This is a genomic window from Mesorhizobium sp. P2_H9, from assembly GCF_056403215.1.
The window spans coordinates 112,901-163,224 of sequence record NZ_JBFUFX010000015.1; the positions used below are offsets into that span (position 1 = coordinate 112,901).

Consider the following 50,324-nt stretch of genomic DNA (forward strand, 5'->3'; position numbering starts at 1 on the left):
TGCCCGGCCACACCTCGCGCGGCCGGCTGGAGCGCGTCTTGCGGCGCGGCGAATTCGCCGTGACCACCGAACTCAACCCGCCCGACAGCGCCGACCCGGAAGACGTCTACAACCGCGCGAAAATCTTCGATGGCTGGGTCGACGCCATCAATGCCGTCGATGCGTCGGGCGCCAACTGCCACATGTCGTCGGTCGGCATCTGCGCGCTTTTGACCCGCATGGGCTATGCCCCGATCATGCAGATCGCCTGCCGCGACAAGAACCGCATCGCCATCCAGGGTGACGTGCTGGGCGGTGCTGCGATGGGCGTCGCCAACATGCTGTGCCTCACCGGCGACGGTGTGCAGGCCGGCGACCAGCCCGGCGCCAAGCCGGTGTTCGACCTCGACTGCATGTCGCTGTTGGAAACCTGCCGCATCATGCGCGACAACGGCAAGTTCCTCTCCGGCCGCAAGCTGACCACGCCACCGCAGCTGTTCCTGGGTGCGGCGATCAACCCTTTCGCGCCGCCGATCGATTTCCGCCCACACCGGCTCGGCAAGAAGATCGCGTCCGGCGCGCAGTTCGTGCAGAGCCAGTACTGCTTCGACGTGCCGATGTTCCGCACCTACATGCAGAAGGTGCGCGATCTCGGCTTCACCGAAAAATGCTTCATCCTGTGCGGCGTCGGGCCTCTGGCCTCGGCCAAGACCGCCAAATGGATTCGCTCCAACGTGCCCGGCATCCACATCCCCGATTCGGTCATCAAGCGGCTGGAAGGCGCGCAGGACCAGAAGAAGGAAGGCAAGCAGCTCTGCATCGACATCATCAACGAGGTGAAAGAAATTCCCGGCGTTTCCGGCGTCCATGTGATGGCCTATCGCCAGGAAGAATATGTCGCCGAGATCGTCGATGAATCGGGCGTGCTCAAGGGCCGCCAGCCGTGGAAGCGCGAAATCCGCCGCGACGACCAGCTCGTTGCCGACCGGCTCGACCACATACTGCACGACGAGATTACTGAAACACAGGTGGACATGGTGAAGACCGCGCATTGACGGCGCGCATGCTCACCATTCGCTTGATCGAAATCAGATAACGATATAAAGAACTCTTTATATCACGACGGAGAGATTTCATGACCCGTACCATCGTCGCCTCGGCGACACGAGAAATCATTATCGGCTTCGACCAGCCGTTCTGCGTGATCGGCGAGCGCATCAATCCGACCGGCCGCAAGAAGCTGGCCGCCGAGATGATCGCCGGCAATTTCGACACCGTCATCCGGGACGCGTTGGAACAGGCCGCCTGCGGCGCCACCATGCTCGACGTCAATGCCGGCGTCACCTCGGTCAACCCGAACGAGACCGAGCCAGGCCTGCTGGTGCAGACGCTGGAGATCGTCCAGGGGCTGGTCGACCTGCCGCTGTCGATCGACAGCTCGGTGACCGCGGCAATCGAAGCCGCGCTGAAGGTTGCCAAGGGCCGCCCGCTGGTCAATTCCGTCACCGGCGAAGAGGAAAAGCTCGAAGCCATTCTGCCGCTGATCAAGAAATACAACGTTCCGGTCGTTGCCATCTCCAACGACGAGACCGGCATTTCGATGGATCCCGACGTGCGCTTCGCCGTCGCCAAGAAGATCGTTGAGCGCTGCGCCGATTTCGGCATTCCGGCGCATGATGTCGTCGTCGACCCGCTGGTCATGCCGATCGGCGCGCTGGGCGATGCCGGCCGCCAGGTGTTCGCTCTGTTGCGTCGGCTCCGCGAAGAGCTCAAGGTCAACACCACGTGCGGCCTCTCCAACATCTCGTTCGGCCTGCCGCACCGCCATGGCATCAATGCCGCCTTCATCCCGATGGTGATCGGCGCCGGCATGACCAGCGCCATCATGAACCCGGTGCGTCCGCAGGAAATGGAAGCCGTGCGCGGCGCCAATGTGCTGAACGGCACCGACGAGAACTGCACCAACTGGATCAGGACCTACAAGGACTACAAGCCGGCCGAAGGCGGCCAGGCGGTGGCAGCACCGACGCAGGTCAATGCGCCGGGCGACGGCGCCAGCAATGGTGGTCGCCGCCGTGGCGGTCGTGAAGCCCGGATGGGTCGAGGATAAGCGCGCAATCGTGAACTCGCCTGCAAACATCACCGATCCGCTCGTGCTGTTCATGCCGTCCGGCAAGCGCGGGCGGTTTCCGGTCGGCACGCCGGTGCTCGACGCCGCACGCCAGCTCGGCGTCTATGTCGAGAGCGTCTGCGGCGGACGCGCCACCTGCGGGCGTTGCCAGATCGAAGTGCAGGAAGGCAATTTCGCCAAGCACAAGATCATCTCCTCCAACGACCACATCACGCCCAAGGGCGCCAAGGAAGAGCGCTACGAACGCGTGCGCGGCCTGCCTGAGCGCCGGCGCCTGTCCTGTTCGGCGCAGATCCTCGGCGATCTCGTCATCGACGTGCCGCAGGACACCGTCATCAACGCGCAGACCATCCGCAAGGATGCCGACACCAGGGTCATCGCCCGCGATTCGGCGGTCCGCATGTGCTATGTCGAAATCGAAGAACCTGACATGCACAAGCCGCTCGGCGATCTCGACCGCCTCAAGATCGCGCTGATGCACGACTGGAGCCTGAAAAACCTCGATTTCGATTTTCACCTGTTGCCGCAGGTGCAAGGCATCTTGCGCAAGGGCAACTGGACCGCGACCGCCGCCATCTACAAGGATGCCGAGACCGAGACCGCGCGGGTCATCGCTTTGTGGCCGGGCCTCAAGAACGAGGCCTATGGGCTCGCCTGCGATATCGGCTCGACCACCATCGCCATGCATCTGGTGTCGCTGCTGTCGGGTCGCGTCGCCGCCTCGTCGGGCACGTCCAACCCGCAGATCCGCTTCGGCGAGGATCTGATGAGCCGCGTTTCCTATGTGATGATGAACCCGGACGGCCGCGAAGGCATGACGGTGGCCGTGCGCGAGGCGATTTCCGGCCTCGTCGACAAGGTCTGCGCCGAAGGCAACGTCCAGCGCAACGACATTCTGGACAGCGTCTTCGTCGGCAATCCGATCATGCACCATCTGTTCCTCGGCATCGATCCGACCGAGCTCGGCGGCGCGCCCTTCGCGCTGGCCGTCTCGGGCGCCGTGCACATCAAGGCCTCGGACATCGGCCTCAAGCTCAATCAGGGCGCAAGGCTCTACATGCTGCCTTGCATCGCCGGCCATGTCGGCGCCGATGCGGCGGCCGTCACGCTGTCGGAAGGTCCGCACCGCCAGGACGAGATGATGCTGATCGTCGATGTCGGCACCAATGCCGAGATCGTGCTCGGCAATCGTGCGCGGGTCGTGGCGGCCTCCTCCCCCACCGGCCCGGCCTTCGAAGGCGCGGAAATCTCCGGCGGCCAGCGCGCCGCCCCCGGCGCCATCGAGCGCGTGCGCATCGATGCCGACACGCTGGAGCCAAAATACCGCGTCATCGGCTCGGAACTGTGGTCGGATGAGCCTGGCTTCCTCGACAGTGTGCAGGCAACCGGCGTCACCGGCATCTGCGGCTCCGGCATCATCGAGGTGGTCGCCGAAATGTATCTCGCCGGCATCATTTCCGAGGACGGCGTCATCGACGGCGGCCTGTCGGCGCGCTCGCCGCGCGTCACCGCCAACGGCCGCACCTTCTCCTACGTGCTGAAGGAAGGCGAGCCGAAGATCACCATCACCCAGACCGACGTGCGCGCCATCCAGCTCGCCAAGGCAGCGCTCTATGCCGGTACCAAGCTGTTGATGGAAAAACAGCACACCGAGCATGTCGACCGCATCCATTTCGCCGGTGCCTTCGGCTCCTTCATCGATCCGAAATACGCCATGGTGCTGGGCCTGATCCCAGACTGCGATCTCGACAAGGTTTCGGCGGTCGGCAACGCCGCCGGCGCCGGCGCCCGCATGGCGCTGCTCAATCGCGGCTACCGCCGCGAGATCGAGGACACGGTCAGCAAGATCGAGAAGATCGAGACCGCGCTGGAGCCGAAATTCCAGGAGCATTTCGTCTACGCCATGGCGCTGCCGAACAAGGTCGACCCGTTCCCGAAACTCTCGGCCGCGGTGAAACTGCCGCCGCGCAAGACCGTCAGCGAAGACGGTGTTGCCGGCGATGCCGCCCCGCGCCGGCGTTCGCGCGAAGGCCATGCGGCAAGGCGCGGGCGAGAGTAAACCGCCTGCAACAGAGCGTCGAACGCCTCCAATTTCATTTGTATGCAAATGTTTCAAGATCGGCCGATCTGGAAACGAAAACGCTGTTTTCGTGAAATCCGCCAGATACACGCGCGGCGCATTTAACCGGCATCAAGCGGCAGGCAGGAAATCTCTTCCGACCGCCGCGATCCTTCAAGGGAGATCACGATGTCGATGTTCGAAAGCCTCGGCCGTTATGGTGCGGCCATCAAGCATGCCCACAACCGGAACAGATCTGTCCGGGCACTGAACAGCCTGCCTTCCGAAATCCAGAAGGATATCGGCTGGCCGGTGTCGCCGCGCAATGACCCGCAGGCCACCTTGTCGGCTCTGCTCCTGGGCTCGGCGCGCTGATGACATTCGCCGACAAATGCAAGCTGTTGGCCAAACGCCGGAGCCGCGATACGGCTCCGGCGACAACCGATACAAAGCTGCGCGCAGCACTTTTGCCTCGGCGTTGAACGCTGTTGCGGTGCCCTAAAGGGCTGGGAAAGCTGCCCTAGGGGTTGCGGCCCCAGATCACACAACCGTGTTGACCACCACGCAAAACTTGACATTTCTGGCCGAGGCACGATCTTCGAAGGCAGGGAGAATTCTCTTAGTCGGCTCCAGCCGAAGTTCGTGTATCCGCATGCCCAGTTTCAAAAGCCACGTCGTTTCCTTTGTGCTCCGGCATAGCCGCAAGCAGGCCTTTGCCAGCCCGGAAAACTTGCAGCGCTGGATCGCCTATGCACGCAAGACCGAGGACCATCGTCCGCCCGCATCGCTGCATCAGCGTTTCGACATAACGACGCGCACCGTCGGCGGCTTTCCCGTCTACGAAATCGCGCCCAGAGCCGGCGAGCGGAAGCAGATTCTCTACCTGCATGGCGGCGCCTATGTCTTTGAAATCACGCCCTATCATTGGGGGCTGATCGCCGAAATGGCCGATCGCCTTGGCTTCGGCATCACCGTGCCGATCTATCCCATTGCCCCCGAGCATGATTTCCACGCCATGTTCGGCATGGTCGGCAAGGTCTACCGCCAGATGCTCGACGAAACCGAAGCGGAAGACATCGTCTTCATGGGTGACTCCGCCGGCGGCAACATGGCCGTGGTGCTGACCATGATGGCCGCGGAAGAAGCCCTACCCTTGCCGTCACGTCATGTGCTGATTTCGCCAGGTCTTGACATGTCGCTTGCCAACCCCGAAGTCTTCGAAGCCGAGCGCAACGATCCGTGGCTGGGCATTTCTGGCGGGATGGAGGCGGTCCGGCTCTACAGCGCCGGCTTCGCTCGAAGCGACTGGCACATCAGTCCGCTTTACGGCGACCTGTTGGTGCTGCCGAAAACCCTGCTGCTGACCGGCTCGCACGATCTGCTCAGCCCCGACAATCTGATCTTCGCCGAGAAAGCTCGTAACGCCGGTGTCGATGTGGAGGTCGTCTATGAGGAAGGCATGTTCCACGTCTGGCCGCTGATCGAGATGCCCGAGGCGCGCCGCGCGCGCGACAGCATCGTCGCCTTCCTGAACGGCGAAACCAAACCACGCCGCGCTACGGCCGGTCGATGGCCGCTACAGGGTCAGATCGCCACCTGATCTGTCACCCGCGAGCCATTCCGGACGAAGAAGAGCCCGCCCCCGATCCTGTCGGGACGGGCTCCGATCGTTACAAAAATCAGAACTTGCCGGTTTCCCGGAACACTTCGAAGGTTGCGCGGATGTGGTCGGCGACTGCCTTGACCGGTGCGCTGGCATCCGGCGCCACCACCATGGCCAGATTGTAGGTGCCGATGTCCGGCATGCCGTCCTTCGGGCAAAGCTCGACCATGTCGTTGCCGAGGAACGACTTCGGCAGCGGCGCTACCGCGAGATCGGACATGATGGCGGCGCGCTGGCCGGCCGTGTGCGCGCTCATATAGGCGATGCGGTAGTTGCGGCCCTCACGGCCGAGCGCTTCCAGGGCGCCAGCGCGCCAGGCGCAGCCTTCTTCCCAAAGCGATACCGGCAGCGGCTCGCGCAGATGCGCACATCCGCCCTTGGCGCCGGCCCAGACGATCGGCTCGGTCAGCAGCACCTCGGCGCCGATCGCGCTGGTCTTGTAGGAGTTGGTCAGCAGCGTGATGTCGAGCGCGCGGTCGTCCATGCGGCGGCGCAGATTGCTGCTCTGGTCGATGGTGACGTCAACGGCGATCGACGGATGCGACTGCGCAAAACGCTTCAGCACATGCGGCAGCACGCGCTCGCCATAATCGTCCGGTGAGCCGAGCCGCACCACGCCGACAATGTCGGGAATGATGAACTTCGACACCACCTCGCGGTTGATCGACAGCAGCCGGCGGGCGTAGCCGAGCAGCATCTCGCCATCGGTGGTCAGTGTCACCGAGCGCGCGTCGCGCGCGAAGACGGAGCGGCCCAGAATGTCCTCAAGCTTCTTGATCTGCATGGAGACGGCCGAGGGCGTGCGGAAGACGGCATTGGCGGCGGTGGTGAAGCTGCCGGTTTCGGCAATGGCCACGAAAGTGCGCAGCACATCGAGATCGAGCAGGGGCAGCGGATGATTGAGTGGGGCGTTCATCGGGATCGACCTTCAATTTTTCTGATGCAAACCATCATTCCATTTCGTTTGATTGAACATCAGAATGGGAGGATAGTCAACTCCATCGAAGCAGGACGTACCGAAAGCAGCCACCAAACGACCACGACACAGACCTGTATTCGACATGAAGTGAAGCTGAAACAAACCGGGTGTACCGCCTCAGTCGTGCGGATCCTCCCACCGCCAACGAAGGAGAATGAAATGTCTATCCTGTCATCCATTGGTCGGCTTGCGACCGAATTCAGCGCGGCCCGCGCCCGCTACCAGACCGAACGCGCCATTCACTCGCTGCCGATCGAACTGCAGAAGGACATCGGCTGGCCTGAAGCTGCCGACACCAAGACCGGTGCACGCCACGGCGTCGGATCCTGGGCTGGAGCGAAGTAAACCGTGTGTAGCAAAGAATGAAGGCCTGCCGCGCAGACCATGCCCGGCAGGCCTTCTCCGTTTTATTTGCATTCAAATGAATTTTGGAGCCATGTCGCCACTGCATGGCGCATATGAACAAGCCGCATAGCGGTGCAAATTGCCGGATAACGCGTTGTAAATAATGGTAAATTCTGGGCAGTTTGCCCAATAATGTCGCAATCGGTGTCGCATTTCATATCAAGCGCTTCGCATTTGCGATTTAGTTTGTCCTCGCACAGGCCTATATCAGCGGCAGCAAACGAGCTGCCCCACTCCATAAAGCGAAGGCGACCCGTCTGAGCAACCGAATGGAGATGATCATGAAGCTTTTTGCCCGCCTCTTTGCCCGCCGCGAAATGAACCTGACGACCGCTCTCGAGCGCCAACGCCTTGCCAACACCATGCCCGGCCAGACCGGCGCCATGAACGCGGCGCGCCTCGGCTTCGTCGCCTGAGACAACAGCTTGCGAAGGCAGCGTTCCCTGCCGCTGCTTCGAAGTTGATCCCAACGCCGCCTTGGCAAGCCGAGGCGGCGTTTTCGTTTTGAGCCACAAGGCGGGGCAAATCTGCCTAGACCGGCGACAATTTGAGCCCATCGCTTGGGCGATTGCCCATTTGCGACCCATGTCGCAAATATAGTTGCCTCTACGCCCTCTACCCGATTGACAGGAATGGTTTTTCCTGATGACGCTGTGCTGTTCGCGACATCCTGTTCGCGTCATGGCCGCGTGAGGTTTCCCCGTGAATGCCGTTATAAAGCACCCGATCAGGCGATCGTTTGTATTCTTCCTCATCCCCGATTTCACCATGATCGCCTTTGCGACAGCGCTCGACCCGCTACGCTCGGCCAACCGGATGCTCGGCTACGAGGCCTATCGCTGGCGCCTCGCCAGCATCGACGGCAAGCCGGTGCGCGCCTCGAACGGCGTCGAATGCGCCGTCAACACCTCGCTGGAGGATGAGCGCAAGAAGATGGCCGGGCCGGAACGGCCGAACATGGCGATCGTCTGCAGCGGCATCAATGTCGAGCGCTACCAGAACAGATCGGCCTTCGCCTGGCTGCGCGAGGAATACAATCGCGGCGTCGCCGTCGGCGGCCTGTGTACCGGCGCCCATATCCTGGCTGCCGCCGGCCTCTTGTCCAACAAGCGTTGCGCTATCCACTGGGAGAACCTGCCGGGCTTTTCCGAGGCGTTCCCCAAGGCCAATGTCTTCGCCGACCTGTTCGAGATCGACCAGAACATCTACACCTGCGCCGGCGGCACCGCCGCGCTCGACATGATGCTGAAGCTGATCGGCGACGATTTTGACGAGAACCTCGTCAACCGCGTGTGCGAGCAGGTGCTGACCGACCGCGTCCGCAGCCCGACCGACCGCCAGCGCCTGCCGTTGCGCGCCCGCCTTGGCGTGCAGAATTCCAAGGTGCTGACCATCATCGAATTAATGGAAGGCAATCTGTCCGAGCCGCTGTCGCTGATCGAGATCGCCGACCATGTCGACCTGTCGCGCCGCCAGATCGAGCGGCTGTTCCGCACCGAGATGGGCAGGTCCCCTGCCCGCTACTATCTCGAGATCCGGCTCGACCGTGCCAGGCACCTGCTCATCCAGTCGTCGATGCCGGTGGTCGAGGTGGCGGTCGCCTGCGGCTTCGTCTCGGCCTCGCATTTCTCCAAATGCTACCGCGAGCTATACGCCCGCTCACCGCAGCAGGAGCGCGTCGACCGCAAGCAGTTGCTCGCGGCCTGACCCGGCCTAGGAGATTTGACGTCTAGCGGCTGTCGAACATCCAGCTGCGGTCGCGCCACATTTTCTCGCCGGTCAGGCAGTCGACGGGCGGGCCGTCCTGCGCCAGCATCACCGGCGGGTGATCAGCCTCCTCCGCCGCCCATTGCGGCGAGGCAGGGCCGGCAAGTTCCAGAACCAGCTTGCGGCGGATCGCTTCGGGAAACTGCGTCCAGTCATTGACCGGGATCATGAAGGAGCCAGGCCCGCCGATCACGCAGTCGCTGTAGTAGCGATCGAGATTGTTGACGTCGAAGGCGCCGGTGAACCCGCCGCGGGTCATCAGCGGCAACCCGTTGATGACGATCCCTTGCTTCACCACAGCGTCGCGGGTGATATCGACAGGAGCGCCCTGATTGTTGGGGCCGTCGCCCGAAATGTCGATGACGCGCTTGACGCCCTGAAAGCCGCTTTCGGCGAAAAGATCGCTGCCGAATTCAAGCGCGCCGGAAATCGAGGTGCGGCGCGCGCTGCCCGGCGGATGGGCGGAAAGTTGTGCAACCACCCGTTCGGCATCGGCACGGTTGGCGATCACCGTCCACGGCACGATGACATGCTGCCAGGTCGTGCCGGCCCATTCGACATAGGTGACGGCGATCTTGCCGTAGGCACCGTCGGCAATGGCCTGCAACACATGGTCGTGCGTAAGTGCCGCCGCATAGCCGTGGCGCTGGATCTCGAGTTCGTCCGGCGACATGGACAGGGAAACATCAACGGCCAGCACCAGCTCGACATCGACGGGTTCGACCGCGAGAGACGCCGGCGTCAGCCACAACAACAGCGCCAGCGCGGCGCAGCCCGAAAAGAGATGTCTTGCACAGGCGAAAGCAGACATGACGCAAGGGTAAGCGAGAATCGCGGATCGACAAAGAGAAAAGCCCGGCGCTGGGCCGGGCTCTTTGTATTCAAATCTTTGCAGGTCAGCCGCCTACCGGCAATCAACTCCTCGGCTTGAGGTTCTCCGGGTCGTAGAGCGGCTTGTAGCCGACGGCGGCCACTTCCACCGGATAGGTCTCGCCGAAATACTCGATGTTCAGCTTGCGGCCCTCCTGGGCATAGGCCCATGGCAGATAGGCGAGACCGATGTTCTTGCCAATGGTCGGACCGTAGGCCATCGACGTCGTGAACGACCGGCGGCCGAGTTCGTCGACCAGCGTTTCGCCCGTCTTAGGGTCCATCACCGGCATGATGCCGACGGGATAGCGGGCGACGCCCTTTGCATCGACGTTCTCGGTCATCACCAGCGTGCACAACATGGCCGGCTGGTGCTCGCGGGCGCGGTATTCCACGTGCTTCGCCTTGCCGCAGAAATCGTTCTCCTTGACCTTAGGACGCGCGAGATCGGCTTCCAGCAGATTGTACTCGGTCAAGAGGTCGGCGTTCTGCAGGCGCAGGCTCTTTTCCATGCGCCGGGTGTTGGCATAGGTCTCGACGCCGAACGGCATGACGCCGGTGGAACGCAGCGCGTCCCAGACGGCGAGACCGTCCTCGTAGCGCATATGCAGTTCCCAGCCCTGCTCGCCGACATAGGAGATGCGGAACGCGGTGACGTCCTTGCCGCCGATCCGGACCGGCTTGATTGCCGCGAAAGGGAAGTTCTCGAGCGACAGCCCGTCCGGGTTCTCGACCACCTTTTGCAAGGTCGCCCGCGCATTCGGGCCCCAGATGCCGACGGTCACATACTTCTCGGTCACGTCTGTGATGGTGACATCAAAGCCTTTGTCCTGCGCCGTGCGGCGCATGTACTGGAAGTCGCGCGGGCCGGCGTCGGCGCCGTCGATCAAACGGCAGCGGTCAGCCATGCGGATGACGGTAAAGTCGGCGCGCACCATGCCTTCCTCGTCGAGGAAGTGGGTGTAGATGCCCTTGCCGATGTTGTTGTCGCCGCCGATCTTGGCCGCGCACAGCCATTCCAGCAGCGCGACATGGTCCGGGCCTTCAATGTCGTACATGGCGAAATGCGACAGGTTGACGATGCCGCAATCCTCGCTCATGGCGAGGTGTTCGGCGTTGGAGACGCGCCAGAAATGGCGATTGTCCCACTCGTTTGCACGCACCGGCACCCGGTTGCCGTATTTCTCCAGCAGGTGCTCGTTGGCGGCATAGCCATGGGCGCGTTCCCAGCCGCCCAACTCCATGAAGTAACCGCCAAGCTCCTTCTCGCGCTCCCAGAACGGCGAGCGCCTTATGTTGCGACCCTTGGAGAACGGCTCGCGCGGATGCACCGCCGGATTGTAGACCTTCATCGCCGTTTCGGTGCAGCGATCCCAGATGAACTGTTCCTTGGTCTGGTGCGGATAGAAGCGCGCATAGTCGATGGCATGGTGGTCGATCGAAGTGCGGCCGTCGGTCATCCAGTCGGCGATCAGCTTGCCCATGCCGGGGCCGTCCTTGACCCAGATGGCGACGGCATACCAGAGGCCCCGCACTTTCTGGCTCTCGCCCATCGACGGGCCGCCATCGGCGGTCACCTGCAGCAGGCCGTTGAAGGAATGGCTTTCATTGTAGCCGAGTTCGCCCAGGATCGGCGTCAGCTCCATGGCGCGCTCGAGCGGCGCCAGAATCTGCTCCATGTCGAGATCGCGCTGCGACGGCGACAGACGGGCCTGGTTCTTCTCCAGCAGGTCGCGCGGATGGCAAAGGCGCGGATTGTTTTCTTCGTAGTAGCCCCATTCGATCTGCCCGCCCTCGGCGGTCTTGGGATCGCCGGTGTCGCGCATATAGGCCGAATTGCCCTGGTCGCGCAGCAGCGGCCAGCCGATCTCCTTGCCGGTGCCGGCAAACTCGTTGTAGGGCCCGAAGAAGGTGAGCGGATGGTCGATCGGCATCACCGGCAGGTCCTCGCCGACCATCTCCGCGATCAGCCGTCCCCAAATGCCGGCGCAGACGACGACGTAGTCGGCTTCGATGGTGCCGCGGTCGGTCACCACGCCGGTGATGCGGCCATCCCTAACGATAAGCGACTTCGCCGGCGTGTTGGCGAAGGACTTGAGCTTGCCGGACGCTTCCGCCTGGTCGACCAGCTTGCCGGCAACGGTCTGCGAGCGGGGGATGACCAGACCGGCATCCGGATCCCACAGGCCACCCTGCACCATCGCTTCTTCGATGAGCGGAAATTTCTCCTTGATCTCGGCCGGTTCGATCAGGCGGGCGCGCGTGCCAAAAGCCTTGGCCGAGGCGATCTTGCGCTTGATTTCTTCCATGCGGCTGGCATCGCCAACACGCGCCACTTCGAGGCCGCCGATGCGGGCGTAATGGCCCATCTTCTCGTAGAAATCGATCGAGTAGAGCGTCGTCCAGCACGACAGGAAATCGTGGCTGGTCGTGTAGCAGAAGTCGGAGGCGTGCGCGGTCGAGCCGATATCGGTCGGGATGCCTGATTTGTCGATGCCGACAATATCGTCCCAGCCGCGCTCGATCAGGTGATGGACGATCGACGCGCCGACAATACCGCCAAGGCCAACGATGACGACCTTCGCCTGTTTCGGAAACTCTGCCATTGCCCGCGACTCCAAAGCGATAAAGCGGGCGCGCCTGCGCCCGTTCGAATGGCGCACAATATGCAGAGGACGCGGATGGAGCTACCGCCTGTTTGCGACACGTCGCTGGTGCGGCGCGACCCAGCACGCCGACTGGTCGTCAGAGGTGACTTTTACTCAGGCGAAGGCCCAGACGTCCTCGGCCTGGAAACCGACCTGATAGCCAGCAGTCTTGAGCTTGACCACGACCTGGCCGATCTCAGCCGCCGGCAGCGCCCCGACCTCGACCTTGATCATGCCCGGACGATAGCGCTTGAGGTCGAGCTGTTCGAAGACGATCCAGTCGGCGCCCTCGCAATCGACGAGGAAGGCGTCGATGTAGGAGATGCCGTTGCGGTCGAGCAGCGTCTGCAACGTTTCCGACGGCACCTCGATATCCCTGAGGTGTGGCGCGAACTTGTTGAAATTGGCGTCAGCCTCGCCCCAGGCGTTCTTGCCCGACATCAGATTGGTGTCGGTGACCGACGAGCAGCCGATGAACTCGATCGGCAGCGTGCCGGCCTCGAGCGCGGCAGCATCGAAGGTGTGAACGGTGATCGTGCCCTTGGTCTTGGTCACCGCCACCGGCTCGATGACGAAGCGCTCGGCATCGGGGTAGTTGGCGCGCAGCCGCTTCTGGTTGTAGGGGATCGGCTCGACCAGCACGGCCCGGGCGCGCGGAATGCGGTGCAGCCACGGCGTCACGTCGTCGAACAGTGCGCCATCGCAGGCGCCGACATTGACCATTTGGAAAGGCCGCCTGGCTCCACTGAGGCGCGCCTTCAGCGCCGCCCTGGCCAGGAATTTCGTGCCGTGCAGCGACGGGCTACGGTCGAGAACGCCGGTGGGGAGACCGACTGACAGGGCCATGCGCGCCAGGCTGGAAATGGAACTCATGGCTTATCTCCAGATATGACATTCGAGGCGACGGGGCGGCGTCCATTGACGCTTGCCGATGCCCACAGCGCCATCATCGGGCCGGCAAGCAGCAGGAACGGCGGGATCAGATTGGGAAAATAGATGCGGCTGTCGTGGATCGGAAAGACGGTGAACTTCGCCAGTACGCCAAGCACCAGCGCGGCCAGCAGGATGCCGGCGCGGCGGTCGAGCCTGAAGCCGGCGCGGCTCAATGCATACCATCCGGCCAGGGCCAGCACCGAGACGCCGACCCAGCTGTTCAGGGTGATGGCGCGGACCAGCGAGGCGGCGAATGCCCTCAGATAGACGACGCCCGAAAACGGCGGATCGAAACCGTCCATATTGTAGTGCTGCTCGATGCTGGAGAACCACAGATGCGGCCACCAGCCCGGATGCTGGGCCCAGTGCGAGATGGCGAAGTAGGCGACGAACGAGGCGGCAAAGCCAGCCAGCGCGCCCCACGCCTTCACCCGGAAAGCGACCAGTAGCACGGCGAAGATGGTGAGGAAAACGATGTTGTCGGGCCGTGCCATGAAGGCGAGGAAGAGCAGGATCGCAGTTGCCGCATCACGGCCGCGCACATAGGCAAAGAGCCCGCCGAGAAACAGCGCCGAGCACAACAGATCCGGCGTCGACGCCCGCGCCGCTTCGCCGAAATCGGCCATGATCAGCACCGCGCCGACGACCGGCGCCAGCGCCAGAGCGCCTTGAGACCGCAGCCAGAGCAGCGCGATCACACCGAACAGCAGCACCGAGAGCACCGACACCAGCCGCATCGCCTCGACCGGCGACATCACCGAACTCATCGTCGACAGGATCTCGGCGTAAAGGAACTTGATCCGGTACATGCCGAGCAGCGAATGGAAGTCGGCGGCATTTTCGCTCATGTGACTGCGGAACCCGCCGCCATCGTCGGTCAGCGTCTTGTAGTCGCCGGCCGACACACCTGATTTGACCGTGCCATAGGCATAGTCATGCAAAGCCTGCGCATCGGGATAGGTGCCTTCCTCCGCGACAGCCAGATACGGCAGCATGTCCCAATTGGCGTCGGGCATGAACCAGGCCGTCGCCGCTGTCAGAAGGATGTAGAGCGCAAAGGCCGCCGCACCGATCGGCGCGGCCAGTCGCCCATAGGTGCCCTCGCCCCATGCCAGACCGGCTGCGGTGAGCCGGTCGAGCAGAGTGTTCGAAGCGGGCGACCTGGTCAGCATCGTTGTGCTCAGCGAACCTGGCTTTTGACGAAGTCCTTCACGATCGACACGATGCCGCGCGACAACAGGCTGTCGAACGCGTCGACGAAACGGTCGACATGGTCGCGCTGGCAGATCAGCGGTGGTTCGAGGCGAATGACGTTGCGGTTGTACTCGGTGAAGGCGACCAACACGTCATAGTCGCGCAACAGCAGCGCGCCGACGAAGCCGGACAGCGATCCCTTCAGCTTGTCGTCCAGCACGCTGACGATCGGCCGCAGCACCATCGGCAAGGTCTGCGAGAAGTCGTGGAACTCCAGCCCGACCATGAAGCCCTTGCCGCGCACGTCCTTGATGATCTTCGGGTACTTTTCCTTCAACGCCTGCAGGCGCTGCAACAAATAGTCGCCGGTGGCGGCGGCGTTGTCGATCAGCCCCTCGTCATAGAGCACGTTGAGGCCCTCGATCGCGGTGATGCAGGCCTCGCCCATGCCGCCGAAGGTGGCCATGGCATGGATCATCGCCGTCTTCGGCGTGCCATAGGCCTTCATATAGACCTCGCGCCGGGCGATCATGGCGCCGACCGCCGCCTTGCCGGCGCCGAGCGACTTGGCCAGCGCCGTAACGTCAGGAACGACGCCGTAATGTTCGAAAGCGTAGAAGCGGCCGGAGCGGCCATAGCCGCACTGCACTTCGTCGGCGACCCACAACACGCCATACTGGTCGCACAGCGCGCGCAGCTTCTGCCAGTACTCGGCCGGCGCCTGTATGATACCGCCGCCGCCCTGGATGGTTTCGAGCACGATGACGCCAACCTCCGGATCGGAGCGGAACAGGCGCTCGACCGCCTCGATATCGGCAAAGGGAATGCGGACCGTATTTTCGGCCATCTTGAAGTCGGCGCGGTAGAGCTGGCCGTCGGTGATGCCCAGCACGCCCTTGGTCTTGCCGTGGAAAGAATTCTCGGCATAGACGATTTTCGGTCGCTTCGGGCCGGCGGCACGCTCGGCGAGTTTCACCGCCGCTTCCATCGCTTCCGACCCGGACGAGCCCAGAAACACCATGTCGAGATCGCCGGGCGAGCATTTGGCGATGTTGTGCGCCAGCGCCGCCGCATATTGCGACATGAAGGCGATGGCGATCTCCTGGCGCTTTTCCTCCTGGAACTTGCGGCGCGCCTCGAGAATGCGCGGATGGTTGTGGCCAAAGGCCAGCGAACCGAAGCCGCCAAAGAAATCGAGAATCTTGCGGCCATTCTGGTCGATGTAGAACATGCCTTCGGCGCGTTCGATCTTGATCTTGTGGAAGCCGAGCAGCTTCATGAAATGCAGCTGGCCGGGGTTGAGATGCGCCTTGAACAGGTCGGTCATCCGCGCCACGTCCATTGCCTTCGCCTGCTCGACGCTGATCAGGTCGGGCTTGGCGATGCTGGCGGGCGACAGCGCCGGCGGGTTGACCATGGTACGCGTATTCGTCTGCTCGGGCTTGGCCATAACGGTCATCTCAATCTCCTGTCTGCGCGCATGACAAGGATCGTGCGCAACGAAATCTGTTCGGCGAGCCGGCTATTCGGCAGGCACATGTTTGGTGGCGACGGCGTGACCGGCCTTCTTGGCGCGGTACTCGCTGTAGGCGGCGATCAGCATGTCCTCGTCGCGGTATTGCGGCACCCAGCCGAGCTGACGCTCGGCCTTGGACACGTCGAGCACGCACTCCTCGTCGGCGATCAGATACTGCTCCGGATCCATGATCGGCATGTTCATGAGGTCGAGCAGGTCAAGTGTGCGCTTGACCGCCCAGCCCGGCGTTGGGATCAGCAGCGATTTCGACCCGGCATGCTTGATCAGGTCGCCAAGCAATTTCTTCACCGGCGGCGGATTGAGCGAGCCGAGATTGTAGGCTTCGTTCGGCACGCCAGCCTTCCAGGCCGCGCGGGCAGCTTCCGCACAATCGAAAACAGAGATGAACTGATAGGGATTCCTGCCGGAGCCGATCATCGGCACCGGAAAATTCCAGTCGATCAGCTTGAACAGCTTTTCCAGGATGCCGAGGCGGCCGGGACCGATGATCAGGCGCGGCCGAAACAGCGAGATCGACATGCCGCGCTTGCGCCATTCTGCCGCCAGTTCCTCTGTCTTCTGCTTCGACCAGCCATACTCGCCAAGCGGCGCCACCGGATGCTCCTCGGTCATCGGCTGCGTCACCGTATGGCCGTAGATCATGTCGGTCGTGTAGTGGACCAGCTTCGGCGCGCCGGCCTTGTCCATCGCCTGCATGATGTGCTCGGTGCCGTGGAAATTCACCGGAAAGAAGAAGTCGTGGCGTTTTGTCCGCACCTGGATCGGCGACAGCATTTTCGCCGACAAATTGTAGACCATGTCGTCGGCCTTCAGCCCTACCGACGCGACCGAAGCTGGATCGGTGACGTCGCAGGTGACAAAGCGGACCGAGCGGTAGTGCGGCAGGTCGCTCTTGACGATATCGGCGACGACGACCTCTTCGCCATCGGCCACAAGTTTCGGGGCAAGGTGGCGGCCGACGAAACCGTCGCCGCCGAAAATCACATGTCTCATCGAACGGTCTCGCTGGTGTGGATCTTGTCGGGCGAAAGGGAAGCCGTTTCCTCTTCATGACCGCGCCCACTCTGGGCGATCAGCACGGTGCCGACGCAGATGAAGGCAATACCGGAGATGCGCCAGGCATTGAGGTCCTCGCGGAAAAGGAAATAGGCGAAGATCGCTACGGCGACATAGGCGAGGCTGAGGAACGGGTAGGCAAAGGAGAGCTCGACCTTGGACAGCACATAAAGGTGCGAGGCCATCGAGATGACGAAGGTGCAGAGACCAAGAAAGACCCACGGGCTGAAGACGATCTGCAACAGCTTGACCAGAGGATTGACGCCCTCGAACGAAATCGGCCCGAGCGACATCATGCCTTGCTTCAGCATCAGCTGCGCGGCAGCATTGGTCATGACTGTGAACAGAATGAAGACGATGTATTTCATGTTTTGCACCCGCCCTGCAGCGGTCCTACTACAGACCTGCAAAGATTTCGTGAAGTCACAACAACGTTTTGAGTAAACCCTGGCATTGACGATTCATTCACCACGAATTACTCAAATTTTACCTATTCCGCCGCCTCGACGGTTCCGCGCCGCACGTCCAATTTTTGCGCCGTCCGCTCCCAGAAATCCGACAGCAGAGCGGGATCGCGCAGCGCCTCCAGTTGCTGCCAATCCGGAAAGGACGCGGCGAAGGTGGCGGCGCCCATGCGCGCATCCTTGTAGGGGTTGACCGCGCCACCGGCCTCGACCGTGATGCGGTCAAGTTCGTTCAGCAGCTGTAGCGTCGTCTCGCCGCGATTGGGGAAATCCAGCGTCAGCGTGTATCCCGGCCGCGGGAACGACAGCAGCGCCGGCGAAGGGATCGCGCCAAAACGCTTCAGCACCGTCAGGAACGACCCCTGCCCGGCCCGTCTCGCCGCCTCGAGCAGCGCCGGCACGGCCCGGTATGCTGCTTGTTCCGGCACCACGCTCTGGTGCTGGAAGAGGCCCTTGGGCCCATAGAGCCGGTTCCAGTCGCCAACGCCGTCGAGCGGAAAGAAAAAGCCCTGGTAGCCGACACGGCGCGGCACCGACGAGCGTCCCTTCTTCCACCGGTAGGCAGCGTTGAACGCGGTCAGGAACGGCCGGTTGAGCACATTGAACGGCGGCTGGAACGGCACCGAGAGACGTCCGCCGGTACGTGCGGCCGTATGCGAACCATGCTCGGCATGGTTGCCGGTGAACAGCAGGCCGCGCCCACGGCCGTGGCCCCCGGCAAGCTGGTCGATCCAGGCAACCGCATATTCATTGGCCTGGTCGGCGGCTTCGGCCAGCGCGAAGAATTCGCCGAGATCGCGAAACGGCGTCGCCTTCTCGACGATGTCGAGCGAGTGCACCCGCATCAGCCGGATCGACGCCGACAGGATCAGGCCGGTGAGCCCCATGCCGCCGATCGTCGCCTTGAACAGGTGGGCATTGTCCGTGGCCGAGCAATGATAGGTCCGCCCGTCCGAGCGCAGCAGCGTGAAGGACTCGACATGGCAGCCGAAGGTGCCGCGCCGGTGATGGTTCTTGCCATGCACATCGTTGGCGATGGCGCCGCCAAGCGTCACGAACTGCGTGCCAGGCACGACCGCCGGGAAAAAACCGAGGGGTGCGGAATGGGCAATGATGTCGGACAAAAGCACACCGGCTTCCGCTTCGAGAAGACCGGTCTCGGCATTGAAGGCGAGAATGCGGTTCAGCGGCCGCATGTCGACGATCGTCCCGGCTTCATTCTGGCAGGAATCGCCATAGGAACGGCCATTGCCATAGGCGAGCAACGCGTTCTTTTTTGCCTTGCCGCTCTTCATCAGCGCGATGGCGTCATCCGCAGGGATGGTGCGCGGCGCCGGTGGGGTGGCGAGACCAAAACTCTGGAACCGTTCGGCCATGCCTACCAGCCCCCGGCAACCAGCAGCAATGCGCCGATAAGCACGACGATCTGGCTGCGCCAGTCGCGGATGATGAAGACCACCGGATCGTCATGCAACTCATCGCGGCGGGCGAGGATCCAGACGCGCATGGTGAGATAAAGCACGATCGGCGCCAGCGGCCACACAAGCCAGGGATGCGGGTAGAGTTCGCGCACGGCCATGCTGTCCATATAGAGCGCCAGCACCAGGGCCGAGGAAAAGGCCGAGGCCATGCCGGCCTGGGCGACAATCTCCTGATCTTCGGTGCGGTAGCCGCGACCGGCAATGCGCTCACCGGCCGGGATGGCGGTGGTGCGCAACTCGACATAGCGCTTCACCAGCGCCAGCGACAGGAAGAAGAAGATCGAGAAGGCCAGCAGCCAGAAGGAGACTTCGACACCGGTGGCCGCCGCACCGGCCAGCACACGGATCGTGTAGAGTCCGGCCAGCGTCAGCACGTCGCCCAAAAGCATACGCTTGAGCGACAGTGAATAAGCCGTGGTGACGAGCATGTAGCCACCGAGCACGCCAAGGAATTCGATCGGTAGCAAGAGCCCTGCAGCGATGCCGATGGCCAGCAACGCTGCCATCGAGCCAAGGCCGAACGGGATCGACAATGCGCCGCTGGCGAAAGGCCGGTTGCGCTTGGTCGGATGTTTGCGGTCGAGTGCGAGATCAAAGAAATCGTTGAGGATGTAGATGGCGGAAGCCACGGCGCTGAAGGACACGAACGCCAGCAGGCATTGCCAGATCATGTTGGCGTTGAAGTACTCGTGCGACAACACCATCGGCACCGCGATCAGCGAGTTCTTCAGCCATTGATGCACGCGCAGCATCTTGACGAAAGTCCTCAAGGTCGGCTTCGGCACCGGCACCATTTCAGCGTCGTGTGCCGCCTGCCAGCGCGCCGCATGGCGGTCGGGCGCCACAACGATTGCGCTGCGCGCGGCGTCGAAGACCTTGAGGTCGTGCCGGCTGTTGCCGGCATAGTCGAAGCCGCCATCGCCATAGGCTGCGACAAGTGCGGCGCGCTTGCGGCCCGAGGTCATGTTGTGGGGGCCGTCGGTCGCCAGGACGTGATCGAATATCTTGAGATGTGCGGCGATCGCCTCCGCGAATTTACGCGGCGTGCCGGTGGCCAGCACGATCTTGCGGCCTTCGCCATGTTCGGTGCGCATGCGGTCGAGCAGCACCTCGCGATAAGGCAGCGAAGCCGGATCGATGTCGATGCGGTCGGCGATGGCCTGCTTCAGCCGCGCCGGCCCGCGGGCCAGCCAGAACGGCACCAGGAAAATATAGAGCGGATTCTTCTTGATGAGGATGAACAGGCCTTCCCACAGAAGGTCCGTCGCGATCAGCGTGCCGTCGAGATCGACCGCAAGTGGAATTGCGTTCCTGTCCGACCGCGCGTCCATTTCGTGCTGCCTTGCCTGAATCCGTCGTGCCGTGTTTCGGCGTATTCGCACCGTATAGCGGGGAACGGCGTAGCGAACGTTAAAACGTCCGGTTGCAGGCAGCAGGCGCTGCTGTATTTCCGGCGTCATTGTTAAGCAAGCGTTACCAGAAACAATAAAAGGCCGGGCAATGCCCGGCCTTCGAAAAATCAAACCGCCAGCTTTACTTGATGCGAGCGACGCCGCCCGAGATCTCGACTGTCTCCGAGCCGGTCAGGGCCTCGAGGTCACCATTGGGCAAGGTGACGAAACAGCCATTCGGGCAGAATTCCACGGTTTCGCCGGCGGCCAGCGCCAACTCCGTCTTGCCACCGCCTTCCGTCACGATCAGCGTGCGCGTTTCGGCATCCTTGTTGACCGCGCTGGCGGCGAAGGCCGAACCACTCGCTGCAGTAAAAGCGATGGCGACGACGAGCGACTTCCACATTTTGCAGTATCGGTGTTTCCACCGCCTCTTGTTGCATTTCGCAAGGCATTCTCGCCCTTTGCATGGGAGCTTATATGAGATGGAAGCTGAACCGCAACTGAATGCCGCATTCATGCCGCAATTGGTCTTCGCCGCAAAAGCCAGGCTGAGATTCAGGTCAGGCCGAGCCGAGAATGGTGGGTTCCGCGAACCGGAGCGGAGCGTACTTTTGGGTACGTGAGCACCGGAAGCGCAGGTATCAGCCGTTCGCAGGCCGGCATCACCTGAATCTCCTAGTCCGGATCGGGCTTGCGGGTCTTGCGGCCTGTCTTGGCCAGGCGTTTCTTCTCGGCCGCTGCTTCAGCCTCCGCCTGCTCTCGCTCGGCGAATTCGACCTCGGCCTGTTCGTCGTCTATCGGCCATGCCGCGGTCTTCTTGACCTCGACGACCGCGCGCGGCGTCGACGGTATTTCGATATGCTCGCCGCTGAAAGCATCGAGAATGGCAAAGCGGATGTCGTTCTGCACGATATTGCCGTTCAGCACATCGGCGAGGAACACGCGGATCTCGAACTCGAGTGCTGCCGGCCCGAAATTGGAAAACAGCACGAAGGGTTCCGGGTTCTTAAGCACCAGCGCATGGCCGCGCGCGATCTCGAGCAGGATGGCATGCACCCGCTTGACGTCGCTGCCATAGGCGACATTGACCTTGATATCGATGCGGCCGAGCTTGTTGCGATGCGTCCAGTTGCCGACAGCGTTGTTGATCAGGTTCGAGTTGGGCAGGATCACCGATTGCCGCTGGAACGTCTCGACCTCGGTGGCGCGCACGCTGATCTTCTTGACCGTGCCGGTGATGTCGCCGGCAACGATCCAGTCACCAACCTTGAACGGCCGTTCGGCCAGCAGGATCAGGCCCGAGACGAAGTTGGAGACGACGTTCTGCAGGCCAAAACCGATACCGAGAGAGAGGGCGCCGGCAACCAGCGCCAGGCTGGACAGGTCGATGCCGGCCGCCGAGATGCCGACGAGCCCGGCCAGTGCTACGCCGGCATAGCCTACCGCCAGCCGGATCGAGTTGCGCACACCGGTGTCGACACGGCCGCGTGCCATCACCGACCCGTCGAGCCAGCCCTGGAACCAGCGCGTCAGGAAATAGCCGATGACGAAGACGATGATGCCGGTGAGGATGCCGGTGACCGAGATGGTCACCGAGCCGATGGTGAGGCCCGTCGCCAACTTGTAGCCCCAGGCCTGGATGTCGCCGGGCTGGAACCCCCACATCAACAGGATCAGCGGCAGGAACACCAGCACGATCATGACGTTGATGGCGACGCTGACGACCAGGCCAAGCTGGTCGAGCGCGGTCTCCTCATAGCTCGCAGTGGTCGACAGCCAGCGCCCGATCGACGTATCGGCGAAGCCGCCCTCCTCGCCGATCTCTCGTGCCGACAGGAAGCCGATATAGGCGGTGACCAGGATGGTGCCGGTGACCACAACCTGCAGCGAAACGAAAATCGCCAGCCCGATATAGCCGAACAGCGCTGCCGCGATGGTGAAAAGGCCGAGCGCGATGGAGGTGAAGCGCAGCCACGCCGGCCACGGCCGCCACGCTCCATCGGCCGCCTTGTAGGGTTTCAGCAACGCCATAAGGATGAGGATGACGCCGACGATGATGGTGGCGACAAAGCTTCTGGCGATGGTCAGCGACAGCGGCGAACCCATCTTGTCGTTGACCACCGCAAGGAAATTGTTGACGCCGATGACCACCGCCATGGCAGTGGCCAGCCGCACCAGCCAGCGTGCCGGACCCGTCTCGACCTGTATCAGGCGCCAGTTCGGCAGCCGCGGTTCGAGCGCCGCATTGGTCAGCCGGTTGACGCAGAACACCACCGCGATGACGGCAGCCAGCGCATTGAGGAAGACGCCGATATCGCCGCGCAGGACATTGTAATAGTTGAACAGGAAAACCGTCGAAGCGAGGAAGACGCCGACCGCCAGTGTCGGCAGCAGCGTCGACCAGAACGCCACCGACAACCGGCTGAGATAGGATGGTTCCTCCACGGAAGCGTCCGCTTCGAACACACGTCCGAACAGACGCCGGCCGCCGACCAGCAGCACCGCGGCGAGCGCAAGCGCCATGAAGGTCGCCGCGAGCATCGCCTGGAACTTGAATTTGAAGGCGAAGGTCAGCCAGGATGACACTGCCCTGTAAAAATTCGCGTACTCATCATGCGCGTCGGAAAAGACCTGTGGGCTCAGCGCATCGGACAGCACGTAGCGCTTGGTGAGCACATTGCGGAAAAGGTCGCTGCGCATGTTGCCGATCTTGTCGATCAGGCCATTGATGCGGATCGACAAATTCTGCGCGCTGGCGACGACCGCGTTGATTTCGGCTTTTTCGGAGGCCAGAGCCTGACGCTCGCCGGTGACGATATCGGGCTCTTGCGGCTGGCCGGCAGCCGGCGCCGGACCCAGCATCTCGATCCGGGCATTGATGTCGCCGACACGCGAGCGGAAGGCCAGCGCGCTGTTCAGCGCAGCGCGCGACAAATCCTCCAGCTGCAGGCGGATATCGACCAGCGCGGCATCGTCCTCGACACTTTGCTGTATTTTCTTCTCGAGATCGTCGGTCTTGGCCGTCAGGCCCTGGATGACCTTCTGCTGGTCGGTGATCAGCCCGGCGGCACCCTGGCCGAGCGCCTGCGCCATCGCGTCGAACGAAGGCGGCGCCGAGACAACCAGCGCAAGGATCAGGATCAGGCGGAGCAATCGAAAGAGCATAATCGGTTGGCGACTCGCGGACGGCAAAGGCCTGTTCTAGGACCCGCCCTTGATAAAGACGCCGATACCATGGGGCAAGCCATCGCGGTCTGGCCGTCTTTTGGGAGTCGGCCAGTCGAAAAGCCATGGCGCAATATTGGCTTTGCGCCGCCGCCCTGCTCTATAATCTGCCGCATCGCACCCGAGCCGGATGATTTCAGGTCTGTTCGACCTGAAATCATCGGGCTCTAAAAATCAAAGATATAGAGCATGATGTCGTCCGAAAACCGCTTCACACTTTTCGGCATCATGCTCTAGGGATGGCATGAAGAATGGCGGAATATTCGGCCTTTTCGCTTCTCGCGAACGCGCTCAAGGGGAACCAGGACTGGAAGCCGGCCTGGCGCAAGCCGGAGCCAAAAGCGTCCTATGATGTCATCATCATCGGCGGCGGCGGCCATGGCCTGTCGACGGCCTATTACCTCGCCAAGGAGCACGGCATCACCAATGTCGCGGTGCTGGAGAAGGGCTGGCTCGGATCAGGCAATGTCGGCCGCAACACCACGGCCGTTCGCTCCAACTATCTTTTGGCCGCCAACACCCGCTTCTACGAACACTCGATGAAGATGTGGGAGAACCTCTCGCATGAGCTCAACTACAACGTCATGTTCTCGCAGCGCGGCTGCCTGAACCTGGCGCACACGCCGGCCCAGTTCGACGACTACGCAAGGCGCGGCAACGCCATGCGCCATCTCGGCGTCGACGCCGAACTGATGACCACCGCCGAGATCGCGCGTCTGGTGCCGGCGCTGGACATGTCGTCCACCGCACGCTTCCCGATCGTCGGTGGCCTCATGCAGCCGCGCGCCGGCACGGCCCGCCATGACGCCGTCGCCTGGGGCTATGCGCGCGGCGCCGACCGCCGCGGCGTCGACATCATCGAGAACTGCGAAGTGACCGGCTTCCTGCGCGACGGCGACCGCATCACCGGAGTCTCCACCTCGCGCGGCGAGATCCGCGCCAAGAAGGTGGCGGTGGCGGTGGCCGGCAGCACCGGACGGGTCATGCAGCTTGCCGGCATCGAGACAATGCCGATCGAGAGCCATGTGCTGCAGGCCTTCGTGACGGAATCGCTGAAACCGTTCATCGACACCGTACTGACCTTCGGCATGGGCCATTTCTACATGTCGCAGTCGGACAAGGGTGGCCTTGTCTATGGCGGCGACATCGACGGCTACAACAGCTACGCCCAGCGCGGCAATCTGCCGATCGTCGACGAGGTGATGAGCGAGATGTTGGCGCTGTTCCCGGGGCTGGCCAGCGTCCGCATGCTGCGTTCCTGGGGCGGCGTCTGCGACATGTCGATGGATGGTTCGCCGATCATCACCACCGGCCCGCTGCCCGGTATGTATCTCAACTGCGGCTGGTGCTACGGCGGCTTCAAGGCGACGCCGGCCTCCGGCTGGTGTTTTGCCTGGACGATCGCCAAGGACGAGCCGCACGACTTCAACGCGCCATTCACGCTCGACCGCTTCCACCGCGGCCTGGTCATCGACGACAAGGGCCAGGGCGCAACGCCGCGGCTGCATTAGGGAATATTCCATGCTCATCACTTGCCCCTATTGCGGCCCGCGCGATGTCATCGAGTTCACCTATCAGGGTGACGGCAATCGCCAGCGCCCACAACCGGCCTCCCAGAATCTCGATGCCTGGAACGCCTATGTCTACGACCGGCTGAACCCGGCCGGCGACCACAATGAGATCTGGCAGCATTCCGGCGGTTGCCGCACCCATCTCAGGGTGGTGCGCAACACGCTGACGCATGAGATCTCCAGCGCCGCCGCCGTGCGCGGCGACCACAAAGCCGCCGCCCGCCACAAGACCGAGGGCAAGTCATGAGCCCGCGCCGCATCGCGAGCGGCGGCCGGATCGACCGGCTGCGCACCATCCGCTTCAGCTTCGACGGCACGCCCTACACCGGCCATGCCGGCGACACGCTGGCCTCGGCGCTGCTGGCCAACGGCGTCACCCTGTTCGGGCGCTCGTTCAAATATCACCGCCCGCGCGGCGTGCTGACATCAGGCGTCGAAGAGCCGAACGCGCTGGTGACCGTGCTGCGCGGCGAGGTTCGTGAGCCCAACATCGCCGCGACCATGGTCGAGATTTATGATGGGTTGGTGGCCGTCAGCCAGAACCGCTTTCCCTCGCTTGCCTGGGACGTCAACGCCGTCAACCAGTTGGGCGGCAAGCTGCTGTCGGCCGGCTTCTACTACAAGACCTTCATGGGACCGGTGATCGGCCCGCTGAAGGGCACCCGCTTCTGGATGTTCTGCGAACACTTCATCCGCCGCGCCGCCGGCCTCGGCAAGGCCGGCATCGTTGCCGGCACCGAGCGCTACGAGCGCATGAACGCGTTTTGCGACGTGCTGGTGGTCGGCTCCGGGCCCGCCGGACTATCTGCTGCAAAGACGGCTGCCGATCAGGGCGCCCGCGTCATCCTCGCCGAGCTCGAGCCGAATTTCGGCGGCTCCGCCAACTGGTCGGCCGAGACGATCGACGGCATGCCGGCCGCCGACTGGGCGGCGCGCTCTGTCGGCCAGCTTGAAGGCTATGACAACATCCGCCTGCTGCCGCGCACCACGGTCTGGGGCTATTATGACGGCAACACGCTGGCAGCACTTGAACGGGTCACCGATCACAAGGAGGCCCCCGGCAAGGGCGAGCCGCGCCATCGCTACTGGGCCATTCGCGCCAAATCGGTGGTGCTGGCCACCGGCTCCTTCGAGCGGCCGCTGGTGTTTCCGGGCAATGACCGGCCGGGCGTCATGCTGGCGCATGCCGCCGAGCGCTATGCCAATGAATATGGCGTGCTGCCGGGCGAGCGGATCGCGCTGTTCACCAACAATGACAGCGCCTATCGCTCGGCGATTGCGCTGAAGCGGACCGGTGCCGCGATTGTTGCCATCGTCGACGTGCGCCCGGAGCTTTCGGGCGAGATGCTCAAGCTGGCCGACGAAGCCGAAGCCGAGATTTTCTCCGGCCACGCCATCGTCGCCACCGAAGGCGGCAAGGCGCTGTCCGGCATCAAGGTGCAGCGCTTCGACATGATCAGCGGTGCGCTGAGCGGCGATGCGCGCAGCATCCACACCGATTGCTTGCTGATGTCGGGCGGCTGGTCGCCGACCATCCATCTGGCCAGCCAGGCCGGCGCCAAGGCGGAATGGAATGCCGCCCGGCAAGCCTTCCTGCCGCCGAAGCCGACGCAGAAATGGATCGGCGCCGGTGCCTTCACCGGCAGTTTCTCCACCGGCGAGGCCATCGCCGAAGGCCGCGCCGCCGGTCTTTCGGCAGCGGGCGGTACCGGAACACCATCGGCGCTCCCGATTGTCGAAGCCGCCCCAGGCGATCCCGATCCGGCGCCGGTGTTCGAGATCAGGGCCAAGGGCAAGAGCTTCGTCGATTTCCAGCACGACGTGACCGCCGAAGACGTACGGCTTGCGCATCGCGAAGGTTTTGTTTCGGTCGAGCATCTCAAGCGCTACACAACGCTCGGCATGGCGACCGACCAGGGCAAGAGCTCCAACATTCCGGGCCTCGCCATCATGGCCGAAGCGCTGGGCAAGCCGATCCCCGAAGTCGGCACGACCCGCTTTCGTCCACCCTTTTCGGCGGTGTCGATTGGCTCGTTGGCGGCCGAACGCTTCGGCGATTTGAAGCCCGAGCGGCTGACGCCGATGCATGACTGGCACATCGCCAATGGCGCGACCATGTATTCGGCCGGTCTCTGGTACCGCCCTATCATCTACGGGCTTTCAGGCGAGACGATCGAGCAGGCCTATGTCCGCGAAGCCAAGGCCACCAGAGAGAGCGCCGGCATCGTCGACGTCTCGACGCTCGGCAAGATCGCCGTGCAAGGTCCTGACGCCGCCGAATTCCTCGACCGCGTCTACACCAACATGTTTTCCACACTTGCCGTCGGCAAGGCGCGCTACGGGCTGATGCTGCGCGAGGACGGCCTCGCCTTCGATGACGGCACGACATGGCGGCTCGGCGAGCAGGACTTTTTGATGACCACCACCACCGCCAATGCCGGCAAGGTGATGCAGCATCTCGAATATTTCCTCGACGTCATCTGGCCGGAGCTGAAGGTGCATGTCACCTCGGTCACCGACGAATGGGCGGGGGCCGCGATCGGCGGCCCGAAGGCAAGGGCCATTCTCGCCGCTTGCGTCACCGGTACCGCCGTCGACAATGCCACGCTGCCCTTCATGGGCATTGTGCGTGGCGAGATATCAGGCGTGCCGGTGATGATCTGCCGGCTCTCCTTCTCCGGCGAAATGGCCTTCGAGGTCTATTCCGGCGCCGGCTACGGCACCCATGTCTGGCAAGCGCTGATCGAAGCCGGCAAGCCGTTCGGACTGGTCACCTATGGGCTGGAAGCGCTGGGCACGATGCGCATCGAGAAAGGCCATGTCACCGGCGCCGAGATCGACGGCCGCACCACCGCGCGCGACCTGCATCTCGACTGGATGCTGTCCAAGAAAAAACCCTTCATCGGCTCGGCGATGATGGACCGCGAAGGGCTGATCGCCCCTGATCGCCTCCAGCTCGTCGGGCTGATTGCGCTCGACAACCGGCCGCTCAACGGCGGCGCGCACATCGTCGCGGAACTGGACGAAGCCAATCCGCACGATTCCCTTGGCCACATCACCGCCTGCTGCTATTCGCCGGCACTCGGCAAGCACATCGCGCTGGCTTTGGTTGGAGGCGGCAAGACACGGCACGGCACGCGCGCCTATGTCTCCGACCCCTTGCGCAAGCGCTTCGGGCCGGTCGAGATCGTCTCCAACCACTTCTTCGATCCGGACGGGAGCCGCATGCATGGTTGAGCGCCAATCACCGCTGGAGCCGGCACTGCATGCCGGCTCGCATGGCAATTTCGAACACGGCGTCGAAGTCATTCTCTCCGAAACCAGGCCAGGCTCGATCCTACAGCTAGCCGCATGGCCGGGCGAAGAGAAGCAGATGATGGCGGCCATCCGCACCGTCACCGGCCTCGCTCTGGCCGACGGCGCCGGCGGCGGCAGCACCGACGGCGTTCGGTCAGTATTCGGTTTTGCGCCAGGTAAATTCACCGTCGTCGATGAAGCGGAAGGCTTGGCCTCGACCTTCGCCACTGTTGTCACCCCGGCCATCGGCACGCTGACTGATCTATCGCACGGCCGCACCGCCATTCGCATCGCCGGACCGAAGGCCGAATGGGTGCTGGCGAAATTCTTCGCCATCGATTTCGCGCTGCCCGCCTTCCCGATCGGTGCCGGCCGCTCGACCACCCATCATGACGTCTTCGCGCAGATCCAGCGCAGCGGCGCCGACCAGTTCGACATCTACGTGTTCCGCTCCTTCGCCCGCTCGTTCTGGAAGGCTCTTTGCCATGCCAGCGAGGAAGTCGGCTACGAGGTGCAATAGGCGTTTGGCCCTACAGGCGAGCCGATCTGCCGCTTGAGCGCCCGGCCGGCGACGGCCACGATGCATCAGGAATCACGGGCCGATGCTCAAGGCACGGCTCGACCAGGCAACCAGTACGCATCCCTTCCATGACCGCAGAGACCTCGGCGACGGCCCCTACCCGCATCGGCACGGCGGGCGAGCTGTCGTTGCTGTTGCCGCTTACCGTTGCCTGCGGCGTGTTCATGACCAGCCTCGACCAGAATGTCGTGGTTACCGCCCTGCCCGGCATCGGCGAGAGCCTCGCCCGGCCGCCCAGCCAGCTCGGCCTGCTGATCACCGTCTATGTTGCCAGCCTGATCATCTCGATGCCGGTCGGCGGCTGGGCCGCTGATCGCTTCGGCCTGCGCAACGTCTACTGCTTTGCCTTGCTCGTCTTCGCGGCGGCCTCGGCTTTGTGCGGTCTGTCTGAAGACATCTGGATGCTGGTCGGCGCCCGCGCCTTGCAGGGGTTCGGCGGCGCGCTGATGGGCACGCTCGGCCAGGTCGTGATCCTGCAGAGCTTTCCGCGCAGCCGCACTTTGAAGATCAATATGTACATCTCGCTGGCCGGCCAGTCCGGGCCCCTGGTCGGTCCGCTCGTGGGCGGTGCGCTGACCACCTACATCTCGTGGCGCTGGATCTTCTTCATCAACGTGCCGTTCGCGCTCATTGCCGCATTGCTTGCGGCCTCGCTGTTCCCCTCGACCACGAAAGCGGTTCGCACGCCCTTCGATTTCCCGGGCTTTGCCCTTGTTGGCAGCGGCATGGCGCTGCTCGTCTTCGGCATGGACTCGCTTGCTGCAAGAGATGCCGGCGGCGGCATGATCGCCGCTGAACTTGGCCTGGCCATCGCCATCCTCGCCGTCGCCTCTTTCTATTGCTTGCGAGCCCGCAATCCACTGCTCGATCTCAAATTGCTTCGCATCCGCACCTTCCGCGTCAGCTTCCTGACCGGCGGCGGATTGGACACGATCGGCCTCAGTTCCGTCGTCTTCCTGCTGCCGCTGATGTTCCAGCTCGGTTTCGGCATGAGCGCCGTGCAGGCGGGATCGCTGACTTTCGTCGCTGCGATCGGCTCGTTGCTGACTCGCCTCTTCATGCCGCGGGTTCTCAACCGCTTCGGCTTCCGTCGCGTGCTGGTCTTCAACACGCCAGTTGTCGCTTGCCTGGTCGCCGGCTTTGCCCTGATGCAGGCAACCACGCCGGTCTGGATCGTGCTCGCCTATATATTCATCTTCGGCGTCTTCCGCTCGGCGCAATGGGCCTCGACCGGTAACCTCTCCTACTCGGACATCGCACCCGAGCAGCTCGCCCGCTTCAGCGCGCTCTATTACATACTGTGGCAGCTGGCGGTGGCGATCAGCGTCGGTCTGGCGGCCGCCGTGCTGTCGCTCCTGGCTGGCGGCGGCCATGCCAGCGTCAACGACTTCCGCATCCTGTTCGTCATCGAAGGCGTCATCACGCTGTGCGCGCTGTTTGCCTATCTCCGGCTGACGCCGCAGGACGGCGCCCATGTCAGCGGCCATCGCTCGCCAGTGAGCGTGGAATAGCCCAGCCGGACCGTAGTGGTGTTATTCGCTGAACGTCACCCACTCTTCCAGCGGCACGCGGTCGGTGCGAAAATCGTTTTCGGGTTTGGACGTGTCCTCATGGCCGAGCGCCATGCCGCAGACCACGATCTCCTCGTCGGGGATGTTGAGCACCGGCCTGATCTGCCGGTGATAAGGCGCAAAGGCCGCCTGCGGACAGGTGTGCAGACCCCTGCCCCGCGCCGCCACCATGATGTTTTGCAGGAACATGCCGTAGTCGATCCACGAGCCCTGGTTCAGCCGCCGGTCGATGGTGAAGATCATGCCGACCGGCGCGTCGAAGAAGACGAAGTTGCGGTCGTGCTGGGCGCGCATCTTGTCGACCTCGCGGCGGCCGATGCCGAGCGCTCCATAGAGCCCAAAACCATTGGCGCGCCGGCGGGTGAGATAGGGCTCGAAGAACTGGGTCGGGTAATAGCGATACTCGTCCCAATCGGCCTTCTCGGCGCGGATGCCGGAATTGAGGATGGCGTCTGATATCTGCTGCTTGATATCGCCCTTGGTGACATAGACCCGCCAGGGCTGCATGTTGGTGCCTGAAGGCGCGCGTGCGGCGACGGCCAGAATGGCGCGGATCGTCTCGTCGTCGACCATGTCGGGCAGGAAGGCGCGCACCGAACGGCGCGACATGATCGCCTCGTCGACGATCGCCGCATCCTCAGCAATCCGTGTGTCATTCTCCAGCATGGGCCGTCCCTTTGCGCATGCGCCCCGAAAACCGCACCGGCCTCCGGAAAAGATCATGCGCAGATTCCAAACATTGGCCGCCGACCGGACGACCCCACACTCGCCGTTCGTGGGGCGAGCCTTTGCATGAACCGCCAAAATCGCGCAAGCAAATCTTGTGGCCTCTCATGAAAATCCTCTTGATTTTTTCACGGGTGTGCTTTCTCATGAAATTCACTTCCAAATTTTCATCAAGTGAGCGTTTTGCCCCCAGCTACCGCCAGAACATTGCAGGGACCTGACGAGCGCCTGCTGGCGAGCGACATTCGGGCGCTGCGCAAGGCGCGCGGGCTGACGCTGGCCGAGATCGGCCTCAAGCTTGGCCGCTCGGTGGGCTGGGTCAGCCAGGTCGAGCGCGGCCTGTCGATCCCCTCGCTCGGCGATCTCAGGGCCTTCGCCGACCTGTTCGGCGTGCCGCTCAGCCTGTTCTTCAGCCACGACGTGCCGGTCGAGAAGGAGCGCGGCGTTGTCGTGCGCGCCGGCAGCCGGCGCACGCTTGGCACAAGCGAATCCGGCCTGGTGGAGGAGCTTCTGTCGCCCGATCTCGGCGGTAGTTTCGAGATGGTGCGCTCGATCTTCGCGCCAGGCGCGGAACTGAAGTCCCAGCAGCTACGGCCGACCGAGGAGGCCGGCTATGTCGCATCGGGCATTTTCGAGATCGAGATAGCAGGCGTCTGGCACCGGCTTGTCGAAGGCGACTCCTTTCGCTTCGAGCGCAAGCCGTACCGCTGGCGCAATCCCGGCACCGAGCCGGCAGTGATCATCTGGGTGGTTTCGCCGCCTGTCTATTGAACGAGGGGGTTCCAATATGGCCGGTTTGCCGAGCACGGCACGCGTGGTGATCATCGGAGGCGGTGCCGTCGGCACCTCCTCGCTCTACCATCTCGCCAAGGCGGGCTGGACCGACTGCGTGCTTCTGGAAAAGAACGAGCTGACCTCCGGCTCGACCTGGCACGCCGCCGGCAATGTGCCGACCTTCTCTTCGTCATGGTCGCTGATGAACATGCAGCGCTATTCGACCGAGCTTTACCGGGGGCTCGCCGACGCGGTCGACTATCCCATGAACTACCACGTCACCGGCTCGCTCAGGCTCGCCCATACGACCGAGCGCATGCAGGAATTCCAGCGCGCCAAGGGCATGGGCCGCTATCAGGGCATGGACATCGATGTCGTCGGGCTCGACGAGATCAAGCGCCACTACCCCTTTCTCGAAACGCATGAATTGAAGGGTGCGCTCTACGATCCCAATGACGGCGACATCGACCCGGCGCAATTGACGCAGGCGCTGGCCAAGGGCGCGCGCGACATGGGCGCCAAGATCATCCGCTTCTGCCCGGTCACTGGCGTGCGCCGCGACAACGACGAATGGGTGGTCGAAACAGCGCAAGGCGAGATCCGCTGCGAGATCGTCGTCAACGCCGCCGGCTACCGCGCCGCCGAAGTCGGCAAGATGTTCGGCCGCGACGTGCCGATGATGGTGATGAGCCACCAGTATATTCTGTTCGAGGAAATCCCCGAACTGGCGGCATGGTCGAAGGAGCAAGGCAAGAAACTGCCGCTGCTGCGCGACGTCGACACCTCCTACTATTTGCGCCAGGAAAAGAATGGGATGAATCTCGGCCCCTATGAGCGCAACTGCCGTGCGCACTGGGTTGGCCACAACGACCCGATGCCCGACGATTTTTCGTTCCAGCTGTTCCCGGACGATCTCGACCGTCTCGAGCACTATCTCGCCGATGCCGTCGCCCGCGTGCCGATCCTCGGCACCGCCGGCCTGTCCAAAATCATCAACGGCCCGATTCCTTACACGCCGGACGGCAACCCGCTGATCGGGCCGATGCCCGGCGTTCCCAATGCCTTCGAGGCCTGCGTCTTCACCTTCGGCATCGCGCAGGGCGGCGGCGCCGGCAAGGTGCTGGCCGAATGGGTGACGCAAGGCCAGACCGAATGGGACATGTGGTCCTGCGATCCACGCCGCTTCACCTCTTTTGCCGCGGCCCCCGACTATTGCGTCGCCAAGGGCATGGAGATCTACGGCAACGAATACGCCATCCAGTTTCCGCGCCATGCCTGGCCGGCGGGGCGCGACCGCAAACTGTCGCCGATCCACGATCGCATCAAGGCGCTCGGCGGCCGCTTCGACGCCTACAATGGCTGGGAGCGCGCCACCTGGTACGCGAAGGATGGCGATGACATTTCGGAAGAAGCGACGCTCACCTTCCGCCGCAATGGACCATGGCAGCATCGCGTGCGCGAAGAGTGCCTGGCCGTGCGCGATGCCGCCGGCATTCTCGACCTGCCGGGCTTCTCCCGCTTCAACCTCGACGGTCCGGGTGCCGCCGAATGGCTGAGCCAACAGGTGACCGGCCTGGTGCCAAAGCCCGGCCGCATCGGCCTTATCTACTTTGCCGACGACAAGGGCCGCATCGTCACCGAAATGTCCGTCGTTCGCCACGACGAGAACCTGATGACGCTGATCACCGCCGCGGTGGCTCAATGGCACGATTTCGAGTGGCTGAAGTCGCGCATGCCGAAGGACGCCTCGTTCAAGCTGATCGACCGCACGGAAGAGTTCTCCACGCAGATCCTCGCCGGCCCCAACTCGCGAACAATCCTCGCAGAGGTCTGCGCCGCCGACCTCACCTTGCCGTGGCTGACGCATCAGGAAACGACAATCGCCGGCCGCTGGGCCAAGCTGGTGCGCGTCTCCTTCGCCGGCGAACTCGGCTGGGAAATCCACACCAGGGTGGACGACACATCGGTCGTCTTCGACGCCGTCTGGGCCGCAGGCCAGAAACATGGGCTAAAACCATTCGGCATGTACGCGCTGGATTCGCTGCGGCTCGAAAAGGGCTACCGCACCTGGAAGGGCGATCTTTCGACCGACTATTCGATCCTGCAGGGCGGGCTGGAACGCTTCGTCAAATGGGACAAACCCGATTTCCCGGGCAAGGCGGCGCTGCTGAACGAGAAACAGCAAGGCGTAAAGAAGCGCTTCGTCACACTTGTTGTCGAAAACCCAGGCGATTGCGACGCGCCTTCGGTGTCGACGCTGTGGCATGACGGCAAGATCGTCGGCGAGACGACGTCCGGCGGCTGGGGTCATCGCATCGACAAATCAATCGCGCTCGGCATGCTGCGCGCCGACCTCGCCGAACCGGGCACGGCAATCGAGATCGAAATCTTCGGCGAGCGTTTTCGGGCAATCGTGCAAAAAGACGAACCGCTGTGGGATCCAAAAAACGAAAGATTGAGAGCATGAAAAAAGTCATCCTCACCGATGGTGGCATGGGCCAGGAACTGGTGCGCCGCAGCAGCTCCGAACCGACGCCGCTATGGTCGGCCAGGGTGCTGATCGACGAGCCGGATCTGGTGCGCGACCTGCATGCCGAATTCATCCGCGCCGGCGCCCGCGTCATCACCATCAACACCTATTCGGCGACGCCGGAGCGGCTGGCGCGGGAAGGAGCCGAAGACCTGTTCAAGCCATTGCAGAAGCGTGGCATCGAATTGGCGAAGCAGGCGCGCGACAAGGCCGGTGATACGGCGATCGCCGGCTGCCTGTCACCGCTGTTCGGTAGCTATGCGCCGGCGCTGACCATTTCCTATCAGGACACGCTCGACATCTATCGCCGCATCGTCGCCGAGCAGGCGGATGGCGTCGACCTGTTCCTGTGCGAGACCATGGCCTCAGCCGAGGAAGGCCGCGCCGCCGTTACCGCCGCAACCGAAAGCGGCAAGCCGGTCTGGGTGTCCTGGACGCTCGCCGATCACGGCACGCCGCGCCTGCGCAGCGGCGAGACGATAGCGGCAGCGTCGAGCGCACTCGACGGCTTGCCGGTTGCGGCACGTCTGGTCAATTGCTGCCGGCCCGAAGCGATCGCTGCCGCCCTGCCCGAACTGATCGATCTCGGCGGCCCGGTCGGCGCCTATGCCAACGGCTTCACCTCCACCGAAGCGCTCAAACATGGCGGCACCGTCGATGTGCTGCATGCCCGCCACGACCTTGGTCCGGATGCCTATGCCGAACAGGCGCTCGGCTGGGTCGGAGCCGGCGCCGGCATCGTCGGCGGCTGCTGCGAAGTCGGACCCGCCCATATCGCCGCCCTGCGCGACCAGCTCGAACAGGCCGGCTACGAAATCTCGGGAGTATCCTGATGCCCAGACCCTCATCGCGCATTTCCGGCATCGTGCCTTCGGGCAAGGACGGCTGGGAGGTCCATACCGCCGCCTGGGCCCGCAAGGCGGCCGGCGAAGACATCATCATGCTGTCGATCGGCGACCACGATTTCGATACGCCGTCGCAGACAATCGAGGCCTGCGTGACCGCGGTTCGCGCCAGCAATCACCATTACACACCGCTTCCCGGCATTCCGCGCCTGCGCAAGGCCATGGCCGCGGCCTCGAGCGCATGCACCGGCATCGCGACGAATTCCGACCAGGTCATCGCCACGCCGGGTGGGCAGGCAGCGCTCTACGCGGCGGTGCAAGCCGTTCTCGACCAGGGCGACCATGCCATCGTGGTCGCGCCCTACTATGCCACCTACCCCAACACGTTCAGTGCGGCGGGTGCAGAATTCACCGTGGTCGAGACACCGGCCGAGGACGGGTTCCAGCCGCGAGCCGCCGATATCCGCGCAGCGCTGCGACCCAACACCCGCGCCATTCTCATCAACACGCCGAACAACCCGACGGGCGCGGTCTATTCGCGCCAGCATTTGGAAGAACTGGCGAAGATCTGTCGGGAGCATGACCTCTGGCTGCTCTCCGACGAGGTCTACTGGACGCTGGGCGGCGGCGAGCATGTCTCACCGCGCTCGCTGCCCGGCATGGCCGAGCGCACGCTGGTCATCAACTCGATGTCCAAGAGCCACGGCATGACCGGCTGGCGCATGGGCTGGCTGACCGGTCCCGAAGCGATGATTACACTGCTGACCAATCTCAATCTGGTGACCACCTATGGCCTGCCGGCCTTCATCAGCCTGGCTTGCGCCGAGGCGCTCGAAAACGGCTACGGCGTCAAGGAGATCGCCGAACGCTATGCCGGAAGGCGCACAATCCTGCTCGATGCCGTGCGCGGCATGAACAATGTCAGCGTGCGCGGCTCGGAAGGCGGCATGTATGTCATGCTCGACATATCTGATGTCGAACCCGACGACGAGAAATTCGCCTGGGCTTTCCTCGACGCGGAAAAGGTCGGCGTCATGCCCGGCTCAAGCTTCGGCGAGGCCGCCGCCGGCCACATCCGAATCAGCCTCTGCCAGCCTGAGGCCGTCTTGCAGGAAGCAGCGCTTCGCTTGCGCCGCTTCGCCTCCAGCTACCGCCGAGAGGCCGCATGACCGCCAAACCCATCCCCACCAAAGCGGGCGCCGTCATCATCGGCGGCGGCGTCTCCGGCTGCTCGGTCGCCTATCACCTGGCCAAGCTCGGCTGGACCGACATCGTGCTGCTCGAACGCAAGCAGCTGACCTCGGGAACGACATGGCACGCCGCCGGCCTGATCGGCCAGCTGCGCGGCTCGCAGAACATGACGCGGCTGGCGAAATATTCGGCCGACCTCTACGTCAAGCTGGAGGCCGAAACCGAAGTCGGCACCGGCGTGCGCCAAGTGGGTTCGATCACCGTGGCGCTCACCGAAGAACGCAAGCACGAGATCTATAGGCAGGCCTCGCTCGCCCGCGCCTTCGATGTCGACGTGCGCGAGATTTCGCCCAACGAAGTCAAGCAGATGTACCCGCATCTCAATGTGTCCGATGTGGTCGGCGCCGTCCATCTGCCGCTCGACGGCCAATGCGACCCCGCCAACATCGCCATGGCGCTGGCCAAGGGCGCCCGCCAGCGTGGCGCCACCATCGTCGAGAACGTCAAGGTCACCAAGGTCCACACCAGGAACGGCCGCGTCACCGGCGTGTCGTGGGCGCAGGGCGACGAGCAAGGCATGATCGAGGCCGACATCGTCGTCAACTGCGCCGGCATGTGGGCGCGTGAACTGGGCGCCCAGAACGGCGTCACCATCCCGCTACATGCCTGCGAGCACTTTTATCTCGTCACCGAGCCGATCCCCGGCCTCACCCGCCTGCCGGTGCTGCGCGTGCCCGACGAGTGCGCCTACTACAAGGAAGACGCTGGCAAGATGATGCTCGGCGCCTTCGAGCCGGTGGCCAAACCCTGGGGCATGGACGGCATTCGCGAGGATTTTTGCTTCGATCAGTTGCCCGAGGATTTCGAGCATTTCGAGCCGATCCTCGAAATGGGCGTCAACCGCATGCCGATGCTTGGCAGCGCCGGCATCCATACCTTCTTCAACGGCCCCGAGAGTTTTACGCCTGACGACCGCTACTATCTCGGCGAAGCGCCGGAGCTGTCCGGCTACTGGATGGCGACCGGCTACAATTCGATCGGCATCGTCTCGTCCGGCGGCGCCGGCATGGCGCTGGCGCAGTGGATCAATGACGGCGAAGCCCCCTTCGACCTCTGGGAAGTCGACATCCGCCGCGCCCAGCCGTTCCAGAAGAACCGCCGCTATCTCAAGGAACGAGTCTCCGAAACGCTCGGCCTGCTCTACGCCGACCATTTCCCCTATCGGCAGATGGCGACCTCGCGGAATGTGAGGCGCTCGCCACTGCATGAACATCTCAAGGCGCGTGGCGCCGTGTTCGGCGAAGTCGCCGGCTGGGAGCGCGCCAACTGGTTCGCCCGGGAAGGACAGGAACGCGAGTACCGCTACTCCTGGAAGCGGCAGAACTGGTTCGACAACCAGCGCGAGGAGCATCTGGCGGTTCGCAACGGCGTCGGCCTGTTCGACATGACCTCCTTCGGCAAGATCCGCGTCGAGGGCCGCGACGCCTGTGCCTTCCTGCAAAGACTGTGCGCCAACGACATGGACGTGGCGCCGGGCAAGATCGTTTACACCCAGATGCTCAACAAGCGTGGCGGCATCGAGAGCGACCTCACCGTTTCGCGCCTGTCGCAAACCACCTACTTCCTCGTCGTGCCCGGCGCGACGCTGCAGCGCGATCTCGCCTGGTTGAGAAAACATCTCGCCGACGAGTTCGTCGTCATCACCGACGTGACGGCGGCGGAAAGCGTGCTCTGCCTGATGGGTCCGGACGCAAGGAAACTGATTCAAAAGGTGAGCCCGAACGATTTCTCCAACGAAACCAATCCGTTCGGCACGTTTCAGGAGATAGAAATCGGCATGGGCCTGGCCCGCGCCCACCGCGTCACCTATGTCGGCGAACTCGGCTGGGAACTCTATGTATCGACCGATCAGGCCGCCCATGTCTTCGAAGCAATCGACGAGGCGGGGGCGGATGTCGGCCTGAAACTCTGCGGCCTGCACACGCTGGATTCCTGCCGCATCGAAAAGGCCTTCCGCCATTTCGGCCACGACATCACCGACGAGGACCATGTTCTGGAGGCCGGCCTCGGCTTCGCGGTCAAGACGGCCAAGGGCGATTTCCTCGGCCGCGACGCCGTGCTGCGGAAGAAGGAAGCTGGCCTGTATCGCCGGCTGGTGCAGTTCCGCCTGAAAGATCCGCAACCCCTGCTCTTCCACAACGAAGCCATCCTGCGCGACGGCAAGATCGTCGGCCCCATCACCTCGGGCAATTACGGCCATCATCTCGGTGGCGCCATCGGCCTCGGCTACGTCTCATGCAAGGGTGAGAGCGAGGCGGACGTGCTGGCTTCGTCTTACGAGATCGAGATCGCCGGCGAGCGATTTGCGGCGGAGGCGTCGCTGAAGCCGATGTACGATCCGAAGGCGGAGCGGGTCAGGATGTAGCGCTTTTTTACCCTCCCCCTTGTGGGGAGGGTCGGCTCGCAGTCGGAGCGAAGCGAAGATTGCGAGACGGGGTGGGGGAGCGCCCTATGAGACCCCCACCCCGCTTCGCAAATGCCGCCCTGCGGCATTTGCTGCGCGACCCTCCCCACAAGGGGGAGGGTAAAGAAGCTCAAAACCGCTCCAGCTTCGCCCGCACTTTCGCCAGAAACGCCGCCCTGCTCTTCGGCGTCGAGGCATCCATCAGATAATGCGCCAGGAAGAACGTCCGGCAGCGCGTGGCGCACAGAGCGCGCATGCCGCGCAGGATGGTCTTGCGGCCGGGCTGGCCGACGACGACGCTCCACCAGGTTGGCGCGCCGCAGGTGGTGATCACGCCGACCTTCGTCACATGCGTCATCAGCGACTTGATGCGCCCCTTGCCCGCCGGCAGCTTGAAGGCGACATCCGTTGCCCACACCCGGTCGAGCCACCCCTTGAGCATCGCCGGCAGCCCGTACCACCACGTCGGATAGACAAAGAGGATCGCCTGCGCCCAGGCGAGATGCTCGAAATGCGGCTTCAGCGCCGGATCCGCAGGGGCACGGTCATTGTAGAAACGCCGCTCGTCGCAGCCCATGACCGGGTTGAAGTTTTCAGCGTAAAGGTCGAGCAGCCGAACCTCCCAGCCTCTTCGGGTCAGCACGTCTATAGCGCTGTCGCGGATCGACGCGCAAAAGCTCTCGGGCACCGGATGGCAATAGACCACCAGCACGCGCATCAGAACGCATCCATCCTGGCCGCGACCTTGGCCATGAAGGCTTTGCGTGTGTCGTCGGTCGACAGGTTCATCGAATAATGCGCGAGGTAGGACACGGAGGCACCGGGCTTGATGGTGGCGCGCAGCATGCGGTTGACCAGCTTGCGCGGCGGATCGCCCATCAGCATGGCACGGAAGCGGCTGCCGCCATAGGTGGTGACAGCCGCCAGCTTGCGAATGTTGTGCAGCGACGGCTGCACCTTGCCGTTGACCAGCCGGAACGACACGCCGGGCAGAAAAACGCGGTCGAGAAAGCCCTTCAGCATTGCCGGAAAACCGAAATTCCACACCGGGTATGACAGCACCAGCGCCTCGGCCCTCAGCAAGCGCTCGACATAGGGCGCTGCTGCATCGTCAGTGCCGCGCGCGTTGTGATAGCCGAGCCGCTCACTTCGTGTCAGGCTTGGATCGAAACCCTCGGCATAGAGATCGCAATCGTCGACGCTATGGCCGGCCATCGTCAGCCGCTCGACGATCATCCGGTGCAGGCCGGCATTGAAGCTGGTCTCGACCGGATGGGCGTAGAGGACCAGGATGTTCATCAGCTTGCCTTTTGCAAACCCTTGAACAGGAAAGACTTGCCTGAGCGGTAGTCGTAGTCAGGGTTTTCCCAGGCGATCATCTTGCCGGGATTGAGAAGCCCTTGCGGATCGGTCTCGCGCTTGAAGGCTAGCTGCACCGCGTCGGTCTGCTTCATGCCGCCCTCCTCCAGCGTGTAGCGGTGGGGGTTGAAGATCCAGCAGCCATTGTCCTCATGGATGCGGATGATCTCGTCGAGCCGCTCCGCCGTGGTGAAGCGCACCAGCGGCAGCCCGGCGGCGCCGATCGCGCCGTCGAAGCGGATGAATTCGAGATGCGCCGGCACCTCGTCGCCAAAACGATCGACCATCGCCTTGACGTGTCCGAGATGGTCCGGCGACGGGTAGCGCGTCTGCAGATAGGTAATTGTTGGATCGACCCTGATGGCGCGCAGCGTCGTGTGGTTCCAGGTCAATTCATAGGCCGGCGGCAATCCCTTGAGATCGGCCTCCTTGTCGGCACGAAAGACGATCTCGCCCTTGCTGTGTGCCGTCAGGGCGACAAAGGCGTCCATCGCATGCGGCGCGATCATGCACACCACGATGCTCTGCTCGCGCCGAAAGAATTTCTGGTGCCGCTTGAAATAGTCGTAAGGGATGGGTGCGGCGATCGGCGTGATCAGCTTCGCCAGTATGCCGTCCTGGATGGCGAGATCATTGCCGAAGCCGGCAGCATCCATGAAATCGTCGAAGCCGACAATCACGTCGATCCAGCCATAGCTGGCCGTCAGCGGCATCTCGACTTCGGTGATGATGCCGTTGGTGCCATAGGCGTGCATCACTTTCAGCACGTCCTCGCCGGTCAGGTCCATGACGCGCGGCTCCGCCTCCATCGTCACGGTGCGCAGCCGGATGACATTGCCGAGATCGCGCAAGCCTCCCCAGCGGATCGAACCGATGCCACCTGAACCGCCGGCGACGAAACCGCCGATCGACGCCGTGTTGTAGGTCGATGGCGACATGCGCAGCTCCTGCCCGGAATGCGCGCGCGAAGCCTTGTCGATGTCGGCGAGAACAGCACCTGGCCCGGTGACGACGCGGCCGGACGCGATCGTCTTGACCGTGTTCATCTCAGCAAGGTTGAGCACGACGCCGCCCGACAGCGGCATGGCTTGCCCGTAATTGCCGGTGCCGCTGCCGCGCGGCGTCACCGGAATGCCATGGCGATGGCAGGCGGCGAGCACGCGGATGACCTCGTCTTCCGATTTCGGCGTCACGATCAGGTCGCCGGTGACATGGTCGAGCTGCTGCTTCAGCACCGGGCTGTACCAGTAGAAGTCGCGGCTTTTCTGTTGGACGATCGCCGGATGGTCGTCGAGCTTCAGACCTTCGAGGTCACGCTTGAGCGCCGAAACATCCATCATGTCACCATCAAATCGTCGAGTTCGGCATAGTCGGGCAGCTTACGGTCGATCGCCAGCCCGTCGCGCACAACGATGCGATCCGATTCGGGCCGCGACAGCAATTCCGTCCAGCTCCGCCCCTTGAAGACGACGAAATCGGCGGCACCGCCAGAAGCAAGCGTACCAAAACCATCGAGCCGCATCACTTTGGCAGGCGTCGCGGTCACCGCTTGCGGCCAGTCGGCGACCGGATGATCGAAATGCAGGATGCGCGTCGCCATGCGGTAGACTTCCAGCATGTCGAGGTCGCCATAGGCGTAGAACGGATCGCGCGTGTTGTCCGAGGCAACCGCAACCGAAATGCCCCTCGCCTTCATTTCGTGCAGCAGCGTCACGCCGCGCCAGCGCGGCGTGGTGTTGTCGGCTCGCCGGTCCTGCAGATAGAGATTGCACATCGGCAGCGACACCACGGCGAGCCCGGCCTTCGCCACCTTGTCCAGCGTGTCGAGCACATCGAGGTCAGGCTGGCGAGCCAGAGAGCAGCAATGTCCCACAAGGATATTGCCCTCAAAACCGTTCCACAGAGCTGCCTCAGCAATCTTCTTCAGCGAGATCGCTGCGACATCGTCGGTCTCGTCGGCATGGAAATCGAGGTCGAGGCCATGTTTGATCGCTTGCGCAAACACCTGGTCGAGAAGCTCTTCCAGATCCGGCACCATATAGGTGACGACGCCGAGCACGCCCTTGGCCGCCGCCACCCGCTTGGCCAGTCTCTCGAACCATTTTCTGTCGCGCACGCCTTCGATGCCGAGCAGGCAGGCTGCCTGCAGCTCGATGCGGCCGCGCCATTTTTCCCGCATGGTCTCGAACACCGGCCAGGAAATCTCCTCCTGTGGCGGCACGCTGTCGAGATGGGTGCGCAGCGCCCTGGTGCCGTGCGCGTAGGCTGAGCGCAGCGAAAAATCCATACGGCGGGCGACATCCTCGGCGCTCCAGCGTGCCGAGCGGTCGGCGCCGGTGGCGTTCAGCGCGCCCATGAAGGTGCCGTCGGGATTGGGCTTGCGCGGCCAGATATGACCCTTGTCGATATGCGTGTGGCAGTCGACGAAACACGGCAGGATGATGCGGCCGGCGAGGTCAACGCCCGCCGGAGCCTTCGCTCGTCCATGCGCGACGATGCTGGAAATCTTGCCGTCGGCGACGGAAATATCGGCCAGCGCAAATCCATCGGTGTCGAAAGTTGCGGCAAGTCCGGGCGTCAGCGATGCATGAAGCCGGACGTTGCTGAGGACATAGGAACTGTCCTGCGGAATGCTGAACGCTTCCGGCACGCTATCGCTCCTGCTTCAATGCACTTTCGTGCCAGCGCCGCAGGATCAGATGCGAAATCAGCGACAGCACCAGGAAGATCAGAATGCCGGTAAATGAAATCAGGATCAGCGCCGCAAACAGCCGCGGCGCGTTGAGCCGGTAGCCGGCCTCGATGATACGCGAGGCAAGCCCCGACGACTGTCCCTGAGCGCCGGCGACGAACTCGGCCACCACAGCGCCGATCAGCGACAGGCCGCCGGCGATCTTCAGTCCACCGAGGAAATAGGGCATCGCCGCCGGCAGCCTGAGATAGCGCAATTGCTGCCAGTGGGTCGCGCCGTTGAGCTTGAACATGTCGCGCAGATTGCGGTCGACGGAATTGAGGCCGAGCGTGGTGTTGGACAGGATCGGGAAGAAGGCGACGATCCAGGCGCACAGCAGCAGTTTCGTCGTCTGGTTGTCGACATAGATGTTGATCAGCGGGAAGATGGCAACGATCGGCGTCACCTGCAGCACGATGGCAAAGGGGAAGAACGACATCTCCACCCATTTTGATTGCGCAAACAGCACCGCCAGCCCGACGCCGCCGATGACGGCGAGCCCCAGGCTGAGGAAGGTGATTTTGAGCGTCACCAGCAGCGAGGAGAACAGCAACCCGGCATCGTCAAAAAGCGTCTGCAGCACCACGCCCGGGCGCGGCAGGATATATTTCGGGATCTCGTTCCAGACGCAGACACGGTCCCACAACCAGATCGCCAGGATCATGATCGCCAGCGGCAGCAGCCACTTGCCGATCCGTTCCAGGCGCTCCTCGCGCACGCGGCGCGCCTCCTCCGGGTCGAGGTTCACGGCAGGTTGGTCAATGGCCGTCATGATGCGGTCCGGCGGTTGAGTTGATGGCGTGTACCAGGACATCTGAGGCCTGGCGGCAGAGCGCGGCATAGTCTGGCGAGGTGCGAAACACCTCGTCGCGCGGATAGGGCGCATCGACGGCAAGCTCGCCGAACACCCGGCCCGGCCGCGCCGCCATAACGACGACGCGGTTGGACAGGAACACGCTTTCGAAGACGCTGTGGGTGACGAAGACGACGGTAAAACGCTCGTCCTGCCACAATTCCAGAAGATCGTTGTTGAGCTTGAAACGGGTGATCTCGTCGAGTGCGGCGAACGGCTCGTCCATCAAGAGCACCCGCGGCTTGGTCACCATGGCGCGGGCGATCGAGACGCGCATCTTCATGCCGCCGGAAAGCTCGCGCGGCACGGCATTCTCAAAACCGGTCAGATGAACCCGCGCCAGCATCTCCATCACCACCGGCGCCGCCTTGGCCCGCGACACGCCTTTCAGCCTGAGCGGCAGCCAGACATTGTCGAAGACATCCGCCCAGGGCAGCAGCGTCGGCTCCTGAAAGACGAAGCCGATGTTCGAGCGGTCAAGCGAGCCGCTGCCGCGCCAGTCGAGCACACCGGAAGTCGGCGTCGACAGGCCGGCAATCAGGCGCAAGGCCGTCGACTTGCCGCAGCCCGACGGCCCGAGAAGGCTGAGAAAATCGCCTTCCCGGATCGTCAGATTGACGTCGCTGAGTGCCGTCACGCCGTTGGAAAAAACCTTGCCGACGCCACGCAATGCCAGCAACATCGGGCTTTCTCCCGATGTGCTTGCCGGCGCTTGCGCCACTTTCTCCTGCATCATGTCAGGCAGACCGGCCTACTTCTTCAGCTCCAGCCCGACGCTCTTGTTGACGAAGGCAAGCGTGTAGGCCTTCTTGATATCGATGCCCGCCGGCGTGACCTTGGCCTTGACCATCTTGTCGTAGAAGCTCTGGATGCGCGCGTCGGTCATGGCGCCGATGCCCAGCTTCTCCGTGTCGCCGGAATCGACCACGCCGAACTTCTTCAGCTGCTCGATCGAGAAGGCGATCTGCGCATCCGTCATGTCGGGATTGTCTTTCTTGATCATTTCGTTGGCGGCCTTGTTGTCGCCGTAGAGGTAGTTGTACCAGCCCTTGGCCGAGCCATCGACGAAGCACTGCACCACCTCCGGCCGCTTGTCGATCGTGGCCTGCATGGTCTCGACCGTGGTTGCATAGGTGTCCCAGCCGTAGTCGGCCAGCAGGAACTGGTTCGGCAGGAAACCACCCTCTTTCTGGACCGCGAACGGCTCAGAGGTGACGTAGCCCTGCTGGATCGACTTCTTGTTGGCGATGAAGGGCGCGGAGTTGAAGGTGTAGGGCACGCGCTTGGCGGCGTCGAAGCCGAGTTCCGTCACCATCCACTGGAAGAAGGTCTGCACGCCCTCATCGCCGAGGATGTACTGGTCGGCGGTCTTCAAATCCTCCCACTTGTCCAGGCCCTGACCGGGTTGGGACATGATGACCTGCGGATCCTTCTGAAAATCCGCCGCCACCACGCGCATCGGAATGTCCTGCTGGACGGCATCGAAGGCCGACAAAAGATTGCCGCCCATGTAGAAATCGATCTTGCCGGCGAGCAGCAGTGGCCGGCCACTGACCTGCGGGCCGCCCTGCATGATGGTCACGTCGAGGCCGCACGCGGCATAGGTGCCATCGGCCACGGCCTGGTAGTAGCCGCCATGCTCTGGCTCAGCTAGCCAGTTGGTGCCGAACGTCACCTTTTCGTTTGCTGCTGCGCTCAGCGCGCTCGAAGCCAGCATGGCGATCGCCGCCGCCGAAACCGTCAGTTTTCCGTACATTAACACCACCCTCTGTTTGCTCCGGCGCGCTCCGCGCCGGGCTCGACACCATTGGTTCAAGAAGCAAGACACATGCCACCGCCGGGACCCCGCGCTTGCGCAACAGTCGCGCGCGAAGGACGGACGGGTCATGCTGTACGGGAGGCATGGTGCCTATTTTTTGGACGCCTGTCCACAATCGCGCCAATGCCATGCACTGCGTCTTGAAGGTGCAATCGATCCGGTCTTAGGTGGCGGCAGATCGGAGATTGCCATGTTCAAATTTCTCAAACCAAAGTCGATCAAACCGCCCTTTGCCCGCTACAGCCACGGCGTCGAGGTGCCATCAGGAAAGCGTCTGGTCCTGTGCTCGGGCCAGCTCGGTATCAGCGCGGACGATCTCGTTCCGGAAGATGCAGGCGCCCAGACCGAGCTTTGCTTCAAGAACGTGGCAGCCATTCTGGGCGAAGCGGGATTGGGGCTGAAGGACATCGTGCGCGTCAACGCTTTCGTCATCGACCGCGCCTATCTGCAGCCCTATATGGACGTCCGCAACAGGCTGTTCTCCGAGCCGGCCCCGGCCTCGACACTGATCGTCGTTTCCGGCTTCGCCCGGCCGGAATTCAAGGTCGAGGTCGAGGTGCTGGCGGCGGGGTGATCGACAGGCCGCCCTTCCCGCTCTAAGTCTGGCCCGTCCATTTGAAAGGCATGACATGACCGTTGCGAAGAGACGCGTGTGGTGGGGCGACTATCGAACCACCGAATACGCCACGATCGACCCGGAGGCGACGATCGCCGTCCTGCCGGTGGCGGCGATCGAGCAGCACGGTCCGCATCTGCCGGTTTCGACCGACACCTCGATCATGAACGGCATGCTTGAAACGGTGATTGCCCGCCTGCCCGGCGATCTCGACATCCGCATCCTGCCCGTCCAGGCGGTCGGCAAGTCGAACGAGCACCTGCATGCACCGGGCACGCTCACCTTGCCCGCGACGACCCTGGTCGATGCCTGGACCGAGCTTGGCCTGTCGGTCGCGCGCGCCGGGGTGAGAAAGCTGATCGTCGTCAACTCGCATGGCGGCAATGAGGAGATCATGGGCATCATCACCCGCGAATTGAGGGTGCGCGCAAAGATGCTGGCGGTGAAGACCAGCTGGCAGCGCTTTGGCCGCCCGGCCGGCATGTTCACCGAGCTTGAAGACCGCCACGGCATCCATGGCGGCGATGTCGAGACCTCGCTGATGCTGCATTTCCGCCCGGACCTCGTCGACATGGCAAAGGCCGACAATTTTGTCTCGAATGTCGCCCGCGCCGAAAAGGAATTTTCGCTGCTTCGTCACACCGGAACGCATGCCTTTGCCTGGATCGCCAGCGACCTCAACCCGAACGGCGTGGTCGGCGACGCCAGCATCGCCACCGCCGAAAAGGGCCGGCTGACATCAGAGCATCAAGCTGACGGCTTCATCAGCCTCTTGCGGGATGTGCGCAAGGCGAAGCTTTCCGACTGGCTGGCCTAACAACCCCCAGGGTATGTTGAGATTCAGGTCAGGCCGAGCTGAGAATGATGGATTTCGAGAACCGGCCTACGCCGTCCGTAGCTCTTCATAGAGCGAAGGCACTTATGAGGGCTTCGGCCGGCGAAGGCGGGAGCGGAGCGTACATTTGGGTACGTGAGCACCGGAAGCGCAGAAAACCATCGTTCGCAGGCCGGCATCACCTGAATATCGACATGCCCTAGCCGTCGATCCTCAGTGCGAAGGGGGTGCCTTCAAACGCGTCCGCGCCACGCCCGATCGCGTGGATCGCCTCAACCATCCGGCCGTTGCGGTCCAGCAGCGCATCGGCGACCGCGATCAGCCGCGGGTTGGGTGTCGCAGACGGCGACAGCGCGCGCAGCGTCTGCGCCAACTCGACCTCGTCGCGCTTCGGCGACAGCGCCGCGGCGATGATGTAGGCCGAGGCGGTCGAACGGCTGATGCCGGCATAGCAATGCACGACCATCGGCTTCACACGATCCCATTGACGGGCGAAATCGAGCAGATTGCGCACATGCTCCTCGCCCGGCATGGTCATGCCTTCCTGCGCCACCGCAATGTCGTGCATGACCAGATGCAGATGATTTTCCGGAACGATCGAAGCTGGGCGCACCACTTCGGTTCCCGCCGCCAGCAGGGAAAGCAGCCGCTCGGCGCCGGTCTTCGTTACGGTTTCATCGACTTTTGCCAGTGAACAGACATGGATCATCATCGCGCGATCTCCTCAGCGACAGCGTCGCGCTTGTGCACCCACTCGGCAAGAGCGGATTCGAGCCGCTGCCATTCCTCCTGACTTCCCGGCAGTCCGGCGCGCAGCAGATGCGGCCGGTCGGTGAAATGGCGAAGCAGGACTCCGCGCTCGCCAAGCGCCGAAAATAGGCCGGCTGCGTCCGCCAGCCTTAGATAGCGGAACAGCGTGGTGCCGCCGGCGACCGGAACGCCAAAGCGGCCGAACAAGGCATCCAGCCGCTCCCCCTCAGCCTTGAGTGTCGCGCGCATCTCGGTCTGCCAGCCGCTGTCGGCGAGCGCCCGGATGCCGTATTCGAGCGCCGGGCCGGCAACCGCCCACGGCCCGAACTGCGCGTCCAGCCGTTCGACCGTCTGCGGATCGGCCAGCGCAAAACCTAACCGCAAGCCGGCGAGGCCAAAGAACTTGCCGAACGAGCGCAACACGACGATGCCGCCCTGGTCGACATCGCCGGCCAGGCTCTCGGCGCGCGGACCGACATCCATGAACGCCTCGTCGACGACCAGCAGCCCGCCCTTGGCGCGCAATGTCTCGGCAAGTTGCAGCAGCCTTTCGCGCTCTATGACGCGCCCGTCCGGATTGTTGGGATTGACGACGATGGCGAGGTCGGCACCGGCCAAAGCCTCGAAATCGTCGACTTCCGCGACCGAATGGCCGGCGATCGCGGCTGCGCGAGCATGTTCGGCATAGGTCGGACCGAGCACCAGCGCCCTGCCGGGGCTGACCAGCGAAGCAACGCGCGGCAACAAGATCTGTGTGCCGGGAGCCAGCACGACATGCGCTGCCGACGGCGCGCCGTAGGCCGCGGCCGCGACCTTAGCCAGTTCACGGGCGCGCGCGGCTTCCGGCAATCGCGACAGGGCGGTGGCGGGCAGCTCAAAAAGCGGATAGGAGTGCGGATTGATACCTGTCGAAAGGTCGACGAAAGGCTGTGGCGCGTGAGGGAAGAGCGCACTCGCCCGGCCAAGGCTCCCGCCGTGGTCCACGGCAGCAATCGCTCCTTCAAGAAGCTTCATGTCGATCCTGATCGCCTTCCTGTCATTGGCCATTGAACGTGCCCTGGGCTACCCGGACTGGCTGTTCCGCGCCATCGGCCATCCCGTCACCTGGTTCGGCAGGCTGATATCCTTTCTCGACCGCAGGCTCAACCGCGCCACTGATTCCGACGCGCTGCGTCGCCGGCGAGGTGTCTTCGCGTTGCTGGTCATCGTGCTGGTGCCGGCGGCAATCGCCTTTGTGCTGCAAATCGTACTCTGGCAGATATTTCCTACCGGCATGGTCATCACCGCCATTCTGGCGACGTCGCTGCTGTCGCAGAAGAGCCTGGCCGAGCATGTCGAAGCGGTGGCCGATGCACTCGACACCGGCGGCCTGGCGCTGGGTCGAATCGCTGTGGCGCGCATTGTCGGCCGCGATCCCGAAAAGCTCGACAAACCGGGCGTTGCCCGCGCCGCAATCGAAAGCCTGGCCGAGAATTTTTCCGACGGCATCGTCGCGCCCGCCTTCTGGACCGGCGTTTGCGGCCTGGCCGGCGGCGTCGCCTACAAGGCCGCCAACACCGCCGACTCGATGATCGGCCACCGCACCCCGCGCCACGAGGCCTTCGGCCGGGCGGCGGCACGTTTCGACGACTGGATCAACCTCCCGGCTTCGAGGCTGACGGCGCTGCTGATCGTTGCTGCCGCCTTTCTCGTCCGCGACGCCGATCCCCGCAATGCCTGGCAAGCGGTGCGGCGCGACGCGAAAAAGCATCGCTCGCCCAATGCCGGCTGGCCGGAAGCGGCGATGGCCGGTGCGCTTGGCCTGGCACTGGCTGGGCCGCGCAGCTATGGCGGTGTCATCGTCGAAGATTCGCTCATGGGCGAAGGCGGCCGCCGCGAAGCCGAGAGCCTCGACATCAGGCGGGCACTGAAACTCTACCAGGTGGCGGATTATCTGCTGATCGCGCTGTTCGGGTTGCTGTCGGCGGCGCTGATCGCGGTGACGTTTTGAGCGGTTCTTACCCTCCCCCTTGTGGGGAGGGTCGATC

General features: G+C 63.3%; 43 protein-coding genes (1 of these 43 cut by a window edge). 21 read left to right on the forward strand and 22 right to left on the reverse strand.

The window, feature by feature from the left end; all coding sequences use genetic code 11:
* The 5 genes from AC1DXN_RS25740 to AC1DXN_RS25760 all read left to right on the forward strand — a co-directional run.
* Positions 1-1,034, forward strand: the 3' portion of a protein-coding gene (locus tag AC1DXN_RS25740) for a methylenetetrahydrofolate reductase (protein ID WP_477247763.1). It extends 58 nt beyond the left edge of the window; 1,034 of the gene's 1,092 nt are visible here — the last part of the coding sequence; the start codon falls outside the window, past its left edge; it ends in the stop codon at positions 1,032-1,034.
* A gap of 80 nt (positions 1,035-1,114) precedes the next feature.
* Entirely contained in the window at positions 1,115-2,089 is a 975-nt protein-coding gene (locus tag AC1DXN_RS25745; protein ID WP_477247762.1) for a methyltetrahydrofolate cobalamin methyltransferase, read from the forward strand.
* On the forward strand, positions 2,040-4,169 hold the full coding sequence (locus tag AC1DXN_RS25750) for an ASKHA domain-containing protein (RefSeq protein WP_477247760.1): 2,130 nt from the start codon (positions 2,040-2,042) through the stop codon (positions 4,167-4,169). Before AC1DXN_RS25745 ends, AC1DXN_RS25750 begins: the two co-directional genes overlap by 50 nt.
* 189 nt (positions 4,170-4,358) lie before the next feature.
* A complete protein-coding gene (locus tag AC1DXN_RS25755; RefSeq protein ID WP_477247758.1) occupies positions 4,359-4,544 on the forward strand; it encodes a hypothetical protein in 186 nt (61 codons plus the stop codon).
* A gap of 277 nt (positions 4,545-4,821) precedes the next feature.
* Positions 4,822-5,769, forward strand: a complete 948-nt coding sequence (locus AC1DXN_RS25760) for an alpha/beta hydrolase fold domain-containing protein (RefSeq protein ID WP_477276881.1) — start codon at positions 4,822-4,824, stop codon at positions 5,767-5,769.
* Between the two features lie 79 nt (positions 5,770-5,848).
* Here AC1DXN_RS25760 and AC1DXN_RS25765 read toward each other — a convergent pair whose 3' ends face one another.
* A complete protein-coding gene (locus tag AC1DXN_RS25765; protein ID WP_477247755.1) occupies positions 5,849-6,748 on the reverse strand; it encodes a LysR substrate-binding domain-containing protein in 900 nt (299 codons plus the stop codon).
* A 222-nt stretch (positions 6,749-6,970) separates the two neighbouring features.
* Between AC1DXN_RS25765 and AC1DXN_RS25770 the strand changes: the two genes are divergently transcribed.
* From AC1DXN_RS25770 to AC1DXN_RS25780, 3 genes are all read left to right on the forward strand, one after another.
* Positions 6,971-7,156, forward strand: coding sequence for a hypothetical protein (locus AC1DXN_RS25770; protein WP_477248053.1), 186 nt, complete (start codon positions 6,971-6,973; stop codon positions 7,154-7,156).
* A 341-nt stretch (positions 7,157-7,497) separates the two neighbouring features.
* Positions 7,498-7,632: a hypothetical protein gene (locus tag AC1DXN_RS25775; protein ID WP_013531161.1), complete on the forward strand. Its 135-nt coding sequence runs from the start codon at positions 7,498-7,500 to the stop codon at positions 7,630-7,632.
* Between the two features lie 352 nt (positions 7,633-7,984).
* Positions 7,985-8,923, forward strand: coding sequence for a GlxA family transcriptional regulator (locus tag AC1DXN_RS25780; protein WP_477248051.1), 939 nt, complete (start codon positions 7,985-7,987; stop codon positions 8,921-8,923).
* A 22-nt stretch (positions 8,924-8,945) separates the two neighbouring features.
* On the opposite strand, the gene AC1DXN_RS25785 is transcribed toward AC1DXN_RS25780, so the two are convergent.
* The 11 genes from AC1DXN_RS25785 to AC1DXN_RS25835 form a co-directional block, all read right to left on the reverse strand.
* A complete protein-coding gene (locus AC1DXN_RS25785; RefSeq protein ID WP_477276883.1) occupies positions 8,946-9,794 on the reverse strand; it encodes a DUF1194 domain-containing protein in 849 nt (282 codons plus the stop codon).
* 103 nt (positions 9,795-9,897) lie between these two features.
* Positions 9,898-12,459, reverse strand: coding sequence for a GcvT family protein (locus AC1DXN_RS25790; protein WP_477276885.1), 2,562 nt, complete (start codon positions 12,457-12,459; stop codon positions 9,898-9,900).
* Between the two features lie 156 nt (positions 12,460-12,615).
* Positions 12,616-13,374, reverse strand: coding sequence for an FkbM family methyltransferase (locus tag AC1DXN_RS25795; protein WP_477276887.1), 759 nt, complete (start codon positions 13,372-13,374; stop codon positions 12,616-12,618).
* Positions 13,371-14,606, reverse strand: a complete 1,236-nt coding sequence (locus AC1DXN_RS25800; protein ID WP_477276889.1) for a hypothetical protein — start codon at positions 14,604-14,606, stop codon at positions 13,371-13,373. The genes AC1DXN_RS25795 and AC1DXN_RS25800 overlap by 4 nt, the downstream gene beginning before the upstream one ends.
* An 8-nt stretch (positions 14,607-14,614) precedes the next feature.
* Positions 14,615-16,045 (reverse strand): aspartate aminotransferase family protein, encoded by a 1,431-nt coding sequence (locus AC1DXN_RS25805; RefSeq protein WP_477277261.1) that lies wholly within the window; start codon positions 16,043-16,045, stop codon positions 14,615-14,617.
* A 105-nt stretch (positions 16,046-16,150) separates the two neighbouring features.
* Positions 16,151-17,158: an NAD-dependent epimerase/dehydratase family protein gene (locus tag AC1DXN_RS25810; protein ID WP_477247745.1), complete on the reverse strand. Its 1,008-nt coding sequence runs from the start codon at positions 17,156-17,158 to the stop codon at positions 16,151-16,153.
* The gene (locus tag AC1DXN_RS25815; protein WP_477247743.1) at positions 17,155-17,589 is read right to left on the reverse strand and encodes an EamA family transporter; all 435 of its coding nucleotides are present in this window, start codon (positions 17,587-17,589) and stop codon (positions 17,155-17,157) included. The genes AC1DXN_RS25810 and AC1DXN_RS25815 overlap by 4 nt, the downstream gene beginning before the upstream one ends.
* A gap of 122 nt (positions 17,590-17,711) precedes the next feature.
* A complete protein-coding gene (locus AC1DXN_RS25820) occupies positions 17,712-19,061 on the reverse strand; it encodes an FAD-binding oxidoreductase (protein WP_477276891.1) in 1,350 nt (449 codons plus the stop codon).
* Between the two features lie 2 nt (positions 19,062-19,063).
* Positions 19,064-20,497 carry a UbiA family prenyltransferase gene (locus AC1DXN_RS25825; protein WP_477276893.1) on the reverse strand — a complete coding sequence of 478 codons (1,434 nt, stop codon included), beginning with the start codon at positions 20,495-20,497 and terminating at the stop codon, positions 19,064-19,066.
* A 202-nt stretch (positions 20,498-20,699) separates the two neighbouring features.
* The gene (locus tag AC1DXN_RS25830; RefSeq protein WP_477231363.1) at positions 20,700-20,963 is read right to left on the reverse strand and encodes a hypothetical protein; all 264 of its coding nucleotides are present in this window, start codon (positions 20,961-20,963) and stop codon (positions 20,700-20,702) included.
* 272 nt (positions 20,964-21,235) lie between these two features.
* Positions 21,236-23,725, reverse strand: a complete 2,490-nt coding sequence (locus AC1DXN_RS25835; protein ID WP_477276895.1) for a mechanosensitive ion channel family protein — start codon at positions 23,723-23,725, stop codon at positions 21,236-21,238.
* A 311-nt stretch (positions 23,726-24,036) separates the two neighbouring features.
* On the opposite strand from AC1DXN_RS25835, the gene AC1DXN_RS25840 reads away from it, so the two are divergent.
* From AC1DXN_RS25840 to AC1DXN_RS25860, 5 genes are all read left to right on the forward strand, one after another.
* Positions 24,037-25,296, forward strand: coding sequence for a sarcosine oxidase subunit beta (locus tag AC1DXN_RS25840; RefSeq protein WP_477276897.1), 1,260 nt, complete (start codon positions 24,037-24,039; stop codon positions 25,294-25,296).
* Positions 25,297-25,306: 10 nt separating this feature from the next.
* On the forward strand, positions 25,307-25,603 hold the full coding sequence (locus AC1DXN_RS25845) for a sarcosine oxidase subunit delta (protein WP_477276899.1): 297 nt from the start codon (positions 25,307-25,309) through the stop codon (positions 25,601-25,603).
* Positions 25,600-28,593, forward strand: coding sequence for a sarcosine oxidase subunit alpha (locus AC1DXN_RS25850; protein ID WP_477276900.1), 2,994 nt, complete (start codon positions 25,600-25,602; stop codon positions 28,591-28,593). Before AC1DXN_RS25845 ends, AC1DXN_RS25850 begins: the two co-directional genes overlap by 4 nt.
* Positions 28,586-29,173: a sarcosine oxidase subunit gamma gene (locus tag AC1DXN_RS25855; RefSeq protein ID WP_477276902.1), complete on the forward strand. Its 588-nt coding sequence runs from the start codon at positions 28,586-28,588 to the stop codon at positions 29,171-29,173. Before AC1DXN_RS25850 ends, AC1DXN_RS25855 begins: the two co-directional genes overlap by 8 nt.
* A gap of 128 nt (positions 29,174-29,301) precedes the next feature.
* Positions 29,302-30,744, forward strand: a complete 1,443-nt coding sequence (locus AC1DXN_RS25860) for an MFS transporter (RefSeq protein ID WP_477276904.1) — start codon at positions 29,302-29,304, stop codon at positions 30,742-30,744.
* Between the two features lie 21 nt (positions 30,745-30,765).
* Here AC1DXN_RS25860 and AC1DXN_RS25865 read toward each other — a convergent pair whose 3' ends face one another.
* Entirely contained in the window at positions 30,766-31,470 is a 705-nt protein-coding gene (locus AC1DXN_RS25865) for a nitroreductase (RefSeq protein ID WP_477276906.1), read from the reverse strand.
* Positions 31,471-31,758: 288 nt separating this feature from the next.
* Between AC1DXN_RS25865 and AC1DXN_RS25870 the strand changes: the two genes are divergently transcribed.
* The 5 genes from AC1DXN_RS25870 to AC1DXN_RS25890 are packed head-to-tail and all read left to right on the forward strand — an operon-like array spanning position 31,759 to position 39,295.
* Positions 31,759-32,301, forward strand: coding sequence for a helix-turn-helix domain-containing protein (locus AC1DXN_RS25870; protein ID WP_477421716.1), 543 nt, complete (start codon positions 31,759-31,761; stop codon positions 32,299-32,301).
* Between the two features lie 16 nt (positions 32,302-32,317).
* The gene (locus AC1DXN_RS25875; protein ID WP_477276910.1) at positions 32,318-34,771 is read left to right on the forward strand and encodes a GcvT family protein; all 2,454 of its coding nucleotides are present in this window, start codon (positions 32,318-32,320) and stop codon (positions 34,769-34,771) included.
* Positions 34,768-35,667, forward strand: coding sequence for a homocysteine S-methyltransferase family protein (locus AC1DXN_RS25880; protein ID WP_477276912.1), 900 nt, complete (start codon positions 34,768-34,770; stop codon positions 35,665-35,667). The genes AC1DXN_RS25875 and AC1DXN_RS25880 overlap by 4 nt, the downstream gene beginning before the upstream one ends.
* Positions 35,667-36,848, forward strand: a complete 1,182-nt coding sequence (locus AC1DXN_RS25885) for a pyridoxal phosphate-dependent aminotransferase (RefSeq protein WP_477276914.1) — start codon at positions 35,667-35,669, stop codon at positions 36,846-36,848. The genes AC1DXN_RS25880 and AC1DXN_RS25885 overlap by 1 nt, the downstream gene beginning before the upstream one ends.
* Positions 36,845-39,295, forward strand: a complete 2,451-nt coding sequence (locus AC1DXN_RS25890) for a GcvT family protein (protein WP_477276916.1) — start codon at positions 36,845-36,847, stop codon at positions 39,293-39,295. The genes AC1DXN_RS25885 and AC1DXN_RS25890 overlap by 4 nt, the downstream gene beginning before the upstream one ends.
* A 169-nt stretch (positions 39,296-39,464) precedes the next feature.
* Here AC1DXN_RS25890 and AC1DXN_RS25895 read toward each other — a convergent pair whose 3' ends face one another.
* The 7 genes from AC1DXN_RS25895 to AC1DXN_RS25925 are packed head-to-tail and all read right to left on the reverse strand — an operon-like array spanning position 39,465 to position 46,033.
* A complete protein-coding gene (locus AC1DXN_RS25895; RefSeq protein ID WP_477276918.1) occupies positions 39,465-40,052 on the reverse strand; it encodes an NAD(P)H-dependent oxidoreductase in 588 nt (195 codons plus the stop codon).
* Positions 40,052-40,633: an NAD(P)H-dependent oxidoreductase gene (locus AC1DXN_RS25900; protein WP_477276920.1), complete on the reverse strand. Its 582-nt coding sequence runs from the start codon at positions 40,631-40,633 to the stop codon at positions 40,052-40,054. Before AC1DXN_RS25900 ends, AC1DXN_RS25895 begins: the two co-directional genes overlap by 1 nt.
* Positions 40,633-42,030: an FAD-binding oxidoreductase gene (locus tag AC1DXN_RS25905; protein WP_477277263.1), complete on the reverse strand. Its 1,398-nt coding sequence runs from the start codon at positions 42,028-42,030 to the stop codon at positions 40,633-40,635. Before AC1DXN_RS25905 ends, AC1DXN_RS25900 begins: the two co-directional genes overlap by 1 nt.
* Positions 42,030-43,343: a cytosine deaminase gene (locus AC1DXN_RS25910; protein ID WP_477276922.1), complete on the reverse strand. Its 1,314-nt coding sequence runs from the start codon at positions 43,341-43,343 to the stop codon at positions 42,030-42,032. Before AC1DXN_RS25910 ends, AC1DXN_RS25905 begins: the two co-directional genes overlap by 1 nt.
* Position 43,344: 1 nt before the next feature.
* Entirely contained in the window at positions 43,345-44,196 is an 852-nt protein-coding gene (locus AC1DXN_RS25915) for an ABC transporter permease (protein ID WP_477244981.1), read from the reverse strand.
* Positions 44,183-45,013: an ABC transporter ATP-binding protein gene (locus tag AC1DXN_RS25920; RefSeq protein ID WP_477244979.1), complete on the reverse strand. Its 831-nt coding sequence runs from the start codon at positions 45,011-45,013 to the stop codon at positions 44,183-44,185. Before AC1DXN_RS25920 ends, AC1DXN_RS25915 begins: the two co-directional genes overlap by 14 nt.
* A 15-nt stretch (positions 45,014-45,028) precedes the next feature.
* A complete protein-coding gene (locus tag AC1DXN_RS25925; protein WP_477276924.1) occupies positions 45,029-46,033 on the reverse strand; it encodes an ABC transporter substrate-binding protein in 1,005 nt (334 codons plus the stop codon).
* Positions 46,034-46,286: 253 nt separating this feature from the next.
* Between AC1DXN_RS25925 and AC1DXN_RS25930 the strand changes: the two genes are divergently transcribed.
* Positions 46,287-46,670 (forward strand): RidA family protein, encoded by a 384-nt coding sequence (locus AC1DXN_RS25930; protein WP_477276926.1) that lies wholly within the window; start codon positions 46,287-46,289, stop codon positions 46,668-46,670.
* Positions 46,671-46,725: 55 nt separating this feature from the next.
* Complete coding sequence (locus AC1DXN_RS25935) at positions 46,726-47,529, forward strand: creatininase family protein (protein WP_477276927.1); 804 nt, start codon at positions 46,726-46,728, stop codon at positions 47,527-47,529.
* A gap of 217 nt (positions 47,530-47,746) precedes the next feature.
* Here the strand turns inward: AC1DXN_RS25935 and AC1DXN_RS25940 are convergent, their stop codons facing one another.
* Both AC1DXN_RS25940 and cobD read right to left on the reverse strand, forming a co-directional pair.
* Positions 47,747-48,256: a tyrosine phosphatase family protein gene (locus AC1DXN_RS25940; protein WP_477277265.1), complete on the reverse strand. Its 510-nt coding sequence runs from the start codon at positions 48,254-48,256 to the stop codon at positions 47,747-47,749.
* Entirely contained in the window at positions 48,256-49,311 is a 1,056-nt protein-coding gene (gene cobD, locus AC1DXN_RS25945; protein WP_477277267.1) for a threonine-phosphate decarboxylase CobD, read from the reverse strand. The genes AC1DXN_RS25940 and cobD overlap by 1 nt, the downstream gene beginning before the upstream one ends.
* Here cobD and cbiB point away from each other — a divergent pair.
* Positions 49,310-50,287, forward strand: coding sequence for an adenosylcobinamide-phosphate synthase CbiB (gene cbiB / locus AC1DXN_RS25950; protein WP_477276929.1), 978 nt, complete (start codon positions 49,310-49,312; stop codon positions 50,285-50,287). The two genes, cobD and cbiB, sit on opposite strands and share 2 nt — an antisense overlap.
* The last annotated feature ends 37 nt before the right edge of the window (positions 50,288-50,324 follow it).

Bases quoted from the DNA above. Each gene is read 5' to 3' on its own strand.
- AC1DXN_RS25880 (WP_477276912.1), top strand. From the start codon at position 34,768: ATGAAAAAAGTCATCCTCACCGATGGTGGCATGGGCCAGGAACTGGTG.
- AC1DXN_RS25920 (WP_477244979.1), bottom strand. From the start codon at position 45,013: ATGATGCAGGAGAAAGTGGCGCAAGCGCCGGCAAGCACATCGGGAGAA.
- AC1DXN_RS25925 (WP_477276924.1), bottom strand. From the start codon at position 46,033: ATGTACGGAAAACTGACGGTTTCGGCGGCGGCGATCGCCATGCTGGCT.
- AC1DXN_RS25815 (WP_477247743.1), bottom strand. From the start codon at position 17,589: ATGAAATACATCGTCTTCATTCTGTTCACAGTCATGACCAATGCTGCC.
- AC1DXN_RS25810 (WP_477247745.1), bottom strand. From the start codon at position 17,158: ATGAGACATGTGATTTTCGGCGGCGACGGTTTCGTCGGCCGCCACCTT.
- AC1DXN_RS25745 (WP_477247762.1), top strand. From the start codon at position 1,115: ATGACCCGTACCATCGTCGCCTCGGCGACACGAGAAATCATTATCGGC.
- AC1DXN_RS25940 (WP_477277265.1), bottom strand. From the start codon at position 48,256: ATGATCCATGTCTGTTCACTGGCAAAAGTCGATGAAACCGTAACGAAG.
- AC1DXN_RS25790 (WP_477276885.1), bottom strand. From the start codon at position 12,459: ATGGCAGAGTTTCCGAAACAGGCGAAGGTCGTCATCGTTGGCCTTGGC.
- AC1DXN_RS25890 (WP_477276916.1), top strand. From the start codon at position 36,845: ATGACCGCCAAACCCATCCCCACCAAAGCGGGCGCCGTCATCATCGGC.
- cobD (WP_477277267.1), bottom strand. From the start codon at position 49,311: ATGAAGCTTCTTGAAGGAGCGATTGCTGCCGTGGACCACGGCGGGAGC.
- AC1DXN_RS25845 (WP_477276899.1), top strand. From the start codon at position 25,307: ATGCTCATCACTTGCCCCTATTGCGGCCCGCGCGATGTCATCGAGTTC.
- AC1DXN_RS25930 (WP_477276926.1), top strand. From the start codon at position 46,287: ATGTTCAAATTTCTCAAACCAAAGTCGATCAAACCGCCCTTTGCCCGC.
- AC1DXN_RS25750 (WP_477247760.1), top strand. From the start codon at position 2,040: ATGGTGGTCGCCGCCGTGGCGGTCGTGAAGCCCGGATGGGTCGAGGAT.
- AC1DXN_RS25795 (WP_477276887.1), bottom strand. From the start codon at position 13,374: ATGAGTTCCATTTCCAGCCTGGCGCGCATGGCCCTGTCAGTCGGTCTC.
- AC1DXN_RS25760 (WP_477276881.1), top strand. From the start codon at position 4,822: ATGCCCAGTTTCAAAAGCCACGTCGTTTCCTTTGTGCTCCGGCATAGC.
- AC1DXN_RS25805 (WP_477277261.1), bottom strand. From the start codon at position 16,045: ATGGTCAACCCGCCGGCGCTGTCGCCCGCCAGCATCGCCAAGCCCGAC.
- AC1DXN_RS25885 (WP_477276914.1), top strand. From the start codon at position 35,667: ATGCCCAGACCCTCATCGCGCATTTCCGGCATCGTGCCTTCGGGCAAG.
- AC1DXN_RS25900 (WP_477276920.1), bottom strand. From the start codon at position 40,633: ATGAACATCCTGGTCCTCTACGCCCATCCGGTCGAGACCAGCTTCAAT.
- AC1DXN_RS25755 (WP_477247758.1), top strand. From the start codon at position 4,359: ATGTCGATGTTCGAAAGCCTCGGCCGTTATGGTGCGGCCATCAAGCAT.
- AC1DXN_RS25865 (WP_477276906.1), bottom strand. From the start codon at position 31,470: ATGCTGGAGAATGACACACGGATTGCTGAGGATGCGGCGATCGTCGAC.
- AC1DXN_RS25800 (WP_477276889.1), bottom strand. From the start codon at position 14,606: ATGCTGACCAGGTCGCCCGCTTCGAACACTCTGCTCGACCGGCTCACC.
- AC1DXN_RS25775 (WP_013531161.1), top strand. From the start codon at position 7,498: ATGAAGCTTTTTGCCCGCCTCTTTGCCCGCCGCGAAATGAACCTGACG.
- AC1DXN_RS25825 (WP_477276893.1), bottom strand. From the start codon at position 20,497: ATGGACGCGCGGTCGGACAGGAACGCAATTCCACTTGCGGTCGATCTC.
- AC1DXN_RS25770 (WP_477248053.1), top strand. From the start codon at position 6,971: ATGTCTATCCTGTCATCCATTGGTCGGCTTGCGACCGAATTCAGCGCG.
- AC1DXN_RS25855 (WP_477276902.1), top strand. From the start codon at position 28,586: ATGGTTGAGCGCCAATCACCGCTGGAGCCGGCACTGCATGCCGGCTCG.
- AC1DXN_RS25780 (WP_477248051.1), top strand. From the start codon at position 7,985: ATGATCGCCTTTGCGACAGCGCTCGACCCGCTACGCTCGGCCAACCGG.
- AC1DXN_RS25835 (WP_477276895.1), bottom strand. From the start codon at position 23,725: ATGCTCTTTCGATTGCTCCGCCTGATCCTGATCCTTGCGCTGGTTGTC.
- AC1DXN_RS25840 (WP_477276897.1), top strand. From the start codon at position 24,037: ATGGCGGAATATTCGGCCTTTTCGCTTCTCGCGAACGCGCTCAAGGGG.
- AC1DXN_RS25895 (WP_477276918.1), bottom strand. From the start codon at position 40,052: ATGCGCGTGCTGGTGGTCTATTGCCATCCGGTGCCCGAGAGCTTTTGC.
- cbiB (WP_477276929.1), top strand. From the start codon at position 49,310: ATGTCGATCCTGATCGCCTTCCTGTCATTGGCCATTGAACGTGCCCTG.
- AC1DXN_RS25915 (WP_477244981.1), bottom strand. From the start codon at position 44,196: ATGACGGCCATTGACCAACCTGCCGTGAACCTCGACCCGGAGGAGGCG.
- AC1DXN_RS25830 (WP_477231363.1), bottom strand. From the start codon at position 20,963: ATGTGGAAGTCGCTCGTCGTCGCCATCGCTTTTACTGCAGCGAGTGGT.
- AC1DXN_RS25875 (WP_477276910.1), top strand. From the start codon at position 32,318: ATGGCCGGTTTGCCGAGCACGGCACGCGTGGTGATCATCGGAGGCGGT.
- AC1DXN_RS25935 (WP_477276927.1), top strand. From the start codon at position 46,726: ATGACCGTTGCGAAGAGACGCGTGTGGTGGGGCGACTATCGAACCACC.
- AC1DXN_RS25820 (WP_477276891.1), bottom strand. From the start codon at position 19,061: ATGGCCGAACGGTTCCAGAGTTTTGGTCTCGCCACCCCACCGGCGCCG.
- AC1DXN_RS25860 (WP_477276904.1), top strand. From the start codon at position 29,302: ATGACCGCAGAGACCTCGGCGACGGCCCCTACCCGCATCGGCACGGCG.
- AC1DXN_RS25905 (WP_477277263.1), bottom strand. From the start codon at position 42,030: ATGGATGTTTCGGCGCTCAAGCGTGACCTCGAAGGTCTGAAGCTCGAC.
- AC1DXN_RS25850 (WP_477276900.1), top strand. From the start codon at position 25,600: ATGAGCCCGCGCCGCATCGCGAGCGGCGGCCGGATCGACCGGCTGCGC.
- AC1DXN_RS25785 (WP_477276883.1), bottom strand. From the start codon at position 9,794: ATGTCTGCTTTCGCCTGTGCAAGACATCTCTTTTCGGGCTGCGCCGCG.
- AC1DXN_RS25765 (WP_477247755.1), bottom strand. From the start codon at position 6,748: ATGAACGCCCCACTCAATCATCCGCTGCCCCTGCTCGATCTCGATGTG.